53 protein-coding genes and 1 pseudogene (1 of these 54 cut by a window edge) are annotated in these 55267 nt (G+C 67.6%); 29 read left to right on the top strand and 25 right to left on the bottom strand.

Features of this window, described 5'->3' with window-relative positions:
- From DMX10_RS20425 to DMX10_RS20455, 7 genes are all read left to right on the top strand, one after another.
- The coding region (locus DMX10_RS20425) for a DUF2339 domain-containing protein (RefSeq protein ID WP_111262780.1) at positions 1 to 3142 on the top strand (3142 nt) is incomplete at its 5' end.
- Positions 3139 to 4515 (top strand): DUF3999 domain-containing protein, encoded by a 1377-nt coding sequence (locus DMX10_RS20430; RefSeq protein WP_111262781.1) that lies wholly within the window; start codon positions 3139 to 3141, stop codon positions 4513 to 4515. The genes DMX10_RS20425 and DMX10_RS20430, both read left to right, overlap by 4 nt.
- Before the next feature lie 213 nt (positions 4516 to 4728).
- Complete coding sequence (locus DMX10_RS20435; RefSeq protein ID WP_111262782.1) at positions 4729 to 6378, top strand: histidine kinase N-terminal 7TM domain-containing protein; 1650 nt, start codon at positions 4729 to 4731, stop codon at positions 6376 to 6378.
- Positions 6379 to 6552: 174 nt separating this feature from the next.
- Positions 6553 to 7563 carry a class 1 fructose-bisphosphatase gene (locus tag DMX10_RS20440; RefSeq protein WP_111262783.1) on the top strand — a complete coding sequence of 337 codons (1011 nt, stop codon included), beginning with the start codon at positions 6553 to 6555 and terminating at the stop codon, positions 7561 to 7563.
- Between the two features lie 3 nt (positions 7564 to 7566).
- On the top strand, positions 7567 to 8166 hold the full coding sequence (locus DMX10_RS20445) for a DUF924 family protein (protein WP_111262784.1): 600 nt from the start codon (positions 7567 to 7569) through the stop codon (positions 8164 to 8166).
- A gap of 68 nt (positions 8167 to 8234) precedes the next feature.
- Positions 8235 to 8489 (top strand): hypothetical protein, encoded by a 255-nt coding sequence (locus DMX10_RS20450; protein ID WP_111262785.1) that lies wholly within the window; start codon positions 8235 to 8237, stop codon positions 8487 to 8489.
- Entirely contained in the window at positions 8486 to 9043 is a 558-nt protein-coding gene (locus tag DMX10_RS20455; protein ID WP_111262786.1) for a lipocalin family protein, read from the top strand. The genes DMX10_RS20450 and DMX10_RS20455 overlap by 4 nt, the downstream gene beginning before the upstream one ends.
- A 3-nt stretch (positions 9044 to 9046) precedes the next feature.
- Here DMX10_RS20455 and DMX10_RS20460 read toward each other — a convergent pair whose 3' ends face one another.
- On the bottom strand, positions 9047 to 10405 hold the full coding sequence (locus DMX10_RS20460) for a formimidoylglutamate deiminase (RefSeq protein ID WP_111262787.1): 1359 nt from the start codon (positions 10403 to 10405) through the stop codon (positions 9047 to 9049).
- Positions 10406 to 10606: 201 nt separating this feature from the next.
- Here DMX10_RS20460 and hutC point away from each other — a divergent pair, with 201 nt between their 5' ends.
- The 11 genes from hutC to hutG all read left to right on the top strand — a co-directional run bounded on the left by hutC (position 10607) and on the right by hutG (position 23416).
- Positions 10607 to 11275 carry a histidine utilization repressor gene (gene hutC / locus DMX10_RS20465; protein WP_111262834.1) on the top strand — a complete coding sequence of 223 codons (669 nt, stop codon included), beginning with the start codon at positions 10607 to 10609 and terminating at the stop codon, positions 11273 to 11275.
- Positions 11272 to 11859 (top strand): HutD family protein, encoded by a 588-nt coding sequence (locus tag DMX10_RS20470; protein ID WP_111262788.1) that lies wholly within the window; start codon positions 11272 to 11274, stop codon positions 11857 to 11859. Before hutC ends, DMX10_RS20470 begins: the two co-directional genes overlap by 4 nt.
- Positions 11860 to 12300: 441 nt before the next feature.
- Positions 12301 to 13971, top strand: a complete 1671-nt coding sequence (gene hutU, locus DMX10_RS20475; RefSeq protein WP_111262789.1) for a urocanate hydratase — start codon at positions 12301 to 12303, stop codon at positions 13969 to 13971.
- A gap of 2 nt (positions 13972 to 13973) precedes the next feature.
- Positions 13974 to 15506, top strand: coding sequence for a histidine ammonia-lyase (hutH, locus tag DMX10_RS20480; protein ID WP_111262790.1), 1533 nt, complete (start codon positions 13974 to 13976; stop codon positions 15504 to 15506).
- Between the two features lie 92 nt (positions 15507 to 15598).
- On the top strand, positions 15599 to 17005 hold the full coding sequence (locus DMX10_RS20485; protein WP_111262791.1) for an amino acid permease: 1407 nt from the start codon (positions 15599 to 15601) through the stop codon (positions 17003 to 17005).
- A gap of 173 nt (positions 17006 to 17178) precedes the next feature.
- Positions 17179 to 18147, top strand: coding sequence for an ABC transporter substrate-binding protein (locus DMX10_RS20490; protein ID WP_111262792.1), 969 nt, complete (start codon positions 17179 to 17181; stop codon positions 18145 to 18147).
- A 43-nt stretch (positions 18148 to 18190) separates the two neighbouring features.
- Positions 18191 to 19042 (top strand): proline/glycine betaine ABC transporter permease, encoded by an 852-nt coding sequence (locus tag DMX10_RS20495; RefSeq protein WP_111262793.1) that lies wholly within the window; start codon positions 18191 to 18193, stop codon positions 19040 to 19042.
- Positions 19039 to 19854, top strand: coding sequence for a glycine betaine/L-proline ABC transporter ATP-binding protein (locus tag DMX10_RS20500; protein ID WP_111262794.1), 816 nt, complete (start codon positions 19039 to 19041; stop codon positions 19852 to 19854). Before DMX10_RS20495 ends, DMX10_RS20500 begins: the two co-directional genes overlap by 4 nt.
- A 7-nt stretch (positions 19855 to 19861) precedes the next feature.
- Complete coding sequence (gene hutH / locus DMX10_RS20505) at positions 19862 to 21415, top strand: histidine ammonia-lyase (RefSeq protein WP_111262795.1); 1554 nt, start codon at positions 19862 to 19864, stop codon at positions 21413 to 21415.
- Positions 21412 to 22620 (top strand): imidazolonepropionase, encoded by a 1209-nt coding sequence (gene hutI, locus DMX10_RS20510; RefSeq protein WP_111262796.1) that lies wholly within the window; start codon positions 21412 to 21414, stop codon positions 22618 to 22620. The genes hutH (DMX10_RS20505) and hutI overlap by 4 nt, the downstream gene beginning before the upstream one ends.
- Positions 22613 to 23416 (top strand): N-formylglutamate deformylase, encoded by an 804-nt coding sequence (gene hutG / locus DMX10_RS20515; protein ID WP_111262797.1) that lies wholly within the window; start codon positions 22613 to 22615, stop codon positions 23414 to 23416. Before hutI ends, hutG begins: the two co-directional genes overlap by 8 nt.
- A 193-nt stretch (positions 23417 to 23609) precedes the next feature.
- Here the strand turns inward: hutG and DMX10_RS20520 are convergent, their stop codons facing one another.
- A complete protein-coding gene (locus DMX10_RS20520) occupies positions 23610 to 24083 on the bottom strand; it encodes an NUDIX hydrolase (protein WP_111262798.1) in 474 nt (157 codons plus the stop codon).
- Positions 24080 to 24511: a hypothetical protein gene (locus tag DMX10_RS20525; protein ID WP_111262799.1), complete on the bottom strand. Its 432-nt coding sequence runs from the start codon at positions 24509 to 24511 to the stop codon at positions 24080 to 24082. Before DMX10_RS20525 ends, DMX10_RS20520 begins: the two co-directional genes overlap by 4 nt.
- Before the next feature lie 92 nt (positions 24512 to 24603).
- Here DMX10_RS20525 and pip point away from each other — a divergent pair, with 92 nt between their 5' ends.
- From pip to DMX10_RS20550, 5 genes are all read left to right on the top strand, one after another.
- Positions 24604 to 25578, top strand: a complete 975-nt coding sequence (pip, locus tag DMX10_RS20530) for a prolyl aminopeptidase (RefSeq protein WP_111262800.1) — start codon at positions 24604 to 24606, stop codon at positions 25576 to 25578.
- Positions 25578 to 26015: a D-aminoacyl-tRNA deacylase gene (gene dtd, locus DMX10_RS20535; RefSeq protein ID WP_111262801.1), complete on the top strand. Its 438-nt coding sequence runs from the start codon at positions 25578 to 25580 to the stop codon at positions 26013 to 26015. The genes pip and dtd overlap by 1 nt, the downstream gene beginning before the upstream one ends.
- A gap of 138 nt (positions 26016 to 26153) precedes the next feature.
- The gene (locus DMX10_RS20540; protein WP_111262802.1) at positions 26154 to 26945 is read left to right on the top strand and encodes a transporter substrate-binding domain-containing protein; all 792 of its coding nucleotides are present in this window, start codon (positions 26154 to 26156) and stop codon (positions 26943 to 26945) included.
- Positions 26946 to 27055: 110 nt separating this feature from the next.
- Positions 27056 to 28018, top strand: a complete 963-nt coding sequence (locus tag DMX10_RS20545; protein WP_111262803.1) for an amino acid ABC transporter permease — start codon at positions 27056 to 27058, stop codon at positions 28016 to 28018.
- Positions 28011 to 28745, top strand: a complete 735-nt coding sequence (locus tag DMX10_RS20550) for an amino acid ABC transporter ATP-binding protein (protein WP_111262835.1) — start codon at positions 28011 to 28013, stop codon at positions 28743 to 28745. Before DMX10_RS20545 ends, DMX10_RS20550 begins: the two co-directional genes overlap by 8 nt.
- 58 nt (positions 28746 to 28803) lie before the next feature.
- Here DMX10_RS20550 and DMX10_RS20555 read toward each other — a convergent pair whose 3' ends face one another.
- From DMX10_RS20555 to ubiE, 12 genes and pseudogenes are all read right to left on the bottom strand, one after another.
- Entirely contained in the window at positions 28804 to 29238 is a 435-nt protein-coding gene (locus DMX10_RS20555; protein WP_111262804.1) for a UPF0158 family protein, read from the bottom strand.
- A 57-nt stretch (positions 29239 to 29295) separates the two neighbouring features.
- Positions 29296 to 30168 carry a methyl-accepting chemotaxis protein gene (locus DMX10_RS33665; RefSeq protein ID WP_371921713.1) on the bottom strand — a complete coding sequence of 291 codons (873 nt, stop codon included), beginning with the start codon at positions 30166 to 30168 and terminating at the stop codon, positions 29296 to 29298.
- A gap of 30 nt (positions 30169 to 30198) precedes the next feature.
- Positions 30199 to 31212 (bottom strand): annotated as a pseudogene (locus DMX10_RS33670) (methyl-accepting chemotaxis protein); the annotation flags it as partial.
- Positions 31213 to 31284: 72 nt separating this feature from the next.
- Positions 31285 to 31992 carry a 16S rRNA (uracil(1498)-N(3))-methyltransferase gene (locus tag DMX10_RS20565; protein WP_111262806.1) on the bottom strand — a complete coding sequence of 236 codons (708 nt, stop codon included), beginning with the start codon at positions 31990 to 31992 and terminating at the stop codon, positions 31285 to 31287.
- On the bottom strand, positions 31989 to 32783 hold the full coding sequence (gene tatC / locus DMX10_RS20570; RefSeq protein WP_111262807.1) for a twin-arginine translocase subunit TatC: 795 nt from the start codon (positions 32781 to 32783) through the stop codon (positions 31989 to 31991). Before tatC ends, DMX10_RS20565 begins: the two co-directional genes overlap by 4 nt.
- A complete protein-coding gene (gene tatB, locus DMX10_RS20575) occupies positions 32780 to 33190 on the bottom strand; it encodes a Sec-independent protein translocase protein TatB (protein ID WP_111262808.1) in 411 nt (136 codons plus the stop codon). The genes tatC and tatB overlap by 4 nt, the downstream gene beginning before the upstream one ends.
- 6 nt (positions 33191 to 33196) lie before the next feature.
- Positions 33197 to 33463, bottom strand: coding sequence for a twin-arginine translocase TatA/TatE family subunit (locus DMX10_RS20580; protein WP_111262809.1), 267 nt, complete (start codon positions 33461 to 33463; stop codon positions 33197 to 33199).
- Between the two features lie 23 nt (positions 33464 to 33486).
- On the bottom strand, positions 33487 to 33822 hold the full coding sequence (locus DMX10_RS20585; RefSeq protein ID WP_111262810.1) for a phosphoribosyl-ATP diphosphatase: 336 nt from the start codon (positions 33820 to 33822) through the stop codon (positions 33487 to 33489).
- Positions 33815 to 34216 (bottom strand): phosphoribosyl-AMP cyclohydrolase, encoded by a 402-nt coding sequence (gene hisI, locus DMX10_RS20590; protein WP_111262811.1) that lies wholly within the window; start codon positions 34214 to 34216, stop codon positions 33815 to 33817. Before hisI ends, DMX10_RS20585 begins: the two co-directional genes overlap by 8 nt.
- 80 nt (positions 34217 to 34296) lie before the next feature.
- Positions 34297 to 35892, bottom strand: coding sequence for a ubiquinone biosynthesis regulatory protein kinase UbiB (ubiB, locus tag DMX10_RS20595; protein WP_111262812.1), 1596 nt, complete (start codon positions 35890 to 35892; stop codon positions 34297 to 34299).
- Entirely contained in the window at positions 35889 to 36506 is a 618-nt protein-coding gene (locus tag DMX10_RS20600) for an SCP2 domain-containing protein (RefSeq protein WP_111262813.1), read from the bottom strand. Before DMX10_RS20600 ends, ubiB begins: the two co-directional genes overlap by 4 nt.
- Entirely contained in the window at positions 36506 to 37276 is a 771-nt protein-coding gene (gene ubiE / locus DMX10_RS20605; protein ID WP_111262836.1) for a bifunctional demethylmenaquinone methyltransferase/2-methoxy-6-polyprenyl-1,4-benzoquinol methylase UbiE, read from the bottom strand. The genes DMX10_RS20600 and ubiE overlap by 1 nt, the downstream gene beginning before the upstream one ends.
- Positions 37277 to 37418: 142 nt before the next feature.
- Between ubiE and DMX10_RS20610 the strand changes: the two genes are divergently transcribed.
- The 3 genes from DMX10_RS20610 (at position 37419) to DMX10_RS20620 (ending at position 39239) form a co-directional block, all read left to right on the top strand.
- Positions 37419 to 37694 (top strand): polyhydroxyalkanoic acid system family protein, encoded by a 276-nt coding sequence (locus tag DMX10_RS20610; RefSeq protein WP_111262814.1) that lies wholly within the window; start codon positions 37419 to 37421, stop codon positions 37692 to 37694.
- Between the two features lie 200 nt (positions 37695 to 37894).
- A complete protein-coding gene (locus tag DMX10_RS20615) occupies positions 37895 to 38335 on the top strand; it encodes a phasin family protein (RefSeq protein WP_111262815.1) in 441 nt (146 codons plus the stop codon).
- A gap of 10 nt (positions 38336 to 38345) precedes the next feature.
- A complete protein-coding gene (locus DMX10_RS20620; RefSeq protein ID WP_111262816.1) occupies positions 38346 to 39239 on the top strand; it encodes a phasin family protein in 894 nt (297 codons plus the stop codon).
- Positions 39240 to 39285: 46 nt separating this feature from the next.
- Here the strand turns inward: DMX10_RS20620 and DMX10_RS20625 are convergent, their stop codons facing one another.
- The 10 genes from DMX10_RS20625 to DMX10_RS20670 form a co-directional block, all read right to left on the bottom strand.
- Entirely contained in the window at positions 39286 to 39900 is a 615-nt protein-coding gene (locus DMX10_RS20625) for a TetR/AcrR family transcriptional regulator (RefSeq protein ID WP_111262817.1), read from the bottom strand.
- 61 nt (positions 39901 to 39961) lie between these two features.
- Positions 39962 to 41644, bottom strand: a complete 1683-nt coding sequence (gene phaC / locus DMX10_RS20630) for a class II poly(R)-hydroxyalkanoic acid synthase (RefSeq protein ID WP_111262818.1) — start codon at positions 41642 to 41644, stop codon at positions 39962 to 39964.
- 184 nt (positions 41645 to 41828) lie between these two features.
- A complete protein-coding gene (gene phaZ / locus DMX10_RS20635) occupies positions 41829 to 42686 on the bottom strand; it encodes a poly(3-hydroxyalkanoate) depolymerase (RefSeq protein WP_111262819.1) in 858 nt (285 codons plus the stop codon).
- A 152-nt stretch (positions 42687 to 42838) separates the two neighbouring features.
- On the bottom strand, positions 42839 to 44518 hold the full coding sequence (gene phaC, locus DMX10_RS20640) for a class II poly(R)-hydroxyalkanoic acid synthase (RefSeq protein WP_111262820.1): 1680 nt from the start codon (positions 44516 to 44518) through the stop codon (positions 42839 to 42841).
- Between the two features lie 291 nt (positions 44519 to 44809).
- Positions 44810 to 45181 (bottom strand): gamma-butyrobetaine hydroxylase-like domain-containing protein, encoded by a 372-nt coding sequence (locus DMX10_RS20645; RefSeq protein ID WP_111262821.1) that lies wholly within the window; start codon positions 45179 to 45181, stop codon positions 44810 to 44812.
- Between the two features lie 99 nt (positions 45182 to 45280).
- The gene (gene hslU / locus DMX10_RS20650) at positions 45281 to 46618 is read right to left on the bottom strand and encodes an ATP-dependent protease ATPase subunit HslU (protein WP_043245825.1); all 1338 of its coding nucleotides are present in this window, start codon (positions 46616 to 46618) and stop codon (positions 45281 to 45283) included.
- 26 nt (positions 46619 to 46644) lie between these two features.
- Positions 46645 to 47175, bottom strand: a complete 531-nt coding sequence (hslV, locus tag DMX10_RS20655) for an ATP-dependent protease subunit HslV (protein ID WP_031288432.1) — start codon at positions 47173 to 47175, stop codon at positions 46645 to 46647.
- Between the two features lie 95 nt (positions 47176 to 47270).
- Positions 47271 to 47969: an SPOR domain-containing protein gene (locus DMX10_RS20660; protein ID WP_111262822.1), complete on the bottom strand. Its 699-nt coding sequence runs from the start codon at positions 47967 to 47969 to the stop codon at positions 47271 to 47273.
- A gap of 6 nt (positions 47970 to 47975) precedes the next feature.
- Positions 47976 to 49715: an arginine--tRNA ligase gene (gene argS / locus DMX10_RS20665; RefSeq protein ID WP_111262823.1), complete on the bottom strand. Its 1740-nt coding sequence runs from the start codon at positions 49713 to 49715 to the stop codon at positions 47976 to 47978.
- 147 nt (positions 49716 to 49862) lie between these two features.
- Positions 49863 to 52082 (bottom strand): primosomal protein N', encoded by a 2220-nt coding sequence (locus DMX10_RS20670; protein ID WP_111262824.1) that lies wholly within the window; start codon positions 52080 to 52082, stop codon positions 49863 to 49865.
- A 162-nt stretch (positions 52083 to 52244) separates the two neighbouring features.
- On the opposite strand from DMX10_RS20670, the gene rpmE reads away from it, so the two are divergent.
- The 3 genes from rpmE to DMX10_RS20685 all read left to right on the top strand — a co-directional run.
- On the top strand, positions 52245 to 52457 hold the full coding sequence (gene rpmE, locus DMX10_RS20675) for a 50S ribosomal protein L31 (protein ID WP_111262825.1): 213 nt from the start codon (positions 52245 to 52247) through the stop codon (positions 52455 to 52457).
- 198 nt (positions 52458 to 52655) lie between these two features.
- Positions 52656 to 54110, top strand: coding sequence for a M48 family metalloprotease (locus DMX10_RS20680; RefSeq protein ID WP_111262826.1), 1455 nt, complete (start codon positions 52656 to 52658; stop codon positions 54108 to 54110).
- Between the two features lie 99 nt (positions 54111 to 54209).
- Positions 54210 to 55267, top strand: the 5' portion of a protein-coding gene (locus tag DMX10_RS20685) for a malic enzyme-like NAD(P)-binding protein (protein ID WP_111262827.1). It continues 211 nt past the right edge of the window; the window shows 1058 of its 1269 coding nt (coding positions 1-1058); its start codon is at positions 54210 to 54212; the stop codon falls past the right edge of the window.

Consider the following 55267-nt stretch of genomic DNA (forward strand, 5'->3'; position numbering starts at 1 on the left):
ACAGCCAGTTGCGCGCGGCCGCGAGCCCTCGCTGTTCGAGCGGGGCTTCGCGGCCGCGCGCAACTGGCTGTTCGGCGGCAACACCGTGCTGCGGGTCGGCGTGCTGCTGCTGTTCCTCGGCCTGGCCTTCCTCCTGCGCTATGCCACCGAAGGCATGGTGGTGCCCATCGAGGTGCGCTATGCGGGCGTCGCGGCTGCCGCCATCGCCCTGCTGGGGCTGGGCTGGTGGCTGCGCCGGCGCAACCCCAACTACGGCCTGATGCTGCAGGGCGCGGGCATCGCGGTGCTCTACCTGACGGTGTTCGCGGCGATGCGCCTGCACCCGCTGCTGGACCCGAAGATGGCGCTGATCCTGCTGATCGTGGTGACGATCTGCTCGGCCATCCTCGCCGTGCTGCAGGATGCCCTGGGCCTGGCCGCCGCCGCGGCGCTGGGCGGTTTCGCCGCGCCGATCCTCACCTCCACCGGCAGCGGCAACCATGTCGCGCTGTTCTCCTATTTCGCCCTGCTCAATGCGGGCATCTTCGCCATCGCCTGGTTCAAGGCCTGGCGCCTGCTCAACCTGATCGGCTTCGTCGGCACCTTTGGTATTGGGCTGGCCTGGGGTCAGCGCTCCTACAACCCCGAGCTGTTCGCCAGCACCGAGCCCTTCCTGGTGCTGTTCTTCCTCATGTACCTGGCCATCGGCCTGCTGTTCGCCCGGCGCAAGCTGCGCGAGGCGGCCGCCGCGCCGGATGGCGAGCGTGACGCGTTGCTGCGCTGGTCGGCGCGCCAGGGCGACTACATCGACGGCACCGTGCTGTTCGGCCCGCCCCTGGTCGGTTTCGGCCTGCAGTACGCGGTGATCCACCACATCGAGTTCGGCGCCGCCTTCAGCGCCCTGGCCCTGGGCCTGCTGTACGTGCTGATCGCCCGGGTGCTGTCGGGCCGCGCGCCGGGCCGCGCCTTGCTGCTGGTGGAAACCTGCATGGCCCTCGGCGTGGTGTTCGGCACCCTGGCCATTCCGCTGGGCCTGGATGCACGCTGGACCTCCGCCGCCTGGGCCGTTGAAGGCGCCGGCATCTTCTGGCTGGGCCTGCGTCAGCGCCGGCCGCTGGCCCGTGCCTTCGCCCTGCTGTTGCAGGTGGGGGCGGCCCTGGCCTTCCTCGGCAGCCTGCGCGTGGGCGTCGACAGCCTGCTGGACGGCGCGCCGCTGGGTGCGCTGATGCTCGGCGTGGCGCTGCTGTTCAGCTTCTGGCAACTGCGCGGGGCGCAGGAGGAAGAGGCGTCCGTCTGGGAGCGCAGCGGCTTGCCGATGCTGGCCTGCAGCGGGTTGGCCTTCCTCTACCTGATCGCGCCGCTGTGCCTGCGCGCCGAAGGCACTGCCATCGTCTGGGCCCTAGCCGGCCTGGCGACCCTCTACGTCGGCCTGCGCCTGGCCTCGCGCACCTTCCTCTTCAGCGCCTTCGCCGTGCAGCTGCTCGGTGGCGCCGTGTTCCTCCTGGGCATGGACCGCAGCGGGCTGGGCAGCGGCAGTGCGCTGGGCTGGAACGGCCTGGTCACCGCCTCGCTGATCGGCCTGGCGCTGATCGGCGGCATGCTGGTGGCGGCCCGCGACGACATGGTGCGCAACGACAAGCGCCTGCTGCGCAGCATGTCCGTGGTACTGCTGGTGGGCCTGGCGTTCATCAACCTGGCGGTGCTCTTCGTCCTGCCCTGGCGCACGGCCAGCGCGGTCTGGGGCGGAAGCGGCCTGCTGATCGTCTGGCTCAGCCTGCACCTGCAGCTGCGCGCCAGCTTCATCTTCGGCCTGGCGCTGCAGGTGGTGGCCGGCCTCAGCTTCCTGGCGGTCAGCCCGCTGTTGCTCGGCCAGCTCAGCGCCGAGGGCCTGAGTCCGCTGGCCCATGCCGGCTTCTGGACGCCGCTGGTGCTGTCCCTGGCGGCCCTGGCCGGTGCCTGGCGCCTGCACAGCGAGGCCCGGCGCGAAGACCCGCGCCTGCAAGGCGTGAGCCTGGGGCACCTGTCGCAGCTTTTGCTGGTCTGGAGCGCCGGCTGGTGGACGCTGGCCTGGGTCGCCGAGATCGGCCGCTTCGCCGCACCTGGGCTGCAGGTGCCGCTGGCGCTGCTGGCGGCCTCGGTGACCGTGGCGCTGTGGATGCTTTTGGCGCTGCGTGCCCAGTGGCGCACCCTCGCGCTGCTCTGCCTGTTGCTGGTGCCGGCGGCCCTCGTGGCGCTGATGCAGGCCTGGCACCCCAACTACCATCCGGCCGCCGACTTCGGCTGGCTGGGCTGGGGTGCGCTGTTCGCGGTGCACCTGCTGGCGCTGCGCACGCTGCACGGCCTGCTGCCGGAGGGAGCCCGCAGCGCTGCCCACGTGCTCGGCTGCTGGTTGATCCTCGGCGTGCTGGCGCTGGAGTTGCGCTACCTGCTGATGCTGCTGTCCGAGCACTACAACGCCTGGCGCTGGCTGGGCTGGGCGCTGTTGCCGAGCCTCTACCTGCTGCTGGTCACCCGGGTGATGCGCCTGCCCTGGCCGGTCGCCGCCTTCGCGCGCGAGTACCGCCTGTGGGCGGCCATGCCGCTGGCGGCGATGATGCTGGCCTGGTTCTGGATCGCCAACGCCTGGAGCGACGGCAGTGCCGATCCGCTGCCCTACCTGCCGCTGGTCAACCCGTTGGAGCTGGGGCTGCTGTTCGCCCTGCTGGGGGTCTGGCTATGGCTGCGCGAGAACCTCGGCGAATTCGGCTTCGACGCCACCGTGCAGCGCCTGGCGCCGCAATGGGTGGTGGGCGCCTCGCTGTTCGCCCTGGCCACGGCCATCGTCTTCCGCAGCGCCCACCACTGGGGCGGCGTGCCCTTCGTGCTGGATGCGCAGCTGGATTCGATGCTGGTGCAGGCCGGGTTGTCCATCGTCTGGACCAGTATCGCCCTGGGCCTGATGATCGGCGGCCACAGGCGCGTCCATCGCGAGCTGTGGCTGGTGGGCGCCGCGCTGATCGCGGTGGTGGTGGCCAAGCTGTTCTTCGTCGAGCTGGGCAACCGGGGTGGCCTGGAGCGCATCATTTCCTTCATCGGCGTCGGCGTGTTGCTGCTGGTCGTCGGCTATTTCGCGCCGCTCCCGCCCAAGCGGGCGGCGCCTGAATCGGAGCAGATCAACGCATGAGCCGTTTCCCCCTCTTGCTGAACATCTGCCTGGGCCTGTTGTGCGTGACGCAGCCGGCCCAGGCCCAGGACAGCCTGGACGACTTCGCCGCCCGGGTGCCGCTCAAGGTCGAGGGCAACGGCCCCTGGTACCGCGTCGACCTGCCGATGTCGCTGCATTTCGTCGCCCGTCATGCGGACCTGCGCGACCTGCGCATCTTCAACGCCGAGGGCGAACCGCTGGCCTATGCGCTGACCCGCAGCGAGTCGGAGGTCACGCGGAGCGAGCAGGACGTGGCGCTCAAGTGGTTCCCCCTGCGTGGCCCGGCCGATGCCGGCCAGGGTGCGCCGCGGGTGAGGGTGGAGCGCAGCACCACCGGCACCGTGGTCGAGGTGCTGCCGGAGGACCCGGCCGCCACGGGCGAGCGCCTGCGTGGCTGGTTGCTGGACGCCAGCGCGGTGAAGACGCCGCTGGAGAAGCTGGTGATCGACTGGAGCGAGGCGGGCGAAGGCTTCCAGCGCTTCAGCATCGAGGCCAGCGACGACCTGCAGGGCTGGCGCTCCTGGGGCACCGGGCAGATCGCCCGGCTGAGCTTCGGCGATGACCATATCTACCAGCGCGAGGTGGTGCTGCCGGGGCAGAAGGCGCGCTACCTGCGCCTGCTCTGGCTGGATCGAGAGGCACCGCTGCTGACCGAGGCCCGTGTCACCGGTGCCAGCCAGGAGAGCCGTCCGGCGCCGCTGGTGTGGTCCGAGCCGCTGGTCGCGAGCACGACGGGCAAGGGCGAGTACGCCTGGGACCTGCCGTTGCCCCTGCCGATCGAGCGGCTGAAGTTCTCCCTCGACCAGGCCAACACCCTGGCACCGGTGCAGCTGCAGGCGCGGCGCAACGACACCGCGCAATGGCAGGGCCTGACGTCCGGGCTGCTCTATCGCCTGCCGCAGGACGGTAGCGAGGTGGTGCAGGACCAGTTGGTGCTGTCCGGCTGGACGCCGGTGCAGCACCTGAAGATGAGCGTCGACCCGCGTGCCGGTGGTTTCGGCGCCAAGGCCCCGACCCTGCAGGTAGGCATGCGCGCGCTGCAGGTGGTGTTCCTGGCCCGGGGCACGCCGCCCTTTACCCTGGCCATCGGCCAACCGGGTGCCGCGACCGCCGAGCTGCCGCTGACCACCCTGGTGCCCGGCTACGGCCCCGGCAGCCTGGAGAAGATGGGGCGCGCCCAGCTCGACGGCGACCTGCGCCTGGCCGAGCGGAAGGCCGTGGTGGTCGCAGCGGAAAAGGACTCGGCGCTGGCCTGGAAGCGCATCGGCCTGTGGGCGGTGCTGCTGCTCGGCGTGGGGCTGCTGGTGCTGATGGCGTTGAGCCTGCTGAGAGGCCAGGGCAAGGGCGCCTGAGGGCGCCACGTTGCGCGAAGTTGTCACTTCAATGCTGGCTTTTTGATGTATCTTCTAGAGCGGCGCGTGACAGGGGTCACGCGCCGTTCTTTTTTGCGTCAGGTCAGGAAGGCCGGTGCTCGACAACATTCCGCAGCGGTTCGCTGCCCGCCTTTTCGGCCAGTACTCTTCCGGGTGCCCGGTTCCCCTCCGGCCCGGCCCCGGTGACCGACCATGAGCCTGTGCGGTGCTTCCGGCTGGGCCCTGACCAGCCCCGTCCTGTTCACCTGCATGCTGAGCGTCGGCATCATGTTCCTCGCCCGCTGGATCGGCCGGCAACGCTATTTCCCCGGGCGCGCCAGCTTCGTCATCCTGCACCTGTGCATCCTCTGGTGGCTGTCCACCGCCGGCCTCGAACTCGCCGCCACCGGCGCCGAGTGCAAGGTGTTCTGGGCCAGCATGGCCTGGCCGGGAATCGTCGCCGTGCCCACGCTCTGGGCGGTGTTCCTCTGGCAGTACGTCAACAGCATCCGTGAACCCTTGCCCATGCATCGCTACCTGCCGCTGGCGGTGGTGCCGCTGCTGGTCTGGGGGCTGGCGCTGAGCAATCCCTGGCACCAGGCGTTCTATGGGCCGGCGACGGGGCCGGCGTCGGACCTGCCCGGCGCGCCGGTCGTGTACGAGCATGGCGTGCTGTTCCACGGTGCGGCCGTCTACGTCTACGTGATGATGCTGTTCTGCCTGGCGGTGGTGAGCCGCGCGGTGATCACCAGCCATGGCCTGCACCGTCGCCACTATCTCGCGTTCGGGGTGGTCACCTGCGTGCCCTGGGCCGCCAACATCAGCTACGTGGTGTTCGGCTGGACCCTGTTCGGCTTCGATCCGACGCCCTTCAGTTTCGCCTTCACCCTGCTGGCCTTCGCCTGGCTGATCCTCGGCGTGCGCCTGTTCGACCTGCTGCCGGTGGCGCGCCACCTGCTGCTGGAGGAGCTGCCCGATCCGGTGCTGGTGATCGACGCCAAGGGCCGGGTCATCGAAGCCAACCCGGCGGCGCTGCGCCTCGCGGGCCTGCGCGGCGGCTGGCAGGGCAGGGCGCTGCTGGGCTGGCCGGTGTTCGGCGTCGAGCTGCACGGCCTGCTGCAGGCCCAGGCCAGCGGCGAGCCGATGCTGACCCTGGGCGATCCGCCGCGCTACTTCGAAGTGCGTGCGCGTGCCATCGAACGCATCACCCGCAGTGGCAGCCACATGCTGGGGCGGATGGTCTACCTGCGCGAGGTCACCGAGCGCCACCGCAGCGAGCTGCAGCTGGCCGAGGCCCTGGCCCTCAGCGAAGAGCGCCTGCGGACCATCTCCAGCCTGCACGAGCAGTTGCAGGAGCAGGCGCTCTGCGACCCGCTCACGGGGCTCTACAACCGGCGCTACCTCAACGAGTTCTTCGCCCGCGAGCAGGCCCGCAGCCTGCGCGAGGAAACCCCCATCGCCCTGGCGCTCATCGATCTGGACCACTTCAAGCAGCTCAACGATCGCCATGGCCACCTGGTTGGCGACGACGTGCTCAAGGGCGTCGCCGGCTTGCTCGAATGCAGCCTGCGCAGTACCGACGCGGTGTTCCGCATCGGCGGCGAGGAGTTTTTGCTGATCCTCCCCGGCGCCGACAGCGACGAGGCACGGCTGCGCCTGGAAGCGATCCGCCGCGAGCTGGCGGATACGGCCCTGGCCACCCGCATCGGCGAGCTGCGCGTCACCCTGTCCGCCGGACTGGCCGTCTGGCCCGCCCAGGGCAGGAGCCTCGACGAGTTGCTGCAGGTGGCCGACGCCGCGCTCTACGAGGCCAAGCGCAGCGGCCGCAACCAGGTCTGCGCCCTGGCCCGGGTGGGGCTCTGAGCCTGCGCTGAACCAGTTGGCGTTTGCTGCGTCAGATGATTCTGCGTGCCGCCCCCGACGGCCTTCTGCGCCTCTGATCCGGGCGTTGCACAGGGCTGCCGAGCGGCGTGCAGCATTGCGGCGCGAGTCGCGCTAAACTGCGCGCGTTTTTCCTTCCCCTCCGGAGCCTCTTCCATGTCCCGCGTAACCCTGAGCCGCTATCTGATCGAGCAGACCCGCAGCCACAACACCCCTGCCGATCTGCGCTTCCTCATCGAGATCGTCGCGCGCGCGTGCAAGGAAATCAGCCACGCCGTATCCAAGGGCGCCCTCGGTGGCGTGCTCGGCAGCATGGGCACCGAGAACGTGCAGGGCGAGGTACAGAAGAAGCTCGACGTACTGTCCAACGAGATCCTCCTGGAGGCCAACGAATGGGGCGGCCACCTGGCGGGCATGGCCTCCGAAGAGATGGACAACGCCTACCAGATCCCCGGCAAGTACCCCAAGGGTGCGTACCTGCTGGTGTTCGACCCGCTGGACGGCTCCTCCAACATCGACGTCAACGTCTCGGTCGGCACCATCTTCTCGGTGCTGCGCTGCCCGGACGAGTACCTCTCCCAGAACGACAGCCTCAACGAGCAGGCCTTCCTCCAGCCGGGCACCCGCCAGGTCGCCGCCGGCTACGCCATCTACGGGCCGCAGACCATGCTGCTGCTGACCCTGGGCGATGGCGTCAAGGGCTTCACCCTGGACCGCGAGCTGGGCAGCTTCGTGCTGACCCACGATGACATCCGCGTGCCGGAGGCCACCGCCGAGTTCGCCATCAACATGTCCAACCAGCGCCATTGGGAAGCCCCGGTGAAGCGCTACGTGGACGAACTGCTGGCCGGCAAGGAAGGCCCGCTGGGCAAGAACTACAACATGCGCTGGATCGCCTCCATGGTGGCCGACGTGCATCGCATCCTCACCCGTGGCGGCCTGTTCATGTACCCCTGGGACGCCCGTGAGCCGGAGAAGCCCGGCAAGCTGCGCCTGATGTACGAGGCCAACCCGATGTCCTTCATCATCGAGCAGGCCGGTGGTGCCGCCACCGACGGCCGCCAGCGCATCCTCGACATCAAGCCGACGTCGCTGCACCAGCGCGTACCGGTGTTCCTCGGCTCCAAGCAGGAAGTCGAGCGCGTCACCGGCTACCACCAGGAATAACCGATGGCACCCTGGCAGCCGTTGCTCGACTGGTGGTTCGGCCCCGAGGCCGGCGCCGTCGAGGTGGCGGCCTCGCGCCAGGGGCTGTGGTTCGGCAAGCGCGACAGCCAGGACGAGGATGCCCGCCAGCGCTTCGCCGAGCAGGTGGAGCAGGCCCTGGCCGGTGGCCTCGGCGACTGGGCCGGGCAGCCCGAGGGCTGGCTGGCGCTGGTCCTGCTGCTCGACCAGCTGCCGCGCATGCTCTTCCGCGAGCAGCCGCGCGCCTTCGCCGGTGACGCCCGCGCCCAGGCGCTGGTGCGCGAGGGCATCGCCCGGGGCCTGGACGCTTCGCTCGCGCCGATCCGACGCGTCTTCATCGAGATCGTCTTCGAGCATGCCGAGGACCTGGCCGCCCAGGAACTCGCCGTGCAGCGCTACACCGCCCTGCGCGACGCCGTCAGCCCCGCCGAGCGCGACCTGTTCGACGGCTTCCTCGACTACGCCGTGCGCCACCACGCGGTGATCGCCCGCTTCGGCCGTTTCCCCCATCGCAACGCCATCCTCGGTCGTCCTTCAAGCGCCGAGGAAGCCGCCTTCCTGAAGGAACCCGGCTCGCGCTTCTGACTCCAATGGGCATCGCGCGCAACGCTGTGCCAAGCTTGCGCGGCATCCCATCCATCACGGAGTCATCCATGCAACTGCGCATCCTTGCCCTGCTGTCCGTCTGCGTCGCGCTCGCCGCCTGCAACAAGATCAACCAGGAGAACTATTCGAAGCTCAAGGCCGGCATGGCCAAGGCCGAGGTCGAGCAGATCATCGGCGAGCCGACCGAGTGCTCGGGCGCCGTGGGGCTGACCAGTTGCACCTGGGGCGACCAGAAGGCCTACATCAGCATCCAGTTCGCGGGTGACAAGGTGATGATGTACCAGGGGCAGGGCCTGAAATGACCCGCCTGTCACTGCTGCTCGGCGCATTGCTGCTGGCGGGCTGTGCCGGCTCCGGCGAGCCCGCCGCGCCGCCGCGTACCGTGGGCTCGGTGGACCTGGAGCGCTACCAGGGCACCTGGTACGAGCTGGCTCGGCTGCCGATGTTCTTCCAGCGCCACTGCGCGCAATCCGAGGCCCACTACAGCCTGCAGCCGGATGGCGCGGTCGGCGTGCTCAACCGTTGCCGCACCGCCGAGGGCGAATGGCAGGAGGCCCAGGGCCAGGCCGTGCCCCAGGTCGCCGGGCAGACCGACAAGCTCTGGGTGCGCTTCGACAACTGGTTCAGCCGCCTGGCGCCGGATCTCACCAAGGGCCAGTACTGGGTGCTCTACCTGGACGAGAACTACCAGACGGCGCTGGTGGGGCATCCGGATCGCACCTACCTGTGGATGCTCTCGCGCACGCCCGAGGTGCCGGAACACACCCGCACGCACCTCTTGGAACTGGCACGGCAGCAGGGCTACGACACCGATGCCCTGATCTGGCGTACGCCGGACGACGAGATGCCGCGCTGAGGGTCACCCCAGCAGCGCGCGCAGCGTGTCGGCGAACTCTCGGGCCGTCGCCTCTTCCTCGGGGTGACGGCCGTCCTGCACCACCCAGCGCCCCGCCACAATCACATCGCGTACCTGACGATCGCCGCCGGCGAACAGCCAGCGGTTGAGCAGCGCATCGTCCGCAGCGGTGCCGAGGTAGGGGTCGTTGCCATCCAGCACCAGCCAGTCCGCGCGCCTGCCCACTTCCAGGGCACCACCGGGCTGCCCCAGCGCCTGGGCGCCGCCGGCCAGGGCGGCCTGGTAGAGGGCGTCGCCCACGCGCGGCTGGCCGGGCTGGTGCAGGCGGTTGCGGCGTTGATCGCGCAGGCGCTGGCCGTATTCCAGCCAGCGCAGTTCCTCCACCGGGCTGACCGACACATGGCTGTCCGAGCCGATACCGAAGCGCCCGCCCCGGGCCAGGTAGTCCACTGCCGGGAAGATGCCGTCGCCCAGGTTGGCTTCGGTGGTCAGGCACAGGCCGGCCACCGCGCCGCTGCGGGCCATCGCCTCGACCTCGTCGGCTTCCGCGTGGGTGGCGTGGACCAGGCACCAGCGCGGATCCACGTCGACGTTCTCGTACAACCACTGCAACGGGCGGCGGCCGCTCCAGGCCAGGCAGTCGTCCACTTCCTTGCGCTGCTCGGCGATGTGGATGTGGATGGGGGCATCGCCCGCATCCGCCGCCAGCACGGCGTCGATCTGCTGCGGGGTGACCGCGCGCAGGGAGTGGAAGCAGGTGCCCAGTACCTGGTCGGCCGGCAGTGCCTCGCGCAGGCGCTGCTGCAGGGCGAGGTAGCCGTCGGTGCCGTTGATGAAGCGGCGCTGGCCGTCATTGGGCGCCTGGCCGCCGAAGCCGGAATGGCTGTAGAGCACCGGCAGCAGGGTCAGGCCGATGCCGGTGCGACGGGCGGCCTGGCTGATGCGCAAGGCCAGCTCCGCCGGGTCGGCATAGGGGCGGCCGTCGCGGTCGTGGTGCAGGTAATGGAATTCGGCGACGCCGGTGAAGCCCGCCTTGAGCATCTCGATATAGAGCTGCCGGGCGATCACTTCCACCTGCTCCGGCTGCATGCGGCCGACCAGGCGGTACATCAGGTCGCGCCAGGTCCAGAAGCTGTCATTGGGGTCGCCCGCCACTTCGGCCAGCCCCGCCATGGCGCGCTGGAAGGCGTGGGAGTGCAGGTTGGGCATCCCCGGCACGACCGGGCCTTTCAGGTGTTCGGCGCCATCGGCCGTGGCGCCCGGCTCGACGCGGCCCAGGCGGCCGTCCGCGGCCACCTCGAAACGGACGTTCCTGGCCCAGCCCCGGGGAAGCAGGGCTCGTTCGGTGAAGAAGGCTGGCATGATTGGCGACCTGCGAAGGTTGTTATTTGTATATACATATACAGACGTATATCGAGACCGTAAACTCGTCCAGACCCCCGGCCGCCCCGCCGGGCACGCCGCCAAGGAGTGATCCCCGTGCCCAACCCGTCCGTCGACATCCCGTCCTTCGCCGTCCAGCCCGGCGAGGCGCCCGCGCCGCTGTACGCCCGCGTCAAGCAGATGATCTGCCGGCAGATCGACGACGGCACCTGGCCGCCGCACCACCGCGTGCCTTCCGAGAGCGAGCTGGTCAACGAACTGGGCGTCAGCCGCATGACCGTCAACCGAGCGCTGCGCGAGCTGACCGCCGAGGGCTACCTGGTGCGCATGCAGGGTGTCGGCACCTTCGTCGCCGAGCCCAAGGGCCAGGCCGCGCTGTTCGAGGTGCACAACATCGCCGAGGAAATCACCGCGCGGGGCCATGCGCACCGCTGCGAAGTGATCGCCCTGGGCGAGGAGCTGGCCGGTTCCGAGCGCGCCCTGGCGCTGGATGTGCGCGAAGGCCAGCGGGTGTTCCACTCGGTCATCGTGCATTTCGAGAACGACGTACCGGTGCAGATCGAGGACCGCTACGTCAACGCCTCGGTGGCGCCGGACTACCTCAGGCAGGACTTCACCCAGCAGACGCCCCACGCCTACCTGTCCCAGGTCGCGCCGCTCACCGAGGGCGAGCACGTGGTCGAGGCCATCCTCGCCGAGGCCGACGAATGCCGGCTGCTGCAGATCGAGCGCGGCGAACCCTGCCTGCTGATCCGCCGCCGTACCTGGTCGGGCCGCAATACCGTGACCAGCGCGCGCCTGCTCTACCCCGGCTCGCGCTACCGCCTCGAAGGGCGGTTCGGCTCATGAGGGCGCCCCAGGTCCTGCGCGCGGTCGACTACCCGCGCATGCCGTGGAAGAACGGCGCCGGCTCCACCCAGGAAATCCTCCGCGACGGCGGCGCCGACCTCGAGGGTTTCGGCTGGCGCCTGTCCATCGCCGATGTCGGCCAGCCCGGTCCCTTTTCCGCCTTCACCGGCTACCAGCGCGTCATCACCGTACTGGAGGGTGACGGCATGCGCCTCGTGGTGGATGGCATGCCCTCTCGCGAGCTGAAGCCCGGCGACGCCTTCGCCTTCGATGGCGGCAGCCGCGTGGAGTGCGAGCTGCTGGGTGGCGCCATCCGCGACTTCAATCTGATCTACGCCCCGCAACGCTTCGGCGCTCGCCTGCAATGGCAGCGCGTCAACGGGCCGCTGCGCCTGTTCAGCTCCGCCCGCACCCTGGTGCTGTTCAGTGCCGGTGAGGGGCTGGATGTGCAGGTGGGCGGCGAGGCGCTGCACCTCGGCCGCCATGACTGCCTGCACCTGGAAGGTGACGGGGCCTTGCGCGAACTGGTGCTCGACGCCCTGACCGTGGTGGATTGCTGCCTGATCGAGCTGCAGCCGCGCTGATCCCGTTGGGTCGTACATGACAACCCAGGTTGGCGCCGAGCAGCGAGGCGCCAACGGTGCATCGCCTGATTTGGCTCGGCTCTGCTGCGGCCGGCTGCCTGCCTCGGCGAAACGCCTCCCGGCCCAGCCTGCGTTTCCCTCCTCCTGTTCCCCGCTGCGTTACCGAACGCCCCATTAGCGTGCATGAAACGCTGCGCTTCGCCCCACAAGCGCGCCCCGGTAACAGGTCGGCTACTTTCCCTTCTGCTCGTCATCGATTCTCCGCCCACTGCCGAGGCCCGTGTCGTTCGCTGCTTCCAGGGGTTCTGTGCGAGCAGCTGAAGCCTGTTTCGCCGAACTGGCCTTCCACTTGCATATGCTTGTATGTACAAGTTCATATGTGTGTAGATATCCGGGCACGATTCCCGTCCCTCTGCACCCCACGCCTCCCAGGAGCCTGCCATGACCAAATTCCGTGATGTCGAGATCCGCGCCCCGCGCGGTACCCAGCTCAACGCCAAGAGCTGGCTGACCGAAGCGCCGCTGCGCATGCTGATGAACAACCTGGACCCGGAAGTGGCCGAGAACCCCAAGGAGCTGGTGGTGTACGGCGGTATCGGCCGTGCCGCGCGCAACTGGGAGTGCTACGACGCCATCGTCCGCACCCTCAAGGAGCTGAACGAGGACGAGACCCTGCTGGTGCAGTCCGGCAAGCCGGTCGGCGTGTTCAAGACCCACGCCAACGCCCCGCGCGTACTGATCGCCAACTCCAACCTGGTGCCGCACTGGGCGACCTGGGAACACTTCAACGAACTGGATGCCAAGGGCCTGGCCATGTACGGCCAGATGACCGCCGGCAGCTGGATCTACATCGGCAGCCAGGGCATCGTCCAGGGCACCTATGAAACCTTCGTCGAGGCGGGCCGCCAGCATTACGACGGCAAGCTTGCCGGTCGCTGGGTGCTCACCGCCGGCCTCGGCGGCATGGGTGGCGCCCAGCCCCTGGCCGCGACCCTGGCCGGCGCCTGCTCGCTGAACATCGAGTGCCAGCAGAGCCGCATCGACTTCCGCCTGAAGACCCGCTACGTCGACGAGCAGGCCAAGGACCTGGATGACGCCCTGGCGCGCATCGCCACCTACACCGCCGAAGGCCGCGCCATCTCCATCGCCCTGCACGGCAACGCCGCCGAGATCCTCCCCGAGCTGGTGCGCCGTGGCGTGCGTCCGGACATGGTCACCGACCAGACTAGCGCCCACGACCCGCTCAACGGCTACCTGCCGGCCGGTTGGACCTGGGAGGAGTACCGCGACCGCGCGCAGAGCGACCCGGCCGGCGTGGTCAAGGCCGCCAAGCAGTCCATGGCCGTGCACGTGCAGGCCATGCTCGACTTCCAGAAGCAGGGCATCCCCACCTTCGACTACGGCAACAACATCCGTCAGATGGCCAAGGAGGAGGGCGTGGCCAACGCCTTCGACTTCCCCGGCTTCGTCCCGGCCTATATCCGCCCGCTGTTCTGCCGCGGCGTCGGCCCGTTCCGCTGGGCGGCGCTGTCCGGTGACCCGCAGGACATCTACAAGACCGACGCCAAGGTGAAGGCGCTGATCCCCGACGACGCCCACCTGCACCGCTGGCTGGACATGGCCCGCGAGCGCATCGCCTTCCAGGGCCTGCCGGCGCGCATCTGCTGGGTCGGCCTGGGCCAGCGCGCCAAGCTCGGCCTGGCGTTCAACGAAATGGTGCGCAGCGGCGAGCTGTCGGCGCCCATCGTCATCGGCCGCGACCACCTCGACTCCGGCTCGGTCGCAAGCCCCAACCGCGAAACCGAGGCCATGGCCGACGGCTCCGACGCCGTGTCCGACTGGCCGCTGCTCAACGCCCTGCTGAACACCGCCAGCGGCGCCACCTGGGTGTCGCTGCACCATGGCGGCGGCGTGGGCATGGGCTTCTCCCAGCACTCGGGGATGGTCGTCGTCTGCGACGGCACCGACGAGGCTGCCGCGCGCATCGCCCGCGTGCTGACCAACGACCCGGGCACCGGCGTGATGCGCCATGCCGACGCCGGCTACCCGATCGCCATCGACTGCGCCCGCGAGCAGGGCCTCAACCTGCCGATGATCGGCAAGGGGGAATGAGCATGTTCGACCTCCATCTTCTGCCCGGCCGACTGACCCTGGCCCAGCTGCGCAAGGTCCATCTCGGGCCGGTGCGTGTGAGCCTGGACGCCAGCGCCGACGCGCCCATCGAGGCCAGCGTCGCCTGTGTGGAACGCATCATCGCCGAGGACCGCACCGCCTACGGCATCAACACCGGCTTCGGCCTGCTGGCCTCCACCCGCATCGCCCGCGAGGACCTGGAGAAGCTGCAGCGCTCCCTGGTGCTGTCCCATGCCGCCGGTGTCGGCGAGCCACTGGACGACGCCCTGGTGCGGATGATCATGCTGCTCAAGGTCAACAGCCTGGCCCGTGGTTTCTCCGGCATCCGCCGCAAGGTGATCGACGCGCTGATCGCCCTGATCAACGCCGAGGTCTACCCTCACATCCCGCTCAAGGGCTCGGTGGGCGCCTCCGGTGACCTCGCGCCCCTGGCGCACATGTCCCTGCTGCTGCTCGGCGAGAGCCGCGCCCGCCACAAGGGCCAGTGGCTGCCGGCCACCGAGGCCCTGGCCATCGCCGGGCTGGAGCCGCTGACCCTCGCCGCCAAGGAGGGCCTGGCCCTGCTCAACGGCACCCAGGCCTCCACCGCCTACGCGCTGCGCGGGTTGTTCGAGGCCGAGGACCTGTTCGCCGCCGCCACCGTCTGTGGCGGGCTCAGCGTCGAGGCCATGCTCGGTTCGCGGGCGCCCTTCGATGCGCGCATCCATGCCGCCCGGGGCCAGCGCGGGCAGATCGACGTCGCCGCCGCCTACCGCTCGCTGCTCACCGAGAGCAGCGAGGTGGCGCGCTCCCACGCCCAGTGCGACAAGGTGCAGGACCCCTATTCCCTGCGCTGCCAGCCCCAGGTGATGGGCGCCTGCCTGACCCAGATGCGCCAGGCCGCCGAGGTGCTGGAGGTCGAGGCCAACGCCGTTTCCGACAACCCGCTGGTGTTCGCCGAACAGGGTGACGTGGTTTCCGGTGGCAACTTCCACGCCGAGCCCGTGGCCCTGGTCGCCGACAACCTGGCCCTGGCCATCGCCGAGATCGGCTCGCTCTCCGAGCGGCGCATCTCGCTGATGATGGACAAGCACATGTCGCAGCTGCCGCCCTTCCTGGTGGCCAACGGCGGGGTCAACTCCGGCTTCATGATCGCCCAGGTCACCGCTGCCGCCCTGGCCAGCGACAACAAGGCGCTGGCCCATCCGCACAGCGTCGACAGCCTGCCCACCTCGGCCAACCAGGAAGACCACGTCTCCATGGCGCCGAACGCCGGCAAGCGCCTCTGGGCCATGGCCGAGAACGTGCGCGGCATCCTCGCCGTGGAGTGGCTGGGCGCCTGCCAGGGCCTGGATTTCCGCGAAGGGCTGAAGAGCTCGCCGAAGCTGGAGGAGGCCCGCGCCCTGCTGCGCGGCCAGGTGCCCTACTACCAGGAGGACCGTTTCTTCGCCCCGGACATCGAGGCCGCCAGCACGCTGCTAGCCAGCGGTTGCCTCAATGCGCTGATGCCGGAGGGCCTGCTGCCGAGCCTCTGAGGCCGGCACCCCGACTACCCGTCATGCCGGGCGGCGCCTGCGATGGAGGCGCCGGAGCCGCCCACCACCCCAAGAACAAGGAGAACAAGGGAATGACTGTACAGACCAGCCTGCGCCGGGGCCTCAACGCCCGGCACATACGTTTCATGGCACTGGGTTCGGCCATCGGCACGGGCCTGTTCTATGGTTCGGCGTCGGCCATCCAGATGGCCGGGCCGGCGGTGCTCATGGCCTACCTGATGGCCGGGGCGGCGGTTTACATGGTGATGCGCGCCCTCGGGGAGATGGCGGTGCGCGAACCGGTGGCGGGCTCGTTCGGCCAGTACGCGAGCAGCTACATCGGCCCGCTGGCGGGCTTCCTCACCGGCTGGACCTACGCCTTCGAGATGATCATCGTCTGCCTGGCCGACGTGACCGCCTTCGGCAACTACATGAGCTTCTGGTTCCCCGAGGTGCCGCGCTGGATCTGGGTGCTGTCGATCATCTTCTTCATCGGCGCCCTCAACCTGTGCAGCGTGCGGGTGTTCGGCGAGCTGGAATTCTGGCTGTCGCTGCTCAAGGTCTCGGCCATCGTCGCCATGATCCTCGGCGGCTTCGGCATCCTCCTGTTCGGTTTCGGCATGGCCGACGCGACCCATACCGCCAGCGTCGCCAACCTCTGGAGCCACGGCGGCTTCATGCCCAACGGCCTGGGCGGGCTGATCGCCTCCTTCGCGGTGGTGGTGTTCGCCTTCGGCGGCATCGAGATCATCGGCATCACCGCCGGCGAGGCGCAGGACCCGCGTCGCACCATCCCCAAGGCGATCAACGCGGTACCGCTGCGCATCCTGCTGTTCTACGTGCTGACCCTGTTCGTGCTGATGGCGATCTTCCCCTGGCCGCAGATCGGCACCCAGGGCAGCCCCTTCGTGCAGATCTTCGACAGCCTGGGCATCGGTTCGGCCGCCACCCTGCTCAACCTGGTGGTGATCTCGGCGGCCGTCTCGGCGATCAACAGTGACATCTTCGGCGCCGGCCGCATGCTCTTCGGCATGGCCCAGCAAGGCCAGGCGCCCTCGGGCTTCGCCCGGGTCTCGCGCCACGGCGTGCCCTGGATGACGGTGCTGGTGATGGCCGGTGCGCTGCTGCTGGGCGTGTTGCTGAACTACCTGATCCCGGAGAACGTGTTCCTGCTGGTGGCCTCCATCGCCACCTTCGCCACCGTCTGGGTGTGGCTGATGATCCTCCTGGCCCAGGTCGGCCTGCGCCGTCGCCTCGGCCGCGAAGAAGTGGCGGCGCTGGCCTTCCCGGTGCCGTTCTGGCCGGTGGGCCCGGCCTGCGCCATCGCCTTCATGCTGTTCATCTTCGGGGTACTCGGCTGGTTCCCGAAGACCCAGGCCGCGCTGCTGGTAGGCGCGGTGTGGATCGCCCTGCTGGTCATCGCCTGGTTCATCTGGGTGCGGCCGGGCGCTGGTGAGGGGCGGCAGGAGATGCCGTCCGTGTTGAGTCTGGATGACTGAGTGGTCGTACGCGGGATGAGCGGGGCGCCTGGGCGCACCCGCCATTCACGAGAATTCGTCGTCGCCGACGTACGGGAACCGGCTCTGGCCGGTTTCCTGCCCGGAAGCCGATGGCCTGCCCTCCGGGCATTTGCTCTGCCTTAACCCTTACCAAGTTCGAGGAGCGTCGGAACATGCGATTCAACAAGAAAGTGCTGGGCCTGGTGTGTGCCGTGGGACTGCTGGCGGGCCATGGGACCGCCCAGGCCGAAAGCTGGTGCGGAGCCGGCAAGCCGGTGAAGTTCGCCGGTCTCAACTGGGAGAGCGGCATGCTGCTCACCGACCTGCTGCAGGTCATCCTCAAGCAAGGCTACGGCTGCGAGACCGACAGCCTGCCGGGCAACTCCATCACCATGGAGCAGGCCCTGGGCAACAACGACATCCAGATCTTCGCCGAGGAGTGGATCGGCCGCAGCGACGCCTGGAACAAGGCCGAGAAGGCCGGCAAGGTGGTGGGCGTGGGGGCGCCGATCGTCGGCGCCGTGGAAGGCTGGTACGTACCGCGTTACCTGGTGGAGGGTGACGCCAAGCGCGGCCTGGAAGCCAAGGCGCCGACGCTCAAGGCCATCGCCGACCTGGGCCAGTACGCCGAGCTGTTCCGTGACCCGGAGGAGCCGTCCAAGGGGCGCTTCTACAACTGCCCGGCCGGCTGGACCTGCGAGCTGGAGAACAGCGAGATGCTCAAGGAGTACGGCCTCGAGGACAGATTCACCAACTTCCGCCCCGGCACCGGCCCGGCGCTGGATGCCGCGGTGCTGTCCAGTTACCGCCGTGGCGAGCCTATCCTCTTCTACTACTGGTCGCCGACGCCGCTGATGGGCCAGGCCGACCTGGTGAAGCTGGACGAGAAGCCCGGCGTCGACAAGCGCGTGACCATCCAGGTGGGCCTGTCGAAGACCTTCCACGACGAGGCGCCTGAGCTGGTGGAGATGCTCAAGAAGGTCAACCTGCCCATCGACCTGCTGAACCAGAACCTGGCGCGCATGGCCAAGGAGAAGATCGCCTCGGACAAGCTGGCCAAGGCCTTCCTCAAGGAGCACCCGGAAATCTGGCACGCCTGGGTCAGCGAGGATGCGGCGAAGAAGGTCGACGCATCGCTCTGACGCCTGACGGCACCCGCGCATCCACTCACCCGGAGAGCTCCCGATGTTTCCCGAACGCTTCACATTTTCCATCGCCGACTGGGTCAATGGCTGGGTCGATGCGCTGGTGACCAACTACGGGGATGTGTTCCGGCACATCTCCGACACCCTGCTGTGGGCCATCGTCAACCTGGAGTGGCTGCTGCGCGCCACGCCCTGGTGGCTGATGCTGGCGCTGGTGGCGGCCATCGCCTGGCACGCCACCCGTCGCGTCCTGCCGACCCTGGTGATCACCGGCCTGCTGTTCCTGGTGGGCGCGGTGGGGCTGTGGGACAAGCTGATGCAGACCCTGGCGCTGATGCTGGTGGCCACCTTCATCTCGGTGCTGATCGGCATCCCGCTGGGCATCCTCTCGGCGCGCAGCAACCGCCTGCGGGCGCTGCTGATGCCGCTGCTGGACATCATGCAGACCATGCCCAGCTTCGTGTACCTGATCCCGGTGCTGATGCTGTTCGGCCTGGGCAAGGTGCCGGCCATCTTCGCCACGGTGATCTACGCCGCGCCGCCGCTGATCCGCCTCACCGACCTGGGGATACGCCAGGTGGACGGCGAGGTGATGGAGGCGGTCAACGCCTTCGGCGCCAACCGCTGGCAGCAGCTGTTCGGCGTGCAGTTGCCGCTAGCGCTGCCGAGCATCATGGCCGGGGTCAACCAGACCACCATGATGGCGCTGTCGATGGTGGTGATCGCCTCCATGATCGGGGCCCGCGGCCTGGGCGAGGACGTGCTCATCGGCATCCAGACGCTCAACGTCGGCAAGGGCCTGGAGGCCGGCCTGGCCATCGTCATCCTCGCCGTGGTCTTCGACCGCATCACCCAGGCCTACGGCCGCTCCCGCCACGAGGCCAGCCAATGAGCAAGATCCAGGTGAAGAACGTCTACAAGATCTTCGGCCCGCGTGCCGAGGAGGCCATGGCGCTGATCCGCCAAGGGCGCAGCAAGGCCGAGGTTCTGGCCGCCACCGGCTGCGTGGTGGGGGTCAACGACCTGTCGCTGTCCATCGAGGCGGGGGAGATCTTCGTCATCATGGGGCTTTCCGGCTCGGGCAAGTCCACCCTGGTGCGCCACTTCAACCGCCTGATCGACCCCACCAGCGGCGAGATCCTGGTGGATGACGAGGACATCCTGCGCTACGACATGCAGGCCCTGCGCGACTTCCGTCGACGCAAGATCAGCATGGTGTTCCAGAGCTTCGGCCTGCTGCCGCACAAGAGCGTGCTCGACAACGTCGCCTACGGCCTCAAGGTGCGCGGCGAGAGCAAGACGCAGTGCCAGGAGCGTGCGCAGCACTGGATCACCACCGTGGGCCTGGCGGGCTACGAGAAGTCCTATCCGCACCAGCTGTCCGGCGGCATGCGCCAGCGCGTGGGGCTGGCCCGGGCCCTGGCGGCGGACACCGACATCATCCTCATGGACGAGGCCTTCAGCGCGCTCGACCCGCTGATCCGTGCCGACATGCAGGACCAGTTGCTGGAGCTGCAGAAGGGCCTGAACAAGACCATCGTGTTCATCACCCACGACCTCGACGAGGCGGTGCGCATCGGCAACCGCATCGCCATCCTCAAGGACGGCCAGCTGATCCAGGTCGGCGCACCGAAGGAAATTCTCCACCAGCCCGCTGACGACTACGTCGACCGTTTCGTCCAGCGCCGCGTGGCCAACCTGTGAGGGCGGCATGGATACCGTGAAGACCAGCAGCACCATCCTCGAAACCACCGTCTTCGGCAACGGCGCGCTGCGCTGGCGCGACGTGGTGGCCGTGGCCCGGGGCGGCCACCGCCTGGAGTTGTCGCCAGCTGCCTGGGCACGCATCGACAACGCCCACGCCATCGTCCGCCGCATCGTCGAGCGCGGCGAACGCGCCTACGGCATCAGCACCGGCCTGGGGGCCCTGAGCGACATCCTGCTGGAGGGCGACCAGCTCGCCGCGCTGTCGCGCAACACCCTGCTCAGCCACGCCTGCGGCGTCGGCCCGGTGCTGGAGGACGAGCAGACCCGCGCCATCATCTGCTGCGCCATCGCCAACTACAGTCAGGGCAAGTCCGGGCTGCAGCCTCAGGTGGTGGAAGGGCTGCTCAACCTGCTCAACCGCGGCATCACCCCGCGCGTGCCGTCCCAGGGCTCGGTGGGCTACCTGACCCACATGGCCCATGTCGGCATCGCCCTGCTGGGCGTCGGCGAGGTGAGTTACCGCGGCGCCGTGGTGCCCGCTGCCGAGGCGCTGGCGGCCGAAGGGCTGCAAGCGTTGCAACTGGGCGCCAAGGACGGGCTCTGCCTGGTCAACGGCCTGCCCTGCATGACCGGCCTGGCCTGCCTGGCCCTGGCCGACCTGGAGCAGTTGCTGCGCTGGGCCGATGTGATCAGCGCCATGAGCTTCGAGGCCCTGCGCGGCCAGCTCGCCGCCTTCGACCCGGCGATACTCGAGCTCAAGCCGCACCCGGGCATGCAGAAGGTCGGCGCCAACCTGCGCGCGCTGCTCGCCGGCAGCGAGGTGATCGCCGCCAGCCAGGGCCTGCGTACCCAGGACGCCCTGAGCATCCGCTCGATCCCGCAGGTGCACGGCGCCTGCCGCGACCAGTTCGACCACGCCGCGCGGCAGGTGGAGACCGAGCTCAATTCCGCCAACGACAACCCGCTGGTGCTGGGCACGCCGGACCACTACCGGGTGATCTCCCAGGCCAACCCCCACGGCGAGTCCGTGGCCATGGCGGCCGACCTGCTGGCCATCGCCGTCGCCGAGCTGGGCGGCATCGCCGAGCGGCGCCTGGATCGCCTGGTCAACCCGCTGGTCAGCGGCCTGCCTGCCTTCCTCGTCAGCCGCCCCGGGGTCAACTCGGGGATGATGATCCTGCAGTACGTGGCCGCCGCCCTGGCCGGCGAGAACCGCCACCTGGCGCAACCGGCGGTGGTGGACAACTTCGTCACCTCGGCCCTGCAGGAAGACCACCTCAGCCTGGGCACCAGTGCCGCGCTGAAGCTCGGCCGGGCCCTGGGCAACTGCCGGCAGATACTGGCCATCGAATACCTGCTGGCGGCGCAGGCCCAGGAGTTCCTCGGCGAGCTGGCCACCGGCGTCGGCACCGCGGCGGCCCGCACGCTGCTGCGCGAGCGGGTGCCGGCCTTCGAGGAGGACCGCTGGCTGGCCCCCGATATCGGCGCCGCCGTGGCGTTGCTGCGCGAGGCGCCGGCCCTGGAGACGATTTCCGCACGGACAGGAGGATTGCAATGAAGAGGTTCTGGCACGGCTGCCGTCTCGCCACCCTGCAGGGCGGGCGCTACTCGATCATCGAGGACGGCGCCCTGCTCACCGAAGGCGAGCTGATCCGCTGGGTCGGCCCGCTGGCCGAGGCGCCTGATACCACCGGCGCCGAGCGCATCGACCTGGGCGGCGCCTGGGTCACCCCGGGGCTGATCGACTGCCACACCCACCTGGTGTTCGGCGGCGACCGCAGCGCCGAGTTCGAGCAGCGCCTGGAGGGCGTCAGCTACGCCGAGATCGCCGCCAAGGGCGGTGGCATCGCCAGCACCGTGCGCGCCACCCGCGAGGCCAGCGAGGATGAGCTGCTGGCCAGCGCGGTGACGCGCGCCCGGCAGCTGCTGCGTGATGGCGTCACCACCCTGGAGGTGAAGTCCGGTTACGGCCTGGACCTGGCCAGCGAGCGCAAGATGCTACGGGTCGCCCGGCGCCTGGGCGAGGTGCTGCCGGTGACGGTGACCACCACCTGCCTCGCCGCCCATGCGCTGCCGCCGGAATACGCCGGGCGTGCCGACGACTACATCGAGCGGGTATGCACCGAGATCCTGCCGCAACTGGCCGGTGAAGGCCTGGTGGATGCGGTGGACGCCTTCTGCGAGCACCTGGCCTTCTCGCCGGCCCAGGTCGAGCGGGTGTTCCAGGCCGCGCGCGGGCTTGGCCTGCCGGTCAAGCTGCACGCCGAGCAGCTGTCGTCGCTGCACGGCTCCAGCCTGGCGGCGCGCTATGGCGCGCTGTCGGCCGACCACCTGGAGTACATGACCGAGGAAGACGCCATCGCCATGGCCGCCGCCGGCACCGTCGCCGTACTGCTGCCCGGCGCCTTCTACCTGCTGCGCGAGACCCGGCTGCCGCCCATCGAGGCCCTGCGCCGCCACGGCGTGGCCATGGCGGTGGCCAGCGACCTCAACCCCGGCACCTCGCCGGCGCTGTCCCTGCGGCTGATGCTGAACATGGCCTGCACCTCGTTCCGCCTGACCCCCGAAGAGGCCCTGGCCGGCGTCACCCTCAACGCCGCCCGCGCCCTGGGCCTGGCCGGGCGCTGCGGCAGCCTGGAGGCGGGCAAGCTCGCCGACTTCGTCGCCTGGGATATCGAGCGCCCGGCACAACTGGCCTATTGGCTCGGCGGCGACCTGCCCAAGCGGGTGGTGCGCCACGGACAGGAGATCGACCTTGGATAACGTCCTCGACTTCACCCCCGGCCGCGTGCCGCTGCTGATCAGCATGCCGCACCCCGGCACCCGCCTGACCCCGGCGGTGGAAGCCGGCCTGGTGGACGGCGCGCGCTCGCTGATCGACACCGACTGGCACATCCCGCTGCTCTACGACTTCGCCGCCGAGCTGGGCGCCGGGCTGCTGGCGGCCAACTACTCGCGCTACGTCATCGACCTCAACCGCCCGGCCGACGACACGCCGCTCTACGCCACCGCCACCACCGGCCTGTTCCCCGACGTGATGTTCGATGGCCAGCCGCTGTTCCGGGCGGGATGCGAGCCTTCGGCCGAGGAGCGCGCCGGTTACCTGGAGGGCATCTGGACGCCCTACCACCGGCATATCGCCCAGGAGCTGGCGCGGCTCAAGCGCGAGTTTGGCTATGCGCTGCTGTTCGACGCCCATTCCATCCGCGCCTTCATCCCGCGCCTGTTCGATGGCCACCTGCCGGATTTCAACCTCGGCACCAATGCCGGCGCCAGCTGCGACCCCGGCCTGGCCGATGCGCTGGTCAGCGTCTGCTCTCGCGCCGAGGGCTACAGCCATGTGCTCAACGGGCGTTTCAAGGGCGGCCACATCACCCGCCACTATGGCCAGCCCGACCAGCACATCCACGCCGTGCAGCTGGAACTGGCCCAGCGCACCTACATGAACGAAGTCGAACCCTTCGCCTTCCGCGAAGACCTCGCCGTGCCCACCCGCAAGGTCATCCGCCAACTGCTGCTGGCGATGCTCGCCTGGGGGCGGGAGCGGTACGGGAAATAGTTGCGGTCCGGGGCCACTTCGCGGCCCTTGGGCGAATGAATTCGCCCCTACAGGGGCATGCGGTGAAGGGCTTTCGTAGGATGGGAAGAGCGCAGCGAATCCCATCGATGGCCGGAGCGGCACTCTCGTAGGGTGGGCCGGGCGGCGCTCCGCTTCAGCCCTCCGGTCGCTTTTTCGCGAATGATTTCGCGGGCTAGGTCTGCAAACCGAGATGGCGGATGGTCGGCAGGGCGGGGGCGAGGCGATCCCAGGCGTCGTCCAGCAGCTCGGCGGGGTAGAAGGGCAGGGCGGCCAGTTCCTCGCGGCTGATCCAGGCCAGTTCGCGGATGTCGAACTCGTCGCCACCCAGGCCCTTGAGGTTGGCCAGGGTGGGTTCGCCGTGGCGGGCATCGATGCGGTAGAACAGCTCCATGTGGAAGCGGCCCATCGCCGGCTCGGCGAACTCGCGGACGTACACCAGCGGGCCGACGTCCACCACCAGCCCGGTCTCCTCGAAGAACTCGCGCCTCACCGTGTCGCGGGTGGAGGCGTCGGTGTCGGACTCGAAGCCCCCGCCCGGCGGTATCCAGTAGGTGTCGTCGCCGACCACGTGCTTGACCAGCAGGATGCGGCCGGCCTCCACCAGCAGGCCGGCGGCACGGATGCGGTGTTGCAGCTTGGGCGTCATTGCCAGTCGAGTCGTGCCAGCTTCCATTCGCCGTCCTCCAGCCACCATTCGAGCTTCACGGCGTAGTGCCGCGCGGCATCGGGGATCAGCCCCTCGGCGCCGGCAAGCCCCACCTGGGCCTCGGTGTAGCCCTTGGTACTGTAGGTCGGATCGATGCGGTTGGCCTTGCCCAGGGCGAGGATGCGCACATTCTTGTGACGCAGGAACAGCAGCGTCATGGTGCGCTTGGCCCATTCGCGGTCGAATTCCTGCTGGGCGGTGAACTGCGGGTGCAACTGGTCGAGCACCGCTCCGGTCTTCTTCGCTTCGAGGTTGTCCTGCAGTTGCTGCACGGCGGAATCCAGCGCGGCGGCGGGATCGTCCCGGCCGCAACCGGTGAGCGTGAGCAGAATCAGCGCGAGCGCGAAAATCATCTTCCCAGGTGACATGCCTAACTCCCTTTTCCTCGTTATGATGCCCGGCAGGACAGGTGGCGCAGACCCGCAAGGGGTCGAGCTTACGCACAGTATCGGAGCCCAGAATGCAGACTTTGTATCCGGAGATTAAGCCCTACGCCCGCCATGAGCTGGCGGTGGACGAACCGCATGTGCTGTATGTCGACGAGAGCGGTTCGCCCGACGGCCTGCCGGTGGTGTTCATCCACGGCGGCCCGGGGGCCGGGTGCGATGCCATGAGCCGCCGGTTCTTCGATCCCAACCTCTATCGCATCGTCACCTTCGACCAGCGTGGCTGCGGCCGTTCGACGCCCCATGCCAGCCTGGAGAACAACACCACCTGGGATCTGGTCGCCGACCTCGAGCTGATCCGCGAGCACCTGGGCATCGACAAGTGGGTGCTGTTCGGCGGCTCCTGGGGATCGACCCTGTCGCTGGCCTATGCGCAGAAGCACCCCGAGCGCGTTCATGCGCTGATCCTGCGCGGCATCTTCCTCTGCCGTCCGCAGGAGATCACCTGGTTCTACCAGGAAGGCGCGAGCCGCCTGTTCCCAGACTACTGGGAGGACTACGTCGCGCCGATCCCGGCCGACGAGCAGGGCGACCTGCTGCACGCCTTCCACAAGCGCCTGACCGGCAGCGACCAGATCGCCCAGATGCACGCGGCCAAGGCCTGGTCCACCTGGGAGGGCCGCACCGCCACGCTGCGCCCCAGCGGCCCGGTGGTGGAACGTTTCAGCGAGCCGATGCGCGCCCTGTCCATCGCCCGCATCGAATGCCACTACTTCGTCAACGATGCCTTCCTGGAGCCCAACCAGTTGCTGCGCGACATGCACAGGATCGCCCACCTGCCGGGGATCATCGTGCATGGCCGCTACGACGTGATCTGCCCGCTGGACAACGCCTGGGCCTTGCACCAGGCCTGGCCCAACAGCGAGCTGCAGATCGTCCGTGACGCCGGCCATGCCGCATCCGAGCCGGGCATCACCGATGCGCTGGTGCGCGCCACCGACCAGATCGCCCGCCGCCTGCTCGACCTGCCGCCGGAAGACGAGGCCTGATGAAGGGCCTCCTGCAGCGGGTCTCCGCAGCCCGCGTGGACGTCGCCGGCGAAACCGTCGGCGCCATCGACCGGGGCCTGCTGGTGCTGGTGGGCGTCGAGCCCCAGGACAGCCAGGCCAGCGCCGACAAGCTCTTGCACAAGCTGCTCAACTACCGGGTGTTCAGTGACGCCGAGGGCAAGATGAACCTCTCCCTCGGCGCGGTCGGCGGCGGCCTCTTGCTTGTCTCCCAGTTCACCCTCGCCGCCGATACCCGCAGCGGCCTGCGCCCGAGCTTCTCCAGCGCGGCGCCGCCCGCCCTGGGCGAGGAGCTCTTCGACTACCTGGTGCAGCAGGCGCGCCTCAAGCACCCGCAGGTGGCCACCGGGCGCTTCGGTGCCGACATGCAGGTGCACCTGGTCAATGACGGGCCGGTCACCTTCCTCCTGGAAAGCTAGGCTTCACCCGCCACCCGTCCGATTCTGGCGTACTTCTTGCCTCTGACTCGCCATCCACGGTTCGGGCGGTTAGCATTCTGCGCCTGCCCGAGGTCCGTGGGCTGCACACAATAACGATCTGCCCAACCAGGAGTAAGAATGAAGAAGCTTCTCGCGTCCCTGTTGCTCTCCGCCTGCGCCGTCACCGGCCTGGCCCACGCTGGCGTCGTCGATGATGCGGTCAAGCGCGGCACCCTGCGCGTCGGCATGGACCCCACCTACATGCCCTTCGAGATGACCAACAAGCGTGGCGAGATCGTCGGCTTCGAAGTCGACCTGCTCAAGGCCATGTCCAAGGCGATGGGCGTGAAGCTGGAACTGGTCTCCACCAGCTACGACGGGATCATCCCGGCCCTGCTGACCGACAAGTTCGACATGATCGGCTCCGGCATGACCCTGACCCAGGAGCGCAACCTGCGCGTCAACTTCTCCGAGCCCTTCATCGTGGTCGGCCAGACGCTGCTGATCCGCAAGGAGCTGGAAGGCAAGATCAAGTCCTACAAGGACCTGAACGACGCCCAGTACCGCATCACCTCGAAGATCGGCACCACTGGCGAGATGGTCGCCAAGAAGCTGATCGCCAAGGCCAAGTACAACGGCTTCGACAACGAGCAGGAAGCGGTGATGGACGTGGTCAACGGCAAGGCCGACGCCTTCATCTACGACGCGCCCTACAACGTGGTCGCGGTGAACAAGGCCGGCGCCGGCAAGCTGGTGTACCTGGAGGAGCCCTTCACCTACGAGCCCCTGGCCTTCGGCCTGAAGAAGGGTGACTACGACAGCATCAACTGGATCAACAACTGGCTGCACCAGATCCAGAAGGACGGCACCTACGATCGCATCCATGCCAAGTGGTTCAAGAACACCGCCTGGCTGAAGGATATGGAGTAACCGCAGCCGCGAAGCCCCGACGCTTCACGCTGCAGACGGCAGGTTCCGGCTCACGAGGCCGGGCCTGCCTTTTTGCCTTCTATGGCCTCCCGCCATGCAAGAGATAGCCCGTGACTAGAAAACAACGTCGCACCTGGCCCTGGCACGTACTGACCGGCCTGATCCTGGTCGTGGTCGCCTACGGCCTCTGGTACTCAACCTCCCTGATCTCCTACGAGTGGCGCTGGAACCGGGTGCCCCAGTACTTCGCCTACCACGCCGAAGAGGCCCAGCGCGCCGCCGAGTATGCGCGGGTCGACAGCATCACCGAGGAGGGCGCGAACGCCCGGGTGACGCTGGTCAACGATGCGGGCGAGGAGCAGCAGCTGGTCGTCGCCAGGGACAGCCTGCAAATCTCCCAGGGGGATGACGTGGCCGAGGGCGACGTCGTCGGGGTGACCCGCCACTGGGCCGCCGGCCCGCTGCTGTGGGGCCTCTGGACCACCCTGTGGATCTCCGTGCTGTCCGGTGCCTTTGGCCTGGCCATCGGCCTGTTCACCGGCCTCTGCCGGCTGTCGCAGAACCCCACCCTGCGTGACCTCTCCACCGTCTACGTCGAACTGGTGCGCGGCACGCCGTTGCTGGTGCAGATCTTCATCTTCTATTTCTTCATCGGCACCGTGCTCGACCTGTCCCGCGAGTTCGCCGGGGTGGCGGCACTGGCGCTGTTCACCGGCGCCTACGTCGGCGAGATCGTCCGTGCCGGCGTTCAGTCCATCGCCCGTGGGCAGAACGAGGCGGCGCGCTCGCTCGGCCTCTCTGCCGGGCAGTCGATGCGCCACGTGATCCTGCCCCAGGCCTTCAAGCGCGTGCTGCCGCCCTTGGCCGGGCAGTTCATCAGCCTGGTCAAGGACACCTCGCTGGTGTCGGTCATCGCCATCACCGAACTGACCAAGAGCGGCCGCGAGGCGATCACCACTTCCTTCTCCACCTTCGAGATCTGGTTCTGCGTCGCCGCGCTCTACCTCGTGATCAACCTGCCCCTGTCGCAGATCGCCAACCGCCTGGAACGGAGGCTTGCGCAAAGTGATTGAAGTCCGTGAGCTGGTAAAAGTCTTCGACGCCCGTGGCCATGAAGTGCGCGCGGTCGACAACGTCACGACCCGGGTGGCGCGTGGCGAAGTGGTGGTGGTGATCGGGCCTTCGGGTTCCGGCAAGTCCACCTTCCTGCGTTGCCTCAATGGCCTGGAGGTGCTGGATTCCGGTTCGGTGAGCATCGACGGCGTCGACCTGGCCAACCCCAGGACCGATGTGAATGCCTACCGCCGCGAGGTGGGCATGGTGTTCCAGCACTTCAACCTGTTCCCCCACATGACGGTGCTGGAGAACCTGTGCCTGGCGCAGAAGGTGGTGCGCAAGCGCGGCAAGGCCGAGCGCGAGGAGAAGGCCCGGGCGTTGCTGGCCAAGGTCGGCATCTCGCAGAAGGTCGACGAATACCCCTCGCGCCTCTCCGGCGGCCAGCAGCAGCGCGTGGCCATCGCCCGTGCCCTGTGCATGGAACCGAAGGTGATGCTGTTCGACGAACCCACCTCGGCGCTGGACCCGGAGATGGTCGGCGAGGTGCTGGACGTGATGAAGCAGCTGGCCGTCGAGGGGATGACCATGGTCTGCGTCACCCACGAGATGGGCTTCGCCCGCGAGGTGGCCGACCGGGTGCTGTTCTTCGACCAGGGCAAGTTGCTGGAGGATGCGCCGCCGGCGCAGTTCTTCGACCAGCCACAGGACCCGCGCGCGCAAGCTTTCCTGCGCCAGGTGCTGTAACGGAAAGGGCCGCGATGCGGCCCTTTTTCATGGTGTGGCGAATCAGCGAGGTTGCAGGCTATGCATCGCGAGGTTCGTTGGCGGGATGCAGGCCGTTTTCCTCAAGCCAGTCCAGCGCCATTTGCCGGATGGCATTGGCTTCGAAGCTGTACCAGGCCTGCAGTACGTCCGGATAACCCATGAGCACGTTCTTGAATGTTCTGAACGGTTTCCGGCCAGACAGGGCCTGTTCGAGGGCAAGATAGATTTCCTCCTGCGTCACCGTCTGTATGAAGTCTTCCATGATGGTGAAGCCGGTTGCCGAAGTGATCGGCTCGATCAGCAGCATTCGCTCGGGTTCGGACTCAAGCAGGGCCGCGACTTCGGGGTCTGGAATTTCCGAGTACATCAAGAGGACCTTGCCGCTCTGGAGATCCAGGTAGTGATCCAGGTCTTCTCCATTGGTGTTGAGGGCGAAGGCCAGTTCGTCGAGGTCGATGGTCAGTGGGCGCATGACGGGGGCCTTGGGGGAAGGATGACTGCGTGATCCTACCCTCGGGGCACCGTTTTGTCAGACGCGGAAGCGCGAGACCATCGATTGCAGTTCATTGCCCAGGCGCGCCAGCTCGACGCTGGAAGCGGCGGTTTCCTCGCTGGCCGAGGCGGTCTGCTCGGAGATGTCGCGCACGTTGATGACGCTGCGGTTGATCTCCTCGGCCACCGCGCCCTGTTGCTCGGCGGCTGCGGCGATCTGCTGGTTCATCTGCTGGATGGTGGAGACGGCCTGGGCGATGGTGCCCAGGCGGCGGCCGGCACGGCGAGTCAGTTCGACGGTGCTTTCGGTCAGGCTGCGGCTGGTGTCCATCAGGCTGGCGGCCTGCTGGGTGCCGCTCTGCAGGCCGGCGATCAGTTCTTCGATCTCCTCGGTGGATTTCTGTGTGCGCTGGGCCAGGCCGCGCACTTCGTCCGCCACTACGGCGAACCCACGCCCGGCGTCGCCCGCGCGGGCGGCTTCGATGGCGGCGTTGAGGGCCAGCAGATTGGTCTGCTCGGCCACCGACTTGATCACGTCGAGCACGCTGCCGATCTTCTCGCTTTCCTGCTTGAGGCGGCCGACGGCCTCGTTGGAGCGGCCCACTTCGGTGGCCAGGCGATCCATCTGCTCGACCGCCTCATTCACCGCCACCTCGCCCTCGCGGGACAGTCGGTCGGCGGAGCTGGCGGCTTCGGAGGCCTGCTCGGCGTTGTGCGCGACTTCCTGCATCGTGGCGGCCATTTCGTTCATGGCGGTGGCGACCTGGTCGGTCTCGACCTTCTGGTTGTTGACCCCGGCACTGGTCTGCCCGGTGACGGCGGACAGCTGCTCGGCGGCGCTGGCGATCTGGGTGACGCCGTCGCGGATGTGGCCGATCAGTTCGCGCAGGCTCAGGGTCATGCGCTGCATGCTCTTCTGCAGTTGGCCGAGCTCGTCAGCGCGATCGACCTTGAGGTCTTCGCTGAGGTCGCCCGAGGCGATGCGCTCGGCCACGGCCAGGGTGCGCTGCAGGGGCAGGACGATCTGCCGGGTGATCATCACGGCGGCGGCGACACCGATGGCCAGGGCGATGGCGATGGCAGCCAGCAGCAGGGTGCGGGTCTGGGTGGATTCGCTCTCGCGCTTGGCTGACTGGCTCTCGAACAACTGGTTGCTGATCTGCAACAGCTTGTCGCGCAGAGTGCTCATGGCCTGGGCCTGCACCAGGGTGGCGTCGGTGGCGCTGCGGAAGGCCCCGATGGCGGCGCGGTAGGCCTTGAGGCCGGTGGCGACCTTGGCCAGGTCCTCGTCCTCACCGAGGGTTTCGCCGAGCTTCACCTGGCCGGCCAGGGCCGTGTCCACCGCGGTGAGGGCGGCCTGCTCCAGGCTGGGGTCGTTGCTGTAGGTGTAGCCGCGTACCTGGAAGCGGGCCTGTTGCACGGAGAGGCGCAGTCCGCTGATCTGGCGGTACTGGTCGAGGCGCGAGGCTTCGTCCAGGGCGATGTCGGCGAGAATGCGTTGCTCGATCTCGCCGATCGCCAATACGGCGGCATCGGCGCTGGCGCCGAGCTGCGCGCGGGAGGCCTCACGGGCCTGGTAGGCTTGGCCGAGCTGGCCAAAGGCCTGCCTGTAGGCGCCGAGCGCGGCTTCCTCCTGTTCGATGAGAGCGTGGTCCTTGGGGTCGCTGAGTTCCTTGTCCAGTTCCCGGGCGAAGGCTTCCATTGCGCCGAGCGCGGCGTCGACCTTGTCGGCCGTCGCCGGCTCCTGCTTGGCCTGGTACTCCTGGAGGGCGATGCGCAGGTCCTTGGTCATCTCGCTGAGCTTGGCGCTGGCGCCGAGCTTGTCGCCGCGCTCCAGGGTGGCGTCCAGGGCCAGCCAGCCGGTGAGGGTGATGAGCACCGTGAGCAGCAGTACCAGGCCGAAGCCGAGGGTCAGCTTGAGGTTGACACTGATATTGCCGAACCAGCGGAACATGGGGACTTCTCCAGCGAACGAGGCAGTTCCGTGGTTATCGGCAGCGCCGGGCGCGGCTTGAAGCCTGCGATGTCAGAACAGGCGGGCGAGCAGGGCGGTGACGGCGGTTTCCACGCGCAGGATGCGCTCGCCCAGTTGCACCGGAGCCAGGCCGGCTTCCTGGAGCTTTTCCACCTCGTAGGGAATCCAGCCGCCCTCCGGGCCGATGGCCAGGGTGATGGGGCCCTCCACCGCGCGCGGGCAGGCGGGCCAGGGGCCGGGGTGGCCGACCAGGCCGAGGGTGCCGGCGGCCAGCGCGGGCAGGCGGTCTTCGACGAAGGGCTTGAAGCGCTTCTCGATCACCACCTCGGGTAGCACGGTGTCGCGGGCCTGTTCCAGGCCGAGGACGAGCTGCTCGCGGATGGCGGCGGGTTCGAGGAAGGGGGTCTGCCAGAAGCTCTTTTCCACCCGGTAGCTGTTGAGCAGCACCAGGCGCGGTACGCCCATGGCGGCGACGGTCTGCAGCACACGGCGGAGCATCTTCGGGCGCGGCAGGGCCAGCAGCAGGGTGATCGGCAGCTTGGCTGGCGGCGCCTGCTCCAGGCTGAACTGCAGCTCGGCACGGTCGGCCTCCAGGCTCAGCAGGCGGCCTTCGCCCATGGCGCCGCCGAGCAGTCCGACGCGCAGGCTGTCACCGGCTTCGGCGCGGTGCACCTCGTGCAGGTGCCTGAGGCGGCGGCCCTGCAGCAGGACACGATCGGGGGCGATCAGGTCGCCCTCTTCGAGCAGCAGCAGGTTCACGGCTGGGTGGCGGGCGGCTGGTCGCCGGGCTCGTCGGTGCTGTCCTCGGGATGGTCGCCACGCTTGCGGATCAACCCGCCGAAGAACACGCCGACCTCGAACAGCAGCCACATGGGGATCGCCAGGAGGGTCTGGGAGAAGATGTCCGGCGGGGTGAGGATCATGCCGACCACGAAGCACCCGATGATCACGTAGGGGCGGATCTTCTTCAGGTAGCTGACGTCGACCACGCCGATCCAGATCAGCAGCACCACGGCCACCGGGATCTCGAAGGCGACGCCGAAGGCGAAGAACAGGGTCATGACGAAGTCGAGGTAGCTGCTGATGTCCGTCATCATCGACACGCCCTCGGGGGTGACGCTGGCGAAGAAGTGGAAGATCAGCGGGAACACCAGGAAGTAGGCGAAGGCCATGCCGGCGTAGAACAGCACGATGCTGGACACCAGCAGCGGCATGGCGATGCGCTTCTCGTGCTTGTACAGGCCGGGCGCGATGAAGCCCCAGACCTGGTGCAGGATCACCGGCATGGCGAGGAACAGCGCCACCACCATGGTCAGCTTGAAGGGCGTGAGGAAGGGCGAGGCCACGTCGGTGGCGATCATGGTCGCGCCTTCGGGCAGGTACTGGCGCAGCGGGGCGGAGACCAGGGTGTAGATCTTCTGGGCGAAGTAGAACAGCCCGGCGAAGATCAGGAAGATCGCGGCCACGCAACGCAGCAGGCGGGTACGCAGTTCGGTGAGGTGCGAGACCAGGGGCATTTCCTGGTCCATTTCCGGCTTCTGATCGCTCATAGGGGGCGGGGCGGCTGTGGCTGTTCGATGGGCGCGACGGCAGGTGCGCTGGCCGCTACGGCGTCAGCGGCCGGTACGGCGGGGCTCGCCTCGGCCGCCACTGCTGGCACGGCCTCGGGCGCCGGCTGCGGGGCGGCCGGCGTGGGCACAGGTTCCGCAGCGGGAGGCACGATGCTCTCCTTGATCTGCTTCTCCAGCGCCATGATCTGTTCGTTATGCAGCTGGCGACGGATCTCGTCGGCGCCGATCTCGCGTTCCACTTCCTGCTTGATGGCGTTGAAGCTGCGCTTGAGGCGGCCGATCCACAGGCCGGCGGTGCGGGCGGCACCGGGCAGGCGCTCGGGGCCGAGCACCAGCAATGCCACCAGGCCGATCAGCAGCAGTTCACCAAAGCTGATACCGAACATGCTGGGTCAGTCCTTGCGCACTACCGGCTCTTCGACCTTCTGCGCCTGGCCGTCGATGGTGTGCGGCTGGTTCAGCGGGGCGCCGGGCTGCGGTGCCTGCGGCTGGGCGGCGGCCTGCTCGGCCTTCTGGTCTTCCTCGGTGTTCATCGCCTTGCGGAAGCCCTTGATGGCTTCGCCGACATCCGAACCGAGGTTCTTCAGGCGCTTGGTGCCGAACACCAGGACGACGACGATCAGAATGACCAGCCAGTGTTTCCAGTCGAAAATACCCATGGTTTGCTCCTGAGGCTAATGCGTTATGCGGAAGGCTGGCGGGCGGCTTTTTCAGCGTGCCCGGACAGGCCGAAGCGACGATCCAGTTCGTCCAGAACGGCCTGGGGGTGCTGGCCGAGGGCGGCGAGCATGACCAGGCTGTGGAACCAGAGGTCGGCGGTTTCGTAGATCAGATCGCTGCAGTCGCCACTGGTGGCGGCGTCCTTGGCGGCCAGGATGGTTTCCACCGATTCCTCGCCGACCTTCTCGAGAATCTTGTTCAGCCCCTTGTGGTACAGGCTGGCCACGTAGGAAGAGTCCGCAGCGGCGCCCTTGCGCGCCTCCAGGACCTCGGCGAGGCGGGTGAGGGTGTCACTCATGCGTATGTCCTGCGTGGTAGATCGCATCGGGGTCCTTGATGACCGCGTCGACGGTCTTCCAGTCGCCATTTTCGAAGACGCGGTAGAAGCAGCTTTCACGGCCGGTGTGGCAGGCGATGCCGCCGATCTGCTCGACCATCAGCACCACCACGTCGGCATCGCAGTCCAGGCGCAGCTCGTGCAGGCGCTGCACGTGGCCGGATTCCTCGCCCTTGCGCCACAGTTTGCCGCGCGAGCGTGACCAGTAGATGGCACGGTTCTCGGCGACGGTCAGGGTCAGGGATTCGCGGTTCATCCAGGCCATCATCAGGATGCGCCCGGTCTTGTGGTCCTGGGCGATCGCCGGGACCAGGCCGTCCGCATTCCAGTGGATCTGTTCAAGCCAGTCGTTCATGTGTGCTTCCACGAGCGGGTCAGGCGACCATGCGTGGCCTGACCGGGGCGGTTAGTGTGCCAGCGCCGGCGCAGGCTTGGCTATCGGCGCAATACCAGATACAGACCACCGGCCAGCATCAGCCAGGCGGGCCAGGCCGCCGCATGCTGCTCCAGGCCGAGGGTGGCGGCGCCCACCAGCAGGGCGGCGCCGATCAGGCGCAGGGCCAGGCCGTCGCGGGGCTTGTGCCAGGGCGGCGGCGGGTCGGCGGCGTGGGGCTGGCTCATGCGCTCCAGCAGGTCGCGGGTCATGTTGGCCAGGTGCGGCACCTGCTCGACCTGGGATTGCAGGTTGTGCAGCAGGCTTTTGGGGCTGATGCGCTCGCGCATCCAGCGCTCCAGGTAGGGCTGGGCGGTGCTCCAGAGATCGAGGTCCGGGTACAGCTGGCGGCCCAGGCCTTCGATGTTGAGCAGGGTCTTCTGCAGCAGCACGAGCTGCGGCTGAACCTCCATGTTGAAGCGGCGCGCGGTCTGGAACAGGCGCAGCAGCAGTTGGCCGAAGGAGATGTCCCTGAGCGGCTTCTCGAAGATCGGCTCGCAGACGGTGCGGATGGCCGCCTCGAAATCGTTGACCCGGGTCTCGGCGGGCACCCAGCCGGAGTCGATGTGCAGCTGGGCGACGCGGCGGTAGTCACGTTTGAAGAAGGCGATGAGGTTGCGTGCCAGGTAGTCCTGGTCCTCGGGGGTGAGACTGCCGATGATGCCGCAATCGATGGCGATGTACTGCGGGTTCCAGGGCTGGCGGGTGCTGACGAAGATGTTGCCGGGGTGCATGTCGGCGTGGAAGAAGCTGTCGCGGAACACCTGGGTGAAGAAGATCTCCACACCGCGTTCGGCCAGCAGCTTGAGGTCGGTGCGCTGGTCGGCGAGGGTGGCCAGGTCGGTGACCGGGACGCCGTAGATGCGCTCCATCACCAGCACCTTGGGTCGGCACCAGTCCCAGTACACCTGGGGCACGTAGAGCAGCGGCGAGCCTTCGAAGTTGCGGCGCAGCTGGCTGGCGTTGGCCGCCTCGCGGAGCAGGTCGAGTTCGTCGTAGATGGTCTTCTCGTAGTCGCTGACCACTTCCACCGGCCGCAGGCGGCGGGCGTCGCTGGACAGGCGCTCGGCGACGCGGGCGAGGATGAACAGCCAGGCGAGGTCCTGGCGGATGATCGGCCGCAGGTTGGGGCGGATCACCTTGACCACCACTTCCTCGCCGCTTTTCAGCTGCGCGGCGTGGACCTGGGCCACCGAGGCGGAGGCCAGCGGGGCGACGTCGAAGCGGGCGAATACCTCGCTGACGCGGGCGCCGAGCTGCTCCTCGATGCGTGCCACGGCCTGGGCGGGGTCGAAGGGCGGGACCTGGTCCTGCAGGCGGGCCAGTTCGTCGGCGATGTCGGGCGGCAGCAGGTCGCGGCGGGTGGACAGCAACTGGCCGAACTTGATGAAGATCGGGCCGAGGCCTTCCAGCGCCAGGCGCAGTCGCGCACCCCGGGAGAGCTCCAGGCGCTTGCGCGGGAACCAGCGCCAGGGCAGCAGGTAGCTCAGGGCGCGTAGCCACCAGGGCAGCGGCAGGTCGAAGATCAGGTCATCGAGTCGGTAGCGGATGACCACGCTCTGGATGCGCAGCAGACGGCGGACGGCGAGCAGCTTCATGCGTTGGGTTTGCTTTTCTGGGTCAGGCGCCCGATGCGGGCGTCGAGGCGGTCGAGGTCGACCTTGAGGCGGTCCAGTTCGGCGAAGCGGGCATCCGCTTCACGCTGGCCGACCAGTGTGCGCGATTCCTCCGCCAGGTAGTCGGCGAGGTTCAGGCGCAGGCTGTCGAGGCTCTGTGTGGTCCAGTCGACGCGGCTGCGGACGTGCGCGCCGAGCAGTTGGCTGGCGACCGGGCCGAGCCAGCGGGACAGTTCGTACTCCCAGTCCAGCTCGAGGTCCTGGAGGATGCCGGCGAGCTCCATGAGCGCGGCGCTGTCGCCGTCCAGTTCGACTTCCGGGCGGTGCAGGACGGCGGTCTTCTCGCGGCTCAGTGCCAGGCGCAGGAGGCTGGCGGCCGGTGCGCGCAGGCGGCAATCGGCCGGGGCGGCCCAGTTCGCCGCGAGTTGCAGGCCGTCGCCCCCGGGGAGGATGAACAGCTGCAGGGCGGGGGCCTGGCAATCGATCTCGATCACCTTGCCTTCGAGGCGCGACAGGCGTGGCAACGCGGTGCCGTCGAGCCTGAGGACGCGGTTGATGCCGTGTTCGACGCCGGCGAGCAGGGCCTGGGTGAGCATCAGGGCTTGATGCCGCGGTGCAGGGCGACGATGCCGCCGGTCATGTTGTGGTAGGTGGCGCGTTCGAAGCCGGCCTCCACCATCATGGCCTTGAGGGTTTCCTGGTCGGGGTGCATGCGGATCGACTCGGCCAGGTAGCGGTAGCTCTCGGAGTCGTTGGTGATCAGCTTGCCCATCAGCGGCAGGAGGCTGAACGAGTAAGCGTCATAGGCCTTGGACAGCAGGCCGCTGGTGGGCTTGGAGAACTCCAGCACCAGCAGGCGGCCACCGGGCTTGAGCACACGCAGCATGGAGCGCAGGGCGGCGTCCTTGTGGGTGACGTTGCGCAGGCCGAAGGCGATGGTGACCACGTCGAAGTGGTTGTCGGGGAAGGGCAGCTGCTCGGCATCGGCCTGGACGAAGCTGACGTTGCCGGCGACGCCGCTGTCGAGCAGCTTGTCGCGACCGACCTTGAGCATCGAGGCGTTGATGTCGGCCAGCACCACTTCGCCGGTCGGGCCTACCAGGCGCGAGAACTGGCGGGTGAGATCGCCCGTGCCGCCGGCGATGTCGAGCACGCGGTTGCCCGGACGCACGCCGGACAGCTCGATGGTGAAGCGCTTCCACAGCCGATGGACGCCGCCGGACATCAGGTCGTTCATCAGGTCGTACTTGGCGGCCACGGAGTGGAACACCTCGGCGACCTTGTCGGCCTTCTGGCTCTCGGGAACGCTCTGGTAGCCGAAGTGGGTGGTGGGTTCGGCATCGCTGCCTTTGCGCGGATCGTTCATGTCGCTGCCCCGGAAGAAATTGGCGGCCATTTTAGGCGCGGTTGCCCTGCTTTGTCTTGGCCTCGAACGGTGCCGGCTCGCCAGGGCCCAGGGCCGGCCTGCTATAGTCGCGCGACCATAAGTCGCAGTCAGGAGTTGGCCCATGGCCCGCATCAATGTCGAACGTTCCCACAGCCTGGGTCGCACCGCTGTCAGGGCCAAGGCCGAGCAACTCGCCGAGCGCCTGGCCCGCGAGTACGACGTGCGCTACCAGTGGCGTGGCAACACCCTGGAGTTCAAGCGCAGCGGCGCCGACGGACAGATCGAGGTCAGCGACGACAAGGTCAACGTCGAGGTGAAGCTGGGCCTGTTGCTCTCGGCCATGAGCGGCAGCATCAAGCGCGAGATCGAGAAGGCGCTGGACGAGTACCTGGTCTGAGTGTTCCAGCGGCATCCCTGCCCCGTCGGGGATGCCGGTTCCGGTGGGGTCGCAACGGCTTCGCCATGATGGACTCCACGCGGCGTCCCGGCCGACCGAACCCTACCCGCGGCTAGTATGCGGTTTCTAATTTTCCTCGCTAACGTGCACCCCAAGCCCTGAGAAAGGGCGAGTCCTCCATTATCCGAGTGAGGTGCACCATGGCCAAAGCAGCCGTCGTCAAGAAGAAAGTCGAAGCAAGCAAGACCACCGTCCTTTCCGATGTCCGTCTCTATGCCCGCAAGATCTGGCTGGCCGGCCTGGGTGCCTACGCCAAGGCCGGGCAGGAAGGTGCCGACTACCTGCGTGACCTGGTGAAGGCCGGCGAGGGTGTCGAGAAGCAGGGCCGCAAGGCCGTCGATGCGCGCGTCGAAGCCGCCAACAGCCAGATCGATTCGGTGAAGGGCAGCGTCAAGGGCTCGGTCACCGGCGTGAAGGAAAAGGTCGAAGTGCAGCTCGACAAGATCGAGAAAGCGTTCGACAACCGTGTCGCCGTCGCCCTCAATCGCCTGGGTATTCCCTCGCGACAGGACGTTGAGGCACTCTCTGCTAAGCTTGACGAGCTGAGCGCGTTGCTCGAGCACGTCGCGCGAACCAAATAAGGAGAGCAGGATGGCTGGTAAGAAAAAAACCACGAAAGAAACCAACTCCTGGATCGGCGAGATCGAGAAATACTCGCGCCAGATCTGGCTGGCTGGCTTGGGGGCCTACTCGAAGGTCAGCAACGACGGCACCAAGCTGTTCGATGCGCTGGTCAAGGATGGTGAGAAGGCTGAAAAACAGGCCAAGACCGAAGTCGACAAGCAGGTCGATGCGGTCAAGTCCCGCGTTGGTTCACGCGTCGGCTCCGCCAAGTCCAAGGTCGATGAGGTCAAGGACAAGGCGATCGGCAAGTGGAGCGAGCTGGAAGAGGCGTTCGACAAGCGCCTGAACAGTGCCATCTCCCGTCTCGGCGTACCCAGCCGTAACGAAGTGAAGGACCTGAACAGCAAGGTCGACAGCCTGACCCGGCAGATCGAGAAGCTCACCGGCGTCTCCGCCAAGTCGGTCAAGCCTGCCGCCAAGGCAGCAGCGAAACCTGCTGCCAAGCCGGCTGCGAAGACCGCTGCGGCCAAACCGGCTGCCAAGCCCGCCGCCAAACCGGCAGCCAAGCCGGCCGCGAAGGCCGCTGCGAAGCCTGCAGCGAAGACCGCCGCTGCCAAGCCGGCAGCCAAGGCCGCCGCCAAGCCTGCTGCGAAGCCGGCCGCGAAACCCGCTGCGAAGGCAGCAGCCAAACCTGCGGCGAAGCCGGCGGCGGCCAAACCCGCAGCCGCTGCCAAGCCTGCGGCGAAGCCCGCTGCCAAACCTGCTGCGAAGAAGCCTGCGGTGAAGAAAGCCGCTGCGCCGAAACCGGCAGCCGCCAAGCCGGCGACCCCGGCCGCGACCCCGGCTCCGGCCGCTGCACCGAGCACCCCGGCCGCCACTCCGGCACCGGCCGCTCCGGCGAGCACGCCAAGCCAGTCCTGATCTCCAGGGACCACAGACGCCCGGCCTTGCGCCGGGCGTTTGCGTTTCAGGCCTCCAGATAACGCCGGGCCATGCGTTCGGCGGCCTGGCGCGATTCGTCCTGCAGGTGCGGGGCCACCAGCATCATGATCTGGTACACCACCAGGCGTACTTCCCCTTCGTTGCCGAGGATGCGCTGGTAGTCGAGCGAGAACAGCAGGGTCAGGGTGATCTGCTCCACCAACTGACCGAGGGATTCGGTATCGCTGACCAGTCGCTCCCGCGCCTTGAGCCGTGCCAGCAGCGAGGCCAGGGTGCGCTTGAGGGCGTTCAGCCAGCTGCGCATGCCACGGGCCAGCTTGGGCAGCCGCCCGGCGAGGTTGGACAGGTCCTGGAAGAGGAAGCGGTACTGCGCCAGGCGCTCGACGATCAGGTGCAGGAACAGCCAGTAGTCCTCGACGCCGAGCTCCACGTCCTCGGGTGGGTCGAGCAGGGGCGCGAGCTCATCCTGGAAGCGCTCCAGCAGCGCCATCACCAGGGGTTCCTTGCCGTGGAAGTGGTAGTAGAGGTTGCCCGGGCTGATGCCCAGTTCGGTGGCGATTTCGAGGGTGGTGACGTTGGGCTCGCCCTCGCGGTTGAACAGCATCAGGGCGCATTCGAGTATCCGGTCTCGGGTCTTCATCCAGTCTTCTTGTCGTCGGTGCATGCGGCCGGCCGGGTGTGCCCCGGCCAGCCGAACGTCTTCAGCGCACGTGCACGTAGGTGCCGGGTGCTGCCTCCATGGGTGGGTGGGCCTGGTTGCCGAGGGCGACCAGGGTCTCGCGCTGCTCCCCCGAGCGCGCCTGTATCCAGCTCAGCCATTCGGGCCACCAGCTGCCCTGGACGTTCTTCGCGTCGTAGTACCAGGCGCGGTGGTCGGAGCTGAGCTTGCCGTTCTCCAGGTAGTTGGCCTTGGGGTTGCCCGGCGGGTTGAGGATGCTCTGGATGTGTCCGCTGTTGGACAGCACGAAGCGGCTCTCGCCGCCGAGCAGGCGTGCCGAGCGATAGACCGCGTCCCAGGGGGTGATGTGGTCGTTGATGCCGGCGACGCTGAAGCTGTCCACCGTGACCTTCTGCAGGTCGATCGGGGTGCCGCAGATTTCCAGCGCGCCGCCGCGGGTGAGCGGGTTGTGCTTGAAGAAATCCAGCAGGTCGCCATGCAGCGCCGCAGGCAGGCGGGTGTTGTCGTTGTTCCAGTAGAGGATGTCGAAGGCCGGTGGCTGGCGGCCCAGCAGGTAGTTGTTGACGAAGTAGTTCCACACCAGGTCGTTGGGACGCATCCAGGCGAAGATCTTGGCCATGTCGCGGCCATCCAGCACGCCCTGCTGGTAGGAGCGGCGCTTGGCCGCCTCCAGGGTCTGCTCGTCGGCGAAGAGTGCGGCGGGGCTGTCGACCTGGCTGTCCAGCAGGCTCACCAGGTAGCTGGCGCTGCTGACCTTGCGCAGCTGGCGCTTGGCCTGGAGGTGGCCCTGCAGGGCCGCGATGGTCAGGCCCCCGGCACAGGCCCCCATGAGGTTGACGTCCTTGCTGCCGGTGACGGAGCGGGCCACGTCGACCGCCTGCTCCAGCGCTTGCACGTAAGTGGACAGGCCCCATTCGCGGTGGCGGGCATCGGGGTTGCGCCAGCTGACAATGAACACCTGCAGGCCGTTCTTCAGCGCGTACTGGACGAAGCTCTTCTCCGGCGAGAGGTCGAAGATGTAGAACTTGTTGATCTGCGGGGGAACGATCAGCAGGGGCTTGAGGTACTGCTTCTCGCTCATCGGCTTGTACTGGATCAGCTCCAGCAGCTCGTTGCGGTAGATCACCGAGCCGGTGGTGGTGGCCAGGTTGCGGCCGATCTCGAAGGCTTGCTTGCTGACCTGGCTGGGCATGGCGTTGTTGTTCAGCAGGTCGTCGAACAGGTGGCGCACGCCGTTGATCAGGCTCAGGCCGCCGGTGTTGAACAGCTCCTTGACCGCCAGGGGATTGAGCAGGCTGTTGGACGGCGCCATGGCGTCGCTGACGAGGGCAAGGACGAAGCGCGCGCGGGCGCGGTCATCGTCGCTGAGGTCGCTGTCCTCGACCCAGGCGTAGAGCTGTTTCTGCCAGGCCAGGTAGGCCTGCAGGCCGCGACGGTAGAACGGGTTGTGGCTCCAGGAGGGATCGGCGAAGCGCGCGTCCTGGGGATTGGGCTTGTGCGGGGTGTCGCCCATCAGCACGCGGCCGAGCTGGCCGCCGAAGGCGAGCACGTGCCGGGCGCTGTGCACGGGGTGCTTGAGCCCCTGCAGGGCAAGGGTGCGGACGGTGGAGGCCAGGTCCTTGCCTCGCAAGCCGACGATCGCGCTCTGCGCGTTCATGTAGTTAGCGGGGACCGGCAAGGCACCCGACACCTGTTTCTCTCGCATGGGGGCAACACTCCGTAATCAATCCGTCGTCAAGGAGGGTTAGGCAAGGCTCGTACCACTGAGCGCAATAGGTGCATTCCAGACTACTGCGCTGGAAATTCAAGTTCGTTACAAACGGCTCCTGGAGGGGCGAATGCGCTGGCTCCGCCCCATCATGGAGCGGAGCCGCCGGCGCGCATGGGTTTCAGGGATTGCGCAGTTGCATGGGCTGCGGATGGATGATCGCTCGCTGACGCTCCTGGGCGAGGAACTTCATGATGATCGGCGCCACCGTCTCCGCCCGGGTCACGAGGAACAGGTGGCCGTCGTCGATGACATGGAGTTCCGAGTTGGGAATGCGCCAGGCGAGCATGCGCATGTTCACCAGCGGGATGATCGGGTCGTCGTCGCCGGCCAGGACCAGGGTCGGTTGGCGGATGCGGTGCAGCCAGTGGATGCTGGTCCAGCCGAGGCCGGCGAACAGTTGCCAGTAGTAGCCGAGCTTGCCCGAGGAGCGCACCTTGCTGGCGTGGGCCATCGCCAGGGTCGGGTCGCGCCGGAAGGCGCCACCGTAGATGTCCGGCGCGATGTGCACGCCGTAGGACGGCTGGATGTAGCGACGCGGGCTGGCCATGCGCCAGAGCACCTTGGGCTTGCCGGGCACCATGATCGCGCCGGCCGACGTGGCGGCGAGGATCAGCTTCTTGCAGCGCTCGGGGTAGTCGTGGGCGAACTGCTGCGCCAGGGCGCCGCCCCAGGACACGCCGATGGCATTGACCTGGCCGTAGTTCAGGTAGTCGAGCATGCGTGCGGCGAGCTTGGCCAGGCCGGGGAAGCGATAGGGCTTGCTCGGGGTGGACGAGCCGCCGACACCGGGGACGTCGAAGGCGATCACCTCCTGGTCCGGGTCGAGCGCCTGGACGAAGGGGAACACCAGCTCGAGGTTGGCACCGATGCCGTTGAAGATCAGCAGCGGTGTCAGGTGGTCCTTGCCGGGCCTGACGGCGGTGCGGATGGTCTGGCCATCGAGGTCGATGGTGCGGAAGACGAAAGGTTGCGGCATGCGCTGGCCCCTATGGATTGAAACGACGGGAGGCACCCGCGAGGGGCCTCCCTGTAGCGCCAGGCCAAGCCTGGTTCAGGCCGCCGCCGGTCTTGGCGGTGGGCCTGGTCGGCACGTCCGGGTGCCAGGGCAGCAATGCGCGAGCCGCGCGATCAACGTTCGTGGACATAGGTCCCGGGCGATGCCTCGCCGGCCGGGTACGCCTTGTTGCCGAGGGTGAAGCTGGCCTTCTTGGTCTTGCCCGAACGCTCCGCCAGCCAGGCCTGCCAGTACAGCCACCAGGAGTCGGCGTGCTTGGTGGCGTTCTCCTGCCATTCCTTCGGGTCCACCGGCATCTCGCTGTTGGTCGAGAAGCGTGCCTTGGGGTTGCCCGGGGGGTTGAGGATGCTCTGGATGTGCCCGCTGTTGGACAGCACGAACTCGCATTTGCCGCCCAGCAGGCGGGCGGAGCGGTAGCAGGCTTCCCAGGGGGTGATGTGGTCGGTGGTGCCGGCGACGCAGAAGAAGTCGCAGGTGACCTTCTTCAGGTCGATCGGGGTGCCGCAGACCTCCAGCGCATCGGGGCGTGTCAGCGGGTTGGTCTTGAACATCTCCACCAGCTCGCCGTGGAAGGCCGCGGGCAGGCGCGTGGTGTCGTTGTTCCAGTAGAGGATGTCGAACACCGGCGGCTCGTTGCCGAGCAGGTAGTTGTTCACCCAGTAGTTCCAGATCAGGTCGTTGGGGCGCATCCAGGCGAAGACCTTGGCCATGTCCTTGCCTTCGAGCACGCCGGACTGGTACGAGCGGCGCTTGGCGGCTTCCAGGGTGGTTTCGTCGGCGAACAGCGCGACCTGGGTGTCGAGGTTGAAGTCGAGCACGCTGACCAGTTGGGTGAAGGCGTGCACCTTGTGCTCGCCGATCGCCTGGTAGTGGCCCAGGAGGGCGACGGTGGTGATGCCGCCGGAGCAGGCGCCGAGCATGTTGAGGTCCTTGGCGCCGGTGATCTTCAGCACCACCTCGATGGTTTCCTTGAGCGCTTCGATGTAGGTCGACAGGCCCCACTCGCGCTGGGCCTTGGTCGGGTTGCGCCAGCTGACGATGAAGGTCTGGATGCCGTTGCGCAGGTTGAAGCGCGCCAGGCTCTTCTCCTGGGACAGGTCGAAGACGTAGAACTTGTTGATCTGCGGCGGCACCACCAGCAGCGGGCGCTCGTGCACCTGCTCGGTGATGGGCTTGTACTGGATCAGCTCCAGCACGTCGTTGCGGAACACCACCGCCCCCTCGGTGGTGGCGAGGTTCTTGCCGACCTCGAAGGCGTCCATGTTCACCTGGCTGGGCATGCCACCGTTGTTCACCAGGTCCTTGGCCAGGTGCGAGAGGCCGTCGAGCAGGCTCTTGCCGCCGGTCTCGAAGAAGCGTTTCACCGCCGCCGGGTTGGCCATGGTGTTGGTGGGGGCCATGGCTTCGGTCATCAGGTTGATCACGAAGTGGCCGCGGCTGGTGTCGGATGCGGACAGGTCGCTGTGCTCGATCCACTGGTGCAGTTCCTTGCGCCAGGCCAGGTAGGTCTGCAGGTAACGCTTGTAGAGGGGGTTCTGGCTCCAGGCCGGGTCAGCGAAGCGACGGTCGTCGGCTTCGGGTTGCAAGGCGGAGGAGCCGAGCAGGACATTCTTCAGCTCGACCCCGAAATGGGCGACGTGCTTGGCACTGTGGAAGGGCTGCTTGATGGCCTGCAGCATGACCATGCGCGCGGAGGTCAGCAGATCCTTGCCACGGATGCCGATCACCGGGTTCAGGCCCAGGGTGTTCTCCGAGGCTTGTCGCTGCAGGTCTTCATTGTTCTTGTTGCTCATCTACGACGCTCCATTGTCCAGAGGCGGATACCGGGTGACTGCTGTACGGGACAGTTAAGCGTGCCTGGTACTGCTCGGGTTACCGGGGGTGCGAAGAGAACTTCGCCGATTTCTATGAACCTGTGGTTGCCAAATGCATGGAACCTGCCAGTTCTTGGTTACCCGAGTTTGTGGATTTGCGCAAGCTGGCCCGGGGACGGGCGCGCGCGGAGGGAGTATGTCGCGGGGTTCTAGAAAATGCGCTCTAACCTTGTGCGGCCTGGCCAGAAGGGGGCTGGCCGGTGCACCGGATCAGAGCATCAGGCGGACGACGCTTTCGTCGGGATCGCGGGAGCGGCCGGCGGCTGCAAGCTGCTCCAGGTAGTCCTTCCAGAGTTCGTCCTGGCGGGTGGCGAGCTCGAAGAGGTAATCCCAGGTGAAGAGGCCGCTGTCGTGGCCATCGTCGAAGACCAGTTTCAGGGCATAGTTGCCCGCCGGTTCGACGCCGGTGAGCGCGACCCGCGCCTTGCCGTACTGCAGGATCGGCTTGCCGTGGCCCTGCACCTCGGCCGACGGCGAATGCACCCGCAGGAATTCGGCGGGCAGGCTGTAGCGCGCATCGCCATAGCCCAGCACCAGGGTGCGGGAGGCTTTGTGCAATTCGATCGAAGTGGGAAGGCGCATGGGTGCTAGTCCGGGTGTCAGCGGTTCTTGAAGCTTGAAGCTTGAAGCTTGAAGCGGGAAGGGCTCCTTCTTCAGGCTTCCCGCTTCAGGCTTTGAACTTTAGAGAATATACCGCGACAGGTCTTCGTCCTTCGCCAGCTCGCCGAGGTGGCTGTTGACGTAGGCGGCGTCGATCAGGATCGGTTTCTCGTCGTGCTGGGCGGCCAGGTCGCCGGCGCTGAAGGAGACTTCCTCCAGCAGGCGCTCCAGCAGCGTGTGCAGGCGGCGGGCACCGATGTTCTCGGTCTTCTCGTTGACCTGCCAGGCGATTTCGGCCAGGCGCTTGATGCCTTCGGGCGCGAACTCGATGTTCAGGCCTTCGGTCTTCAGCAGTGCGCTGTACTGCTCGGTCAGCGAGGCATGCGGCTCGGTGAGGATGCGCTCGAAGTCTTCGGGCGAGAGCGCCTTGAGCTCGACCCGGATCGGCAGGCGGCCCTGCAGTTCGGGCACCAGGTCGCTGGGCTTGGACAGGTGGAAGGCGCCGGAGGCGATGAACAGGATGTGGTCGGTCTTGACCATGCCCAGCTTGGTGTTGACGGTGCAGCCTTCGATCAGCGGCAGCAGGTCGCGCTGCACGCCCTCGCGGGAGACATCGGCGCCGCCGACGTTGCCGCGCTTGGCGACCTTGTCGATCTCGTCGATGAAGACGATGCCGTTCTGCTCCACCGCTTCCAGGGCGCGGGCCTTGAGTTCCTCTTCGTTGACCAGGCGCGCGGCTTCCTCGTCACGCACCAGTTTCAGCGCTTCCTTGACCTTGAGCTTGCGGCTCTTGCGCTTGCCCTTGCCCATGTTGGAGAAGAGATTCTGCAGCTGGCTGGTCATCTCCTCCATGCCGGGCGGGGCCATGATCTCGACGCCGGCGGGGCTTTCGGCCACTTCGATGTCGATCTCCTTGTCGTCCAGCTGGCCTTCGCGCAGGCGCTTGCGGAACAGCTGGCGGGTGTTGGAGTCCTCGCGTTGCGGCTCGTCGCCGAAGCCGCTGCGGGCCGGCGGCAGCAGGGCGTCGAGGATGCGGTCCTCGGCGGCGTCCTCGGCGCGGAAGCGCACCTTGTGCATCTCCTGCTCGCGCATCATCTTCACGGCGGCATCGGCCAGGTCGCGAATGATCGATTCGACGTCACGGCCCACATAGCCCACTTCGGTGAACTTGGTGGCCTCGACCTTGAGGAAGGGCGCGTTGGCCAGCTTGGCCAGGCGGCGGGCGATCTCGGTCTTGCCGACGCCGGTCGGGCCGATCATCAGGATGTTCTTCGGCGTCACCTCGGCGCGCAGCTCGACCGGCAGCTGCATGCGCCGCCAGCGGTTGCGCAGGGCGATGGCCACGGCGCGCTTGGCGTCGTCCTGGCCGATGATGTGGCGGTTGAGTTCGTGGACGATCTCGCGGGGGGTCATGGACATGTACGGAAACTCCGGTCTGGACGGCCTCACTCGGCGGCGTCCAGCTCCTCGATGGTGAGGTTCTGGTTGGTGAACACGCAGATGGAGCCGGCGATGTTCAAGGCGGTCTCGGTGATCTCGCGGGCGGACAGCTCGGTGCGCTGCAGCAGCGCGGTGGCCGCGGCCTGGGCGAAACCGCCGCCGGAGCCCATGGCGATCAGGCCGTGCTCGGGTTCGACCACATCGCCATTGCCGGTGATGATCAGCGAGGCGTCCTTGTTGGCCACGGCGAGCATGGCTTCCAGGCGGCTGAGGGAGCGGTCGGTGCGCCAGTCCTTGGCCAGCTCGACGGCGGCGCGGACGAGGTGGCCCTGGTGTTTTTCCAATTGGCCTTCGAAGCGTTCGAACAGGGTGAAGGCATCTGCGGTGGCACCGGCGAAGCCGGCCAGGACCTGGCCGTGGTAGAGGCGGCGCACCTTCTTGGCGTTGCCTTTCATCACGGTGTTGCCGAGGGAAACCTGGCCGTCGCCGCCCATGACGACTTTGCCGTTGCGGCGGACTGAAACGATGGTGGTCAAGGGGGAGTCTCCACGCAGCGGGGCGAAATGCCCGAATGGAAACCCAGATGGGGGAGGCGGCGCGGCTTTTCAACCGCGCGCCTGCGATTGGCCGATCAGCGTACCTGCCGTTGTTGCAACAGGAGATTACCGAAGCCGCTGCCGGCCAGCTGTTTCTGCGCGCCGGCCAGTTGCTCGCGGCTGGCGAAGGGGCCGACGAGCACGCGGTACCAGGTTTCCTCGCGCACGGTGCCGGACTCCACCTGGACGTTCTGGCCCAGCAGGATGATCTGCGCGCGCACGCGATCGGCGTCATCCTTCTTGCGGAACGAGCCGGCCTGCAGGAAGAACTGGGTCACCGGCGCCTTGGCCACGGTGGGTGGGGGCGGCGGCACCTGGCCGGCGAGGGCGGCCTCGGCGCGGGCGGCGTCGATCTTCGCCGCTTCCTCGGGCGTCACCGGCTGGGTGGGGGGCGTCGGCGGCGGGTCCTTGGGCAGGGCGTCCGGCGGCACGATGACCTCGGATTCCGGCAGCAGCGTGTAGAAGTCGTACTTGGGCTTGGCCGGTTCCGGCGTGGCCTGGGTTTGTGGCTGGCCACCCGGTTGCGGGCGCGGCGTCGGCTTGCCGTTCGCCGCCTGCTGCTCGGGCTTGGTGCGACGGATGTCGTCGCGACCCGGCTCGAGCTTCATCAGCATGACCACGAAGCCGCCGATGACCAGGCCCATCACCAGCCAGACCCAGCCGGGCACCGGCTTCTTCGGCGGCGCCTGGTAGCGGCTGGCCCCGCGCTTGGGTGCTGCTTTCTTCTTCGCCATAGTCCGTTACATGCGTTCCAGGGTTTGCAGGCCGAGCAGCTCCAGGCCCTGCTTGAGGGTGCGGCCGGTCAGCGCGGCGAGGCGCAGGCGGCTCTGCTGGGTGGCTTCGTCCTCGGCGGCGAGGATCGGGCAGTTCTCGTAGAAGCTGGAGAACAGGCCGGCCAGGTCGTACAGGTAGGTGCAGAGGATGTGCGGCACGCCCTTGGCGGCGACGTTGTTGAGGATGTCGGCGAACTGCGCGAGCTTGGCCGCCAGGGCCTGCTCCTGCTCGGCAGCGAGGACGATCTGCCCGCCGATCTCGTCGATGCCCTTGCCCAGCTTGCGGAACACGCTGGCGGTACGGGTGTAGGCATAGAGCAGGTAGGGCGCGGTGTTGCCCTCGAAGCTCAGCATCTGCTCGAAGTTGAAGCTGTAGTCGCTGGTGCGGTGCTTGGAGAGGTCGGCGTACTTCACGGCGCCGATGCCGACGGCGCGGCCGATCTGGCGCAGCTCGGCCTCGTCCAGCTCCGGGTTCTTCTCCTTGACCAGGGCGTAGGCGCGCTCTTCGGCCTCGTCGAGCAGGTCGATGAGCTTAATGGTGCCGCCGTCGCGGGTCTTGAAGGGCTTGCCGTCGGCGCCGTTCATGGTGCCGAAGCCCATGTGCTCCATCTCGAACTCGGGGCGCACGAAGCCGGCCAGTCGCGCGGCGGCGAAGACCATCTGGAAGTGCAGGGCCTGGCGCTGGTCGACGAAGTAGAGGGCGCGGTCGGCCTTGAGCACGCCGCTGCGGTAGCGGGTGGCGGCGAGGTCGGTGGTGGCGTAGAGGTAGCCGCCGCCGGCCTTCTGCACGATCAGCGGCAGCGGGTCGCCTTCGGCGTTCTTGAACTCGTCCATGAACACGCAGAGCGCGCCGTCGCTTTCGGTGAGCAGGCCCTTGGCGCGCAGGTCGGCGACCACGTTGGCGAGGTCGTCGTTGTAGGCGCTCTCGCCCTTGACGTCGGCCATGGTCAGTTTCACGCCCAGGCGGTCGTATACGGCCTGGCAGTGGCTGAGGGAGATGTCGTTGAAGCGGTTCCACAGGCGCAGGCACTCTTCATCGCCGGCCTGCAGCTTGACCACCAGCTCGCGGGCGCGGTCGGCGAATTCGCTGGATTCGTCGAAGCGCTTCTTGGCGGCGCGGTAGAAACCTTCCAGGTCCGACAGCTCGGCATCGCTGCCCACCGGCTGCTCCTGCATGTAGGCCAGCAGCATGCCGAACTGGGTGCCCCAGTCGCCCACGTGGTTCTGGCGGATCACCTCGTCGCCGAGGAACTCCAGCACGCGGGCCACGCCGTCACCGATGATGGTGGAGCGCAGGTGGCCGACATGCATCTCCTTGGCCAGGTTGGGGGCGGAGAGGTCGACGACCACGCGCTGCGCCGGGCCGGCCTTGCGCACGTTCAGCCGGGCGTCGGCCAGGGCGGCGTCGAGGCGCTGGGCCAGGGCCTGGGTGTTCTGGAAGAAGTTGAGGAAGCCGGGGCCGGCGATCTCCACCTTGCTCACCTGGTCGTCCTGGGGCAGGGCGGCGATCAGCTTCTCGGCCAGGTCGCGCGGCTTCAGGCCGGCCGGCTTGGCCAGCATCATGGCGATGTTGCTGGCGAAGTCGCCGTGGGTCTTGTCCTTGGTGTTCTCCACCTGGATGGTGGGAGCCAGGCCTTCGGGCAGCACGCCTTCGCTGGCGAGACGGGTCAGGGCTTGCTGGATCAGCTGGCGAATGGTGTCTTTCATGTTCTGCTCTCGGCCGGTGTGCGGCGGCGCCTGGGCGCTGGTTGAAAACTGGGCATTATCGGCGGGCTGAGCCCGCAGCTTCAAGCGCCGCGCGCCAGGCCGCGTGCTGGACCCCCCCTGTGGAGGCCCTGGGGGTGCGACCTGCCGCTAGAAAAGGTCGATCGGGTCGATATCCAGCGACCAGCGCACGGCCCGCCCGCCGGGCAGTTGCTCCAGGGCCAGGCTCCAGGGTGTCAGCAGGCGGTGCAGGCTGGCGCGGGCATTGGCCTGGACCAGCAATTGCGCGCGGTGCTTGCCGGCGCGGCGCTCCATGGGGGCTGGCACCGGGCCGAGCAACTCGATGCCGGACAGACCCTGTTCGGCGAGCAAATGTTCCGCTTCGGCGCAGGCGGCATCGAGAAATTCCTCGGCCTGCCCGGGCTTGTGCGCCTCGGCACGCAGCAGGGCCAGGTGGGCGAAGGGCGGCAGACCGGCCGCGCGGCGCTCGGACAGGGCCTGCTCGGCGAAGGCGAAGTAGCCCTCCTCGGTGAGTTGCACCAGCAGCGGGTGGTCGGCGAGGTGGGTCTGGATGATCACCCGGCCCGGCTCTTCCGCCCGGCCCGCGCGGCCCGCCACCTGGACGATGAGCTGGGCCATGCGCTCGCTGGCGCGGAAGTCGGCGGAGAACAGCCCGCCGTCGGCATCGAGGATCGCCACCAGGGTGACGCGGGGGAAGTGGTGCCCCTTGGCGAGCATCTGGGTGCCCACGAGGATGCAGGGTTCGCCTTTGTTGATGGTGGCGAAGAGTTTGTTCATGGCGTCCTTGCGCGCGGTGCTGTCGCGGTCGATGCGCAGCACGGGGACGCCCGGGAAAAGGATGTTCAGGCGCTCTTCCGCGCGCTCGGTGCCGGCTCCGACGGGGCGCAGGTCGACCTTGGCGCAGTCCGGGCAGGCGCGGGGCTGGCGCTGGGTGTGGCCGCAATGGTGGCAGCGCAGTTCGCCGGAGCGCTGGTGCAGGGTCATGCGCGCGTCGCAGCGCGGGCACTGGCTGATCCAGCCGCAGTCGTGGCACAGCAGGGTCGGGGCGAAGCCGCGGCGATTGAGGAACACCAGCACTTGCTGGCCGGCCTTGAGGGTCTGCTCGATGGCCTGTTGCAGCGGCCCGGAAATGCCGGAGTCCAGCGGGCGGCTCTTGATGTCCAGGCGCAGGAAGCGCGGCTGGCGGGCACCGCCGGCACGCTGGGTCAGGCGTAGCAGGCCGTAGCGGCCGGCGTGGGCGTTCTGCAGGCTTTCCAGCGACGGCGTGGCGGAGCCGAGGAGGATGGGGATGTTCTCCTGCCGCGCCCGCACCAGGGCCAGGTCGCGGGCGTGGTAGCGCAGGCCTTCCTGCTGTTTGTAGGAGGCGTCGTGTTCTTCGTCGATGATGATCAGGCCGGGGTTCTTCATCGGCGTGAACAGCGCGGAGCGCGTGCCGATGATGATGTCGGCCTCGCCGTCGCGGGCGGCGAGCCAGGCGTCCAGGCGCTCGCGGTCGTTGACGGCGGAGTGCAGCAGGGCGATGCGGGCGTTGAAGCGTCGGGAGAAGCGTTCGAGCGTCTGCGGGCCGAGGTTGATCTCCGGGATCAGCACCAGGGCCTGCTTGCCGGCGGCGAGGGTTTCGCGGATCAGTTGCAGGTAGACCTCGGTCTTGCCGCTGCCGGTGACGCCGGCCAGGAGGAAGGCATTGAACTGGCCGAATGTGGAGAACACGGCGTCGTAGGCGGCGCGCTGCTCGGCGTTGAGCGGCAACTCGGCCTGCGCCAGCCAGTGCTCGTGGCGCGGCGCGGCCGTTCCACGGCGGGTCTCGATGTAGACCAGGCCTTTTTCCAGCAGCAGGTCGAGACTGTCCTTGTTCAGTTGCAACTGGCTGAGCAATTGGTGGGCGACGCCATGGGGGTGCTGGGCGAGGGTGGTCAGTGCCTGGCGCTGGCGCGGCGCGCGGGCCAGGCGCGGATCGTCGGCGCGAGCCCCTTCGCTGGCGTGCCAGAAGCGCTCCTGGCGGGCTTCGGCGGGCTCGCCCTGGCGCAGTAGCACAGGCAGCGCCCAGCTGAGAGTGTCGCCAAGGCTGTGCTGGTAGTACTGGGCGGTCCACAGGCAGAGCTTGAACAGCTCGGCGGGCAGCGGGGGCTTCTGGTCGAGCAGCTCCAGGGCGGGGCGCAGCTTGTCGTCCGGCACCTCGCTGTGCTCGGCCACTTCCACCAGTACGCCGATCACCTCGCGCCGGCCGAAGGGCACGCGCAGGCGCACGCCGGGCTGCAGTTGCCTGGCCGGGACGCCGGCGGGCGCGCGGTAGTCGAACAGGCGGCGCAGGGGCGAGGGCAGGGCAAGGCGCAGGATGGCGTTGGGCACGGGGGTCTCCGATCGGGCGGAGCGATCCTAGCACGGCCGCACGTCGCCGGGCTCGGCGGCCGACTTGCGTGACGGCGCGGCTCTGGTATGATCCTGCGCCTGTTTCCGTGCGGTGCTCGACATAGGGTCGGGTGGCGGCACGCCAGACCTGAGGATCAAGCCATGAAACCGGAAATCCATCCCGAATACGTAGCGATCGAAGCTACCTGCAGCTGCGGTAACGTCATCAAGACCCGCTCCACCCTGGCCAAGAACATCAGCCTCGACGTGTGCTCCGAGTGCCACCCGTTCTACACCGGCAAGCAGAAGGTCCTGGACACCGGCGGCCGTATCGATCGCTTCAAGCAGCGTTTCGGTGTATTCGGCGCCAAGTAAGCGACCGAGTGACCGGGGAGGCTTCGACGAAGCCCTTCCAGCTGTGCAGAGAAAGGCGCCCAATGGGCGCCTTTTTCGTTTCTGGCGTTCAGTCCTGGCGTGTCCGGGCCGGCGATTGACCGGCTAGCCGGGGCGGCGTAAAAAGCCGCTTAGCCCCGCAGGACGCAGTGGTTGCGCAAGCGGTCGCCGAGGTGATCCATGCCCGCTTTGCCGATTCTGCTGTTAGGCCTGCTGCTGTGTCTTCTCACCGGCTGCGCCGTCAACCCGGCTACCGGGGAGCGCAATTTCGTGATGATGAGCGAAAGCCAGGAGCTCGACCTTGGCAGCCGCTACAACCAGCAGATCCAGAAGGAATTCCCCCGCTATGCCGATGATCGGCTGCAAGCCTATGTGCAGCGGGTGGGGGAGCGCGTGGCGCGGCACAGCCATCGTGCCAACCTCAACTACATCTTCACGGTGGTCGATTCACCGGACATCAACGCCTTCGCCCTGCCGGGTGGCTACATCTATATACATCGCGGCCTGATGGCCTACCTGAACTCCGAAGCGGAGCTGGCGGCCGTGCTGGCGCACGAGGTGGGGCACGTCACGGCTCGGCACAGCGTGCAACAGCAGAGCCAGTCCCAGGCCTGGAACATCCTTGGCCAGGCGGTCGCCATCGGTACCGGCGTCAGTGCGGCGGGCGACCTGACCAATGTGCTGGGTGGCGCGATGGTTCGGGGCTATGGCCGCGACATGGAGCTGCAGGCCGACGGACTCGGGGCGCAGTACCTGGCCCGCAGTGGCTATGACCCCCAGGCGATGATCGAGGTGGTCAAGGTGCTGAAGAACCAGGAGGTGTTCGCGCGCGACGAAGCGAAGCGCAAGGGGCAGGAAGTGCCCGAAGCGGGCAGCTATCACGGCGTCTTCGATACCCACCCGGATAACGATACGCGCCTGCAGCAGGTGGTCGGGCCGGCACGCGCCCTGGCCGGTGGGCAGCAGGAGGTCAATCGCGAGGCTTACCTGAAGGCCATCGACGGCATGCCCTTCGGTGATTCGGCCGATACGGGCATCCGCCGTGGGCAGCAGTTCTATCACGTCGGACTGGACTTCACGCTGCGTTACCCCGACGGCTGGGAGCTGGTGAACCGCCCGGAAGTGCTGATCGGCCATCCTCGTGATGAGCAGGCCTTCATCGCCATGCAGCTGGCGGAGCGCACGCCGGGGCTGACGCCGTCCGAGTTGCTGCACCAGCGCGCCGGACGCCAGCGCCTGGTGATGGAGGAGACCTTCAGCCAGGACGGCATCATCGGTGTGACGGCGGTGGTCCCCGGCAATTCCGCCCGACGTGTGGCTGTCGTCTTCAAAGGGGATCAGGCGTATCTGTTTATCGCCGGCATGAAGGGCAGGGCTTCCCTGGAAACCGAAGATGCCCGGTTCCTTTCCGTCATTCACAGCTTCCGCGCCCTCAAGCCCGAGGAGAGGGCCCTGGCGCAGCCGCCGAGGTTGCATCTGGTCCAGGTGAAGGCTGCGGAAACCGTAGCCGGCATCGTTCGCGCCAGTGGGGCGGCAGGGGATCAGGCGGAGCTGGAAAATCGTATCCGATTGATCAATAATTTGTATCCAATCGGCGAGCCCAAGGCCGGGGATTGGCTTAAAGTCGTACGTTAGAGGGCTTGACGTGGCGTGACTGAACAGTCTTGTAGGCCCCCGGTATCTTGCGTATCCTCGCCCGTCCGTCTGTCACAACAGTAAAAGCGGAATGCCAAAATGTCTGATCTGAAAACTGCCGCTCTCGAGTACCACGCCCAGCCCCGTCCCGGGAAACTCAGCGTCGAGCTGACCAAGCCGACCGCCACCGCCCGCGACCTGTCGCTGGCCTACAGCCCGGGCGTGGCCGAGCCCGTCCGCGAGATCGCCCGCGATCCGGAGCTGGCCTTCAAGTACACCGGCAAGGGCAACCTGGTGGCAGTGATCTCCGATGGCACCGCGATTCTCGGCCTCGGCAACCTCGGCCCGCTGGCCTCCAAGCCGGTCATGGAAGGCAAGGGCGTGCTGTTCAAGCGCTTCGCCGGTGTCGACGTGTTCGACATCGAAGTCGATGCCGAGAGCCCCCAGGCCTTCATCGATACCGTCAAGCGCATCTCCATCACCTTCGGTGGCATCAACCTTGAAGACATCAAGGCGCCCGAGTGCTTCGAGATCGAGCGCACCCTGATCGAACAATGCGACATCCCGGTCTTCCACGATGACCAGCACGGCACCGCCATCGTGACCGCTGCCGGCATGCTCAATGCCTTGGAGATCGCCGGCAAGAGCCTGCCGGAAGCCAAGATCGTCTGCCTGGGCGCCGGCGCTGCGGCCATCTCCTGCATGAAGCTGCTGGTGAGCATGGGTGCGAAGGTCGAGAACATCTTCATGATCGACCGCAAGGGTGTCATCCATGCCGGTCGTGATGACCTGAACCAGTACAAGGCGGTCTTCGCCCATGAAACCCCCAAGCGCACCCTGTCGGATGCACTGGATGGCGCGGACGTGTTCGTCGGCCTGTCGGGCGCCAACCTGCTGAGCGCCGAAGACCTGAAGCGCATGGCGCCGAACCCGATCGTCTTCGCCTGCTCCAACCCGGACCCGGAAATCCAGCCGGAACTGGCACACGCGACCCGCAATGACGTGATCATGGCCACCGGCCGCTCGGACTATCCGAACCAGGTCAACAACGTGCTGGGCTTCCCCTTCATCTTCCGTGGTGCCCTGGACGTTCGCGCCACCCGCATCAACGAAGAGATGAAGATCGCTGCTGCCCTGGCCCTTCGCGACCTGGCCAA

Origin of the sequence: Pseudomonas sp. 57B-090624 (genome assembly GCF_003234055.1) — a bacterium.
Taxonomy (GTDB): domain Bacteria; phylum Pseudomonadota; class Gammaproteobacteria; order Pseudomonadales; family Pseudomonadaceae; genus Metapseudomonas; species Metapseudomonas tohonis.

Coding starts and splice junctions, on each gene's coding strand:
- DMX10_RS20615 (WP_111262815.1), top strand. CDS start 37,895: ATGGCCAAAGCAGCCGTCGTCAAGAAGAAAGTCGAAGCAAGCAAGACC.
- hisI (WP_111262811.1), bottom strand. CDS start 34,216: ATGAACGACTGGCTTGAACAGATCCACTGGAATGCGGACGGCCTGGTC.
- ubiE (WP_111262836.1), bottom strand. CDS start 37,276: ATGAACGATCCGCGCAAAGGCAGCGATGCCGAACCCACCACCCACTTC.
- hutU (WP_111262789.1), top strand. CDS start 12,301: ATGACCAAATTCCGTGATGTCGAGATCCGCGCCCCGCGCGGTACCCAG.
- argS (WP_111262823.1), bottom strand. CDS start 49,715: ATGAAAGACACCATTCGCCAGCTGATCCAGCAAGCCCTGACCCGTCTC.
- pip (WP_111262800.1), top strand. CDS start 24,604: ATGCAGACTTTGTATCCGGAGATTAAGCCCTACGCCCGCCATGAGCTG.
- DMX10_RS20620 (WP_111262816.1), top strand. CDS start 38,346: ATGGCTGGTAAGAAAAAAACCACGAAAGAAACCAACTCCTGGATCGGC.
- DMX10_RS20625 (WP_111262817.1), bottom strand. CDS start 39,900: ATGAAGACCCGAGACCGGATACTCGAATGCGCCCTGATGCTGTTCAAC.
- phaC (WP_111262820.1), bottom strand. CDS start 44,518: ATGAGCAACAAGAACAATGAAGACCTGCAGCGACAAGCCTCGGAGAAC.
- hutI (WP_111262796.1), top strand. CDS start 21,412: ATGAAGAGGTTCTGGCACGGCTGCCGTCTCGCCACCCTGCAGGGCGGG.
- phaZ (WP_111262819.1), bottom strand. CDS start 42,686: ATGCCGCAACCTTTCGTCTTCCGCACCATCGACCTCGATGGCCAGACC.
- DMX10_RS20435 (WP_111262782.1), top strand. CDS start 4,729: ATGAGCCTGTGCGGTGCTTCCGGCTGGGCCCTGACCAGCCCCGTCCTG.
- ubiB (WP_111262812.1), bottom strand. CDS start 35,892: ATGAAGCTGCTCGCCGTCCGCCGTCTGCTGCGCATCCAGAGCGTGGTC.
- tatC (WP_111262807.1), bottom strand. CDS start 32,783: ATGAGCGATCAGAAGCCGGAAATGGACCAGGAAATGCCCCTGGTCTCG.
- DMX10_RS20460 (WP_111262787.1), bottom strand. CDS start 10,405: ATGCCAGCCTTCTTCACCGAACGAGCCCTGCTTCCCCGGGGCTGGGCC.
- tatB (WP_111262808.1), bottom strand. CDS start 33,190: ATGTTCGGTATCAGCTTTGGTGAACTGCTGCTGATCGGCCTGGTGGCA.
- DMX10_RS20470 (WP_111262788.1), top strand. CDS start 11,272: ATGAGGGCGCCCCAGGTCCTGCGCGCGGTCGACTACCCGCGCATGCCG.
- DMX10_RS20610 (WP_111262814.1), top strand. CDS start 37,419: ATGGCCCGCATCAATGTCGAACGTTCCCACAGCCTGGGTCGCACCGCT.
- DMX10_RS20525 (WP_111262799.1), bottom strand. CDS start 24,511: ATGTCACCTGGGAAGATGATTTTCGCGCTCGCGCTGATTCTGCTCACG.
- DMX10_RS20495 (WP_111262793.1), top strand. CDS start 18,191: ATGTTTCCCGAACGCTTCACATTTTCCATCGCCGACTGGGTCAATGGC.
- DMX10_RS20555 (WP_111262804.1), bottom strand. CDS start 29,238: ATGCGCCCACTGACCATCGACCTCGACGAACTGGCCTTCGCCCTCAAC.
- hutH (WP_111262790.1), top strand. CDS start 13,974: ATGTTCGACCTCCATCTTCTGCCCGGCCGACTGACCCTGGCCCAGCTG.
- DMX10_RS20645 (WP_111262821.1), bottom strand. CDS start 45,181: ATGCGCCTTCCCACTTCGATCGAATTGCACAAAGCCTCCCGCACCCTG.
- DMX10_RS20485 (WP_111262791.1), top strand. CDS start 15,599: ATGACTGTACAGACCAGCCTGCGCCGGGGCCTCAACGCCCGGCACATA.
- DMX10_RS20440 (WP_111262783.1), top strand. CDS start 6,553: ATGTCCCGCGTAACCCTGAGCCGCTATCTGATCGAGCAGACCCGCAGC.
- DMX10_RS20490 (WP_111262792.1), top strand. CDS start 17,179: ATGCGATTCAACAAGAAAGTGCTGGGCCTGGTGTGTGCCGTGGGACTG.
- DMX10_RS20580 (WP_111262809.1), bottom strand. CDS start 33,463: ATGGGTATTTTCGACTGGAAACACTGGCTGGTCATTCTGATCGTCGTC.
- DMX10_RS20585 (WP_111262810.1), bottom strand. CDS start 33,822: ATGAGTGACACCCTCACCCGCCTCGCCGAGGTCCTGGAGGCGCGCAAG.
- DMX10_RS20450 (WP_111262785.1), top strand. CDS start 8,235: ATGCAACTGCGCATCCTTGCCCTGCTGTCCGTCTGCGTCGCGCTCGCC.
- rpmE (WP_111262825.1), top strand. CDS start 52,245: ATGAAACCGGAAATCCATCCCGAATACGTAGCGATCGAAGCTACCTGC.
- DMX10_RS20455 (WP_111262786.1), top strand. CDS start 8,486: ATGACCCGCCTGTCACTGCTGCTCGGCGCATTGCTGCTGGCGGGCTGT.
- DMX10_RS20430 (WP_111262781.1), top strand. CDS start 3,139: ATGAGCCGTTTCCCCCTCTTGCTGAACATCTGCCTGGGCCTGTTGTGC.
- hslU (WP_043245825.1), bottom strand. CDS start 46,618: ATGTCCATGACCCCCCGCGAGATCGTCCACGAACTCAACCGCCACATC.
- phaC (WP_111262818.1), bottom strand. CDS start 41,644: ATGCGAGAGAAACAGGTGTCGGGTGCCTTGCCGGTCCCCGCTAACTAC.
- DMX10_RS20680 (WP_111262826.1), top strand. CDS start 52,656: ATGCCCGCTTTGCCGATTCTGCTGTTAGGCCTGCTGCTGTGTCTTCTC.
- DMX10_RS20520 (WP_111262798.1), bottom strand. CDS start 24,083: ATGACGCCCAAGCTGCAACACCGCATCCGTGCCGCCGGCCTGCTGGTG.
- DMX10_RS20445 (WP_111262784.1), top strand. CDS start 7,567: ATGGCACCCTGGCAGCCGTTGCTCGACTGGTGGTTCGGCCCCGAGGCC.
- DMX10_RS20500 (WP_111262794.1), top strand. CDS start 19,039: ATGAGCAAGATCCAGGTGAAGAACGTCTACAAGATCTTCGGCCCGCGT.
- hutC (WP_111262834.1), top strand. CDS start 10,607: ATGATCTGCCGGCAGATCGACGACGGCACCTGGCCGCCGCACCACCGC.
- hutH (WP_111262795.1), top strand. CDS start 19,862: ATGGATACCGTGAAGACCAGCAGCACCATCCTCGAAACCACCGTCTTC.
- DMX10_RS20660 (WP_111262822.1), bottom strand. CDS start 47,969: ATGGCGAAGAAGAAAGCAGCACCCAAGCGCGGGGCCAGCCGCTACCAG.
- dtd (WP_111262801.1), top strand. CDS start 25,578: ATGAAGGGCCTCCTGCAGCGGGTCTCCGCAGCCCGCGTGGACGTCGCC.
- DMX10_RS20540 (WP_111262802.1), top strand. CDS start 26,154: ATGAAGAAGCTTCTCGCGTCCCTGTTGCTCTCCGCCTGCGCCGTCACC.
- DMX10_RS20600 (WP_111262813.1), bottom strand. CDS start 36,506: ATGCTCACCCAGGCCCTGCTCGCCGGCGTCGAACACGGCATCAACCGC.
- DMX10_RS33665 (WP_371921713.1), bottom strand. CDS start 30,168: ATGCAGCGCATGACCCTGAGCCTGCGCGAACTGATCGGCCACATCCGC.